Raw genomic sequence first — 57,671 nt, 5'->3', positions numbered from 1 at the left:
GGCCGATGATTACTACCGTTTTGATGATCGCTCGATGATGATGATTGGCGAACGTACAGGACGTCAATTCCGAATTGGTGATGAAGTAAAAATTCGTGTTGCCAATGTAGTCATTGAAGAATCTTCAGTAGACTTTGAAATTGTTGATATGATTTCGAATGCACGACCATTTAAAAAGCAATCCACAAGAGTGATTCATGCTGGTCGTCAAGAAAAGAGCCGTCCAGAGCGAACAGGTGAAAAACGTGATCGCAAGTCGCGCGGCGGCAGCAAGGAGCGTCCTGCAAAAGAGAAAAGAAGTAGCCGCTCCGATGAACGTGATCCACGCGGTCGTAGAAAAGATGGCAAATCCAATGATAAGCCAAAGTTCTATGAGGGTATTGCTCGAGGGAAAAAGAAAAAGAATAAAAAGAAGAAATAATGTTTGAAGCTAGGATTGATGTTCGAAATCCTAGCTCCTTTCTAAGGGGTGTTAATAATGGCAAAAGGCGCAGGTAAAGTAATAGCACAAAACAAAAAAGCGAATCATGATTATTTCATAGAAGAAACAATCGAGGCAGGTATGGTGCTGACTGGTACTGAAATTAAATCGGTTCGCGCAAGTAAGGTCCAGTTAAAGGATTCTTACGTGCGTCTACGAAACGGCGAAGCGTGGATTATTAATATGCATGTCAGCCCTTTTGATCAAGGAAATCGTTTTAATCACGATCCACTCCGTGAACGTAAGCTGCTCTTACATAAAAAGCAAATTGGTCAGCTTGTCGGCGCGGTAAAGCGCGATGGCTATACCATTGTTCCATTAAAAATGTATATTAAAGACGGCTATGCCAAACTTCTAATCGGAACCGGTAAAGGTAAAAAGGATTACGATAAGCGCAATGATATGCGTAAAAAAGAAGCAAAGCGCGACATGGAACGCGTATTCAAAGACCGTCAACGTTAATTTTAAAAGAGTGCCTCATACAGAAATGAGGGCACTCTTTTTTTTTTATTAATACATAGAAATTTTAAGGTAATCCGTATAAGAAAGCACGGAAATTCATTGGAATTTTCTGGGGTGTCTTTTAATGTCGAAAAATATATAATTTTAAGAATATTTAGTTTTTAAAGGAGAAAAGGGATTTTTTTCGATGATTTATGTTTTTAATTGATGTAAAATAGATTTCGGGGAAAAGGAGTGGTTACAAAAAAAATGGAACTTTTACAACAGGCTGAAATAGTAGATAGGATTATTTTTCACATTGAAAAAAACTTTCGTGTAAAAAATTGCTTAAAGGATTTACATGAAGTGATATTTGTGGAGTATCCTGTTTATGAAAAGGTTTTTCAAGAACAAGTAAATTTAACAATTCATGAATACATCGTTAGATTACGTACGGAACAAGCCGTCCGATTATTAGAAGAAACACAATTGGATGTAAAGGAAGTTGCAATAGCGGTAGGAATAAATGGCTATTTTGAATTTGTCCGTATTTTCGAAAAGCAAATGGGGATTAGTCCTAGCAAGTATAGGAATCAAATTTGCAAGGCGAAAGTAGTTAAATAGAAATCACATTTGCCACACGCTGAGCCTATTTCGGGGGAGTGACTTGTGTTTGTAAGAAATATTTTGTGACATTTAATCATGGAATGCTATCGCTTGCTAGTTTAGCTAATTTATCATATAATTCATTACAGATAGCCAGTGTATGTCTACTCATACGGCATACGTTTAGGAGCTTTGTCTCCAGCCGAACTATACTCGGGTTTTTATACTCGGGGACGTTACGGATTCGACAGGGGTGGTTCAAGCTCTGGTCGCGCGTCGGAGGTCTCGTCTTCGTCATCAACGGAAGTTATATTATAACTGGCAAACAACAAAACTTAGCTTTCGCAGCGTAAGCTCGTAAGCGCTCTGCCTCTGCATCGCCCATGTGCAGTACGTAGGGCCCAACTTTAGTGGGATACGGTCGGTGGTGCCGCTTGAGTCACCGGCAAGAGATTTCCAAGCTAGCGTGCAGGACGCCTGTTTACCGGCATAATGCCACGCGAATCGCAAATAGGTAAACTACACGCGTAGAAGCCGGAGTATTGGAGCTTCTGGACGCGGGTTCGACTCCCGCCGTCTCCATAAAATAGAAATCAAATGATTTCATAGAGTGTCAAAATCCTTGATAAACAAGGGTTTTGGCACTTTTTTAATGTCAGTTAGTTTCATCTAATTCCATCGAAAAATAGTCAATTTGTAGTCAGAAAATAGTCAGAAACTTAACCCTCTAAATAGTTCACAAACTTCTGTATAGCACCTTCTTTCGCTTTTTTAGTTACATGTGTATAAATGTCTAAAGTAGTCTTAACATCTGAATGTCCTAAGCGATCTTGTACTTCTTTAATGCTTGCACCCGCTTCGAATAAAAGTGAGCAATGCGTATGTCGAAGGCCATGTGGCGATACATGCTTGAACTGATATTTATTTTGCACACTATACATCCATTTTTGTACTTGCACAGGTTGAATAAATTCGTTTTTAGTGTTGCTAAATATCAACTGATTCTTCTTCATTGTATTAAACCCAAGTTTTATATATTGCTGCTTCTGATGCTTATTCCATTCTTTTAAGATCAATAACGTTGTTTCATCTAGTTTTATTGCGCGTGGCTTGCCGGTTTTGGTTGTTTTTAAATAAAGTTGTGTTTGTTTACCACGGCCAATTGCTTTATTGATTGTGAGTTCACTTTCTACAAAGTTTACATCATTCCAGGTTAATGCTAATGCCTCACTTTTTCGCATCCCTGTATAAGCAATTAATCGTAATAGGGCATATGCCTTAAAGTTAAGATGCTCTTTTGCCTTTTCTAGAAATGTAATTAGCTCATCTTTAATATAAAAATTTTCGCTTCCTTCTTCTACACTTTCAGTAAAGGCTTTCTTTACTTTGGTCTCAACATGTGTGAATGGGTTAGTTTGAATAAAGCCATGTACAATAGCGAAATCTAAAACTTTTTTTGCATAGGATTTAATTGTACGCGCTTTTTGAACTTTTGTAGCCCATTCATTGTAATGTTTTTGGCAAATAGCAATCGTGATTTTTTCGATACGATAATTACCCATAGCAGGTAAGATATGATTTTTGAAGTAGCCAGCTGTTTTAACAAATGTACTTTCTTCTACAGTTTTTTCATATTGGTTAATCCAAAGATCGTAAACTTCCTGGTAGGTTTCTGCGCTCTTTTGTTTGTATGTTCCTTCAGATACTTGTAGTTTAATACGTGCTAAAGCGAGCTCTGCTTCTTTTTTTGTTTTAAATCCACGGCGTGTAGTGTTTTTAGCTTTTCCTGTTAGTTCATCTGTTCCTAAAAATACTCGAAACATATATAATGTTTTACCATCTTTATTTTGATAATTTTTGATGGGTGAAGAATTATTTTTTTTCATAGTGATCCTCCTAATATCGTTGCGGGGGCAAGATAAAAAGAGAGGATTAATCCTCACAGTTATAATATATAATTTAACTGGGGAAAAATCCTCTTGTAGAACTTGATTAAGAGCTGTATTCTTCTAAAAAGCGATCGATTTCTTTTTTTGCTACTCGTTTTATGCCCTCAATTTCACATACTTTTAAGCCAAGTAAACGAAATTTTTTGAATGTGTTGTATGAGACCCCAGCGTAATTAGCTGCTTCTTTTAACGAGAACCATTCCTTTGGAAAGGTGAATTCATATCTTTGATTCAATTAGTCCACTCCTAGCGTTTAATTTATCGTAATTTAGGTACTATTTATTTAAAAACTGATTGAATTTATCATAAGTTTGTCTACCATTGGTATTATATTTCTCTTTAAGTTTTTTAAGTAAATAATTTTTTTGTCTAGTATCTTCAACAGAAATATATTTTTTTTCTAAGTCATTATAATTTTGCATTTCAAAATAATCTTGAGTTATAAATTGAACGAAAGTAATTCTTCTCTGAAGTTGTCCAAATGAATCAACCGTTTTTTTATGTCTGAAAATTTCATCATAAAATTGTTTTGGGCTATATGGAGAAGTGATGATGAATATATCAATCATTAGAGATTTATCAAAAAAACGGCTTGGAGCTTTGGGATTTTCTCCAAAAGGATCAAGCATTTTCAATAAATCATCATAATTAAAAGTAGTTGGTCTCAACTCATCTAAAATCACAAGATGTTCGCCATCATAATGTTGAAAACTATCCCTGGATGAACCTGTAATAAAATACTTTACATTTTGTTCATCTGCGTATTTTTTAGCTAGAGCTGTTTTTCCAGTTCCAGAAGTCCCATATATCCATATAACCGTAATCGGTTCATTTTTACTTTTCTGCTCATCTAACCAAACTTTAGATTTTTGTTCTTGTACCTGCTGATAGACATCATTGATCTGCTTTTTTGCCTTAGCAAATTGTGAACCTGTCAAATTTAAGATAACTTCATCTTTTGATAGTTCGCCTGTTCCTAATTGATCAAGCAAGCTTTTAATAATTTCACTATCTTTCATTTTAATTTTCTGTTCGATTTTTTGGGTTATATCTCTCATCAATGCAGGATAATCAAAATTAGCTTTTACTTCCTCAAGCTGATATTGATATTTGCCTTTTGCTTCTTTTGTTTGATGAACAAGATAAGAGTAAGCATTGTTAACATTTCCTCTCCACTGTTGAAAGGATGATATTTGTGGTTCGTTTAAAAGCTTTGCAAGTCTTTCTAAACTCCTTTGGTTTTCAAACTGTAATACTACATGAACATGTTTTTCAACCGAGTTCCCTTCTTCATTCATATCTTTATCATGTATAATTGCAGCAATTTTTAAAGGTTCCAAACATTCCACCAAAGTTTTTACGATGCTATTTAGTGTCTTCCGTTTAATAGACGATGGCAAATGTGAAAGTTGTTGCTGATACATTACATTAATTGCTTTGGGCTTCCCATTTTGGCTACCTCCTTAAAAATATAATTTTTTCAGATTTAATAATGCTTTTTGATAAATTTTAGCTATCATTTAATTTGATTAAAAAGACTGTGATTAGTCGACATTGTTGGTTTTTCAATAATTTTTGGCTACCTACTAAGCGGTGGTATAACAAGCTCTACCACCGCATGAAATATAGTTTTTTATTTAAATTTGGCTATGAACTTTATAAATTTTTTTATTTTGGTGCTTTTTTTGGCTTTTCGTTCCGAGCCAAAAGCACCACTATTCATTTACTCTTTGTACCAATGAGCCATAAGTTGAATTTATTACGTTCAAAAGTCGAGATTAAATAATCAGGATATAAGCTTGAAATATGCTCTTTTATTTGCCCCTCATACTCTTTAAGAATTTTTTGAGACTGTGCCTCTTTAGGAATTTTTATTAGTAGTTTCAACTGTTTATTAGTTAAATCAATTACGGATTTTCTTACCTCTTTATTGAACTTTAAAATAACTTCATTTTTGGGTAACATATAATTATCTGAATCATTCACCGGAGCTTTTTGGTATTGTTTTAAGAATTTTCTGAACCTAAGTGTACCTATAATTGATTTTCCTAGGTTGATTAAAGAATCATTAATCAATCTTAGGAAAACTTCTTGTAGAAGAAGAACAAATATTAAACTAGGAATCAAGAGGTTAGTTACATATAGTATCCTTAAAATTTGTTCAATAAATTGGAAAAGTTGATTGGGTAATGGTAAACTTTCGCCTAAGTTAATTAAATTTTTTCGTAAGAGTTTAATTATTAGCGTAAATATAATGCTCAAGAGGAAGAAAGTCCCTAGAAACTGTATTAAGTTATAGATTTTCATCAAGTATGATTTTTTCATCACAGAATACCTCTTTCCATATAAAAAGTAGGTGTGAGCAGCGGTAAAACTTGATAAGGATGTTCATCATCAATGACTTGTATTAATCCCGTTCCTTTCCCTATGGGAATTACAATACCCTCAGGATTTAAATCCGGAAACAAGAATTGGGTTGTCTTGCTGCTAATATTACCAATCTGAACTAGAACATTTGCTTGTTCTCGTACACTTACAGGAACCGCATTAAAATCAAAACGCTGCGATACTAATACTAAATGACACCGTGTTGAACGCCCTAGTAAGGCAATAGAACTAAGCAATGACATAAAGGAATCTTTAATTTGTTTGTTCACTCCTTCTGATAATGCTAAAACTTCATCAATAACTACGGTCAAATGTTCAAACTCATATGCAGGGTTTTCGTATAATATTTCTTGTCGCTGATAAATAATGTTTAGCACAGAACTTAGAGATTCATTGACTTGACTAACAAAATCACTTTTCGAACGGTTATTTTCAGGGTGAATTACCGCGATGTTATGATTTCTAGCCCATCTGGATGGAGTATCAAACTTTGGATCGATAATTATTAGTTCAGAAATTTCGTTCAGTATCTCAAGTAAATAAGTTAAAAAATATGACTTACCACTCCCCGAATTTCCTGAAATAATTATCCCAGTCACTTTGTTGAAATTTATTTTTAGATTTTTCATAATTGGAATTTGGTTAGATTTATTTTCTTTCAGCAACCTCATCAAATCTGATAAAACTAATCTTTCACTAATCCCTATAAACCAAGGGAAGAACAATGCACGCTGTACATGAATATCATCCGTATCTAGAGGAATAAAATAAGCTGAATTTTGTTTTAAAAGTGTATACCTTGGATAAAGACTGGCATTTGCAATAATAAAAATCTTTTGGTATAAATCATCATCAATTAGATAACCCGCAGGAGTACGAGGGACGAATAAAAATCCGTCATCTCGAACTTCTACATAAAATGAATTAGTGTATGTTGATTCTCCATTCATCGCAAGAGCCATATTTAAACTCTGATTCAAATATTTTTTAATGTAAGACTTATCCATCATTTAACTACTTTCAAGCCATCTGCTTTAAAATACACATTTGAACGAATTTCAATGCCTTGAAGATTTTCGAATTCTATTATTGAAAGAAACGGTGGTAAGTCAGGTTTTTTCGTGAATTTGACTGTGAAAGGATTGAGTCCATCTTGTACAAACCATAACTTGTAACCTTTAATATTTTCTGTTCGTTGCTTATCGACGTATTCGTACTGCGTTTCAATAAAAGTTGTTGCACATTTCGTCGGGACATTTGTTGCAATAAATTTGCGAGCTACTGATTCTGAATACTGATTCGATTGAATAAATCCTGTTTTCATTATGAAAACCTCCTTTATAAAATAGAGTTAAGAAGCAGCAACTTCTTCCTCTGCTATCTAAACAATTTGCAACTTGTTTAGATATTCAAACTATCAAAGCTTTGCTGAACTTTGATAGATTCATCTTATAAAAGTTTTCTTCTTATTAGGTTGCAGTTATGTGGGTATTTTCATATTATTTTGCCAACATGACTACCAACAAAATATTCAATAAAAAAAGAGCAGAATTTTTTCTGCTCTTAATAATCACCTATTTAGAAAAATGTATTAGTTCCTCATCAGTCAACAGTTTCAAAAGATTATTTTGAATATCAATAAATCTATCAATTGATTCATGAATATCTTTATTCATACGTTCTTGCAAGCGTTGAACTATTTGGCTATTATTAGTCAAATACCCTGGGATGTTTTGATTTTTAAAGTGTTTATCATTATACCAATCCTCCATAGCAGCCATTACCTCTTCCTGAGAATTAAAATCTGATGTCTCAAAAATAGGACTTTCTTCAAACATCCGTGGATTCTTAAGAGTCCTTCCAATACCCCTGTTATTGACTGCACGATTTATAACATCATCAATTTCGACTTCTTTAATTGAAATAGTTTCAGGTACTTCACTAAAGGTAATGCCATACCGTAACAACTTAGCATCTGGAATATCTCCTTTTTGTAATGTTTTCATAACTACTGATATTATTTCAGCTCTTTCAATTCTTTCAGCTTCCGATAATCCTCTTAAACCAGCACTACTAATGTTTATTTTGTAGTGTTCAGCTTTTGTCGTCTGCAATGGAATCGTATTTTGAAATGATATTGCTAAATCTTCATCTAGGAATTCATCAATTAAACTTTTCACCATGAATCCGATTTTGAAAATCATATTACTCTTTAATTTTGCTACAACATCAGGAATAATAATTTTATTAAATTGCCCCAAAATCCACTGTCTAACTTCAGAATTAATCTTAGAATAGTCGAATTTATTGAAAATTTTATCAATTATTTCAGCTCTGAATGAACTTATAATCTTCTTTCTACACATCAACCACATTTTGTCTCTCATATCAAAAAGATCGATTACAGTTTCTTCATTTATTGGATTTATTCTAAAATCTCTCTCGATATTAACGATTTTCCCACCTATCCATAAAGGATAATCAAACTTTTTACTTACATTATCCATATAAATCTCATCAGATTTTAGAAAGTTATATCGCTTTATATTATATTCAGCAAAAGTTTCTGCCATTGATAACATAGCTTTTTGGGACTCGATATCAATATTATCTTTACCTTCATACAAGTCTGAATCAGTAGTTAAATCTTTAAGATTAATTAGTTTAAACAAATTTGTAAAAAGCCATTTTAAAGTTTCTTCAAATTCTTCTGAACTTCCGAAAATAATCTCTTCTGGAGCTTTATCAAAAATAGTAGTATAGTCTAAAAGTACTGTTTCTGTAATGAAATTACCACGAATCTTACCTCTTTCGATACGACTTATATCACTTCTATCAGATATTCTTTCCATAGGAAAACCTAAATCTACTCTTAATTTTTTACATCGCTCTGCAATTTTAGGAACTAGATATGCTTCCAAATCAATCAAATTTATACCAACTTTCTAATATTTTATACGCTACTCCACAACTCAGTAAGCTTGATGTCATCACTAGCTGGATGAAGTGATTTCTCTTGATCAATCTTTAAATCTGAGATCTATTCCTAGTTGATTATTATACTTGAAATAAATATTTTTTAACATTGAATGTTATTAATGGTTTATATTGGGTTATTTTGTCCTGCGCAGTTAGGGAGACTTTTCATCTGACACCATGGTCCTATGTTTACCTTCATAGTACAATGAATATAATAATAAGAATAAATAATATTTTGGGAGATAATTCTATGAGTATGAAACGTCCGTTAGTAATCAATGAAGTTGTAAATAATAAGCAACTTTGTGGGGTGTTTTTATGTGCGCCGCAGGGGGGAATGCGTAAATCGAATCGTACTAATACGTTGACGCTTATTTCGGATAAGACGAAGCTTTATGATGACAAGGTAGTAGATGATATTTATCATTATACAGGTATGGGCCAGAGTGGTGATCAGAAAATGAGCGGTCAAAATTTAACATTAGCTGAATCAGACATTAATGGAGTCGAGGTTCATTTTTTTGAGGTAATGAAGCCGAGAGAATATACATATCGAGGACAGGTAGAGCTTGCTGGCGAGCCTTATCAGGGGCAGCAAAAGGATCAAGATGGAAGGCAGCGTCTTGTATGGATTTTCCCTCTGCGCTTAAAGGATAGTAAAGCAAAGTTTACAAAATTACCATCTCCTAAGAATGATAAGCAAGAACTAGAAGAAGAATTTAATGAAATTCAGCAAATTGAAAACCTACCAATACTTCAAACTGAAAAAGAACGCCTAATCAAAGGGCGCATAGGTCAGGGGAAGTTTAAAAAATTACTTTTCGATCGTGAATGTAAATGTGCATTATGTGGTGTAACCGATCCACGAGTTTTGATAGCTAGTCATATTAAACCATGGAGCACTTCTACAAATGAGGAGCGTCTTGACGTGAATAATGGATTATTACTTTGTCCAAATCATGATGCATTGTTTGATAAACATTTAATTTCGTTTGATTTACAAGGAAAGATTGTGATATCACAAACATTAGATGAAACAGCTCGAATGTTTTTGAATATTCATGATGGGTTGCGAGTAAAGTTGAATGAAAAGCAATTAGGTTATATGAAGGAGCATTATCAAAAATTAAATTAATAGTTTTTCCATTTAAACTATAGATTAAATCTGAAATGAATGTAATAATATACCCATTTAAATTCCTTATATTTGTATTTACTTGAAAATTTAGTTACAATTAACTTGTCTCCAAAATTGGTTGTGAGAGCAATTAGTTTCTATGTTGAGCAAGTTTCTGAACGTTCATAAACTCGCTCAACCACCAGATGTCGAGGATCATTGCTATTAAAGCTTGGCCTTCCACATTGAATAAACTAATCACGGTTAGAATTACCTCCTTACGGTAATGATACCAAATGTTTAAGAGTACTCTTCTAGAGTGCAAGCGGTCAAAGGCTCTTCCCCGTATAAGGGTGAACCCGCCAAAATTATGCTAGGAGGCTGATCTATTTGAATAGAAGTAATGGGCCGCGACGATTACATGGCCTTTCTAGCTCTTCTGAAATTAATTGGTCAAAATACAAGAAAAAGGAATATCTACACTTTGATAAACGTGTAGATATAAAAAATGATGAGCATATGCAAGCGAAAATCCAAGACCCATCTTGGGTAGCTTCATATGCTTTTTTGCCGTCCATTCATTTCGAAATTGTATTTAAAAAATATATAACTTTAAAAAATGAAAAGGGAGAAAAATATAAGAAGCCAGACAAGAAGCCACGTGAAATATATTACGCTGCTCATAAAGATAGTCTCATTTACAAATATTACGGAGACTTACTTAACAATGCATATAACCACTATGCTTCTAATAAAGATATTAATGAGATAGCTGTCGCCTATCGAAATAATAAGCGCGGTAAAAATAACATTGATTTTGCATATGAGGTGTTTGATTTTCTTTTGAAGCAAGATCAATCAATAGTTATAGCATTAGATTTTAAAAGCTTTTTTGATAATATTAATCACAAATCACTTAAGCAAAAAATTAAACGTGTATTAAACGTAGAAGAGTTACCAAAAGATTGGTACAAAATTTTTAAAAATATCACTCGTTATTCATATGTAGAAAAGGCGGATATAGAAGAGTTTTTGCTTGATAAGTATGGAAGAAAGAAATTGAGAAAGATTCGGTCTAAATTGCCTAAAATTATGAACCCAACTGAATTTAGGCAATTTAAAGAAGGGAAAATTAAAGTGAATCAGAATTTTTATGGAATACCCCAAGGTTCTGGTATGAGTGCAGTTTGTTCTAATGTGCATTTAATCGACTTCGATAAAGAAGTACTTGAATGGTCTAAGCAGAAGCATCCAGAAGCATTATATAGAAGATATTGCGATGATCTTATAATTGTAATACCTACAGCTAATGCTACTGTAGAACTACTTGAAGAGTGGAAAAATGAATTTTTGATTCAAATTGACCGCTATAAAGACGATGGTCTAATTATTCAAGAAAAGAAGACGGAGATGCGCTTATATAGAGATAAGACAATTTATAATGAAAAGATGGAAATTAGTCCATTAGATTATTTAGGCTTCGTTATAGATAAAAATATTATTAAGATTAGAGAAAAAAGTTTATTCAAGTATTATTCCCGTGCATATAAGAAAACTAAAACGAGTAAACGAATAGCTTATGCTACTAACCGACCTGGCCCGAAAAGAGAGTTATATGATTTATATACGCATCTTGGTCATAAATATCTTGGTTATGGTAACTTTAATGCATATGCGAAAAAAGCGCATAAAATGATGAAAGAGTTACCTTGTAAATCATATATCAGGAAGCAAACTAAGAGACATTGGGTGAAAATTCATAATAAGTTAAATAATTAGTACGGATAGGTGAGAAGTAATGACTTTTGGAAAGACAATAAAAATGTTTCTAATAGATGGAGATCCGAGTGGGCGTTTAACTTGTGAGCTTTCGAATTGGACAGGTTTAGCTTATCGAATCCCTCGTACTGAGGTGAAGAAATGCGCGGATCGACCTAATTTAAATTCGACAGGTGTATACATGTTATTTGGTCGCAATGAGGATGATAAAGAGGCCGTATACATTGGTGAAGCAGAAGAAGTATATGAGAGATTACAATATCACTTACGAGAAAAAGACTTTTGGAACGAAGTTATCGTTTTTATTAGTAAAGACGAAAACCTAAATAAAGCCCACATTAAATACATCGAAAATAAATTATATGAAAGAGCGAAAGCAACAAATCGTTATTTCGTGATGAATGGAAATATCCCTCCAATGCCTTCTATATCAGAACCAGATCGTGCGGAAATGGATGAATATATTAGTAACCTTATGATGATGGTAAATACGCTTGGACATAAGTTATTTGAGGAAATTAAAGACAATGCTGAAATTCACGAAAATGATATTTTCTTTATTGAAGCTGCTCGTGGTGCGAAAGCAAATGGAATTCAAACTCAGGAGGGTTTTGTTGTCTTAAATGGTTCTAAAATTGCAACGGATTATGTTAATTCCTATTCAGAACGTTCAATTGCTAAAAGAAATGAACTAATACAGTCAGAAAGAGTAACAGTTATTAATGGTGAATTTATTGTGATGGAGGATCTTTTGTTTACGAGTCCTTCTGCAGCAGCTGATATTGTTATGGGACGAAGTGCGAATGGGTTGACGGAGTGGAAGAATAAATTTGGTAGAAGCTTAAAAGAATTGCAGTAAAAAACAGCCGTTTATGGCTGTTTTTTATTTTTTAACTTTAATTTTCTCATCCACAAGGATTTTTTATTTTGTGATCATTCATCAAATCCTATTGATTTGCAATACCCTCAATGAAAAAAATACAATGAACCTATCGAATTTATTGATGGCTCCTTCTTTTGTTTTCTTGAAACCTGTGCATAAATGTTCTTTGTAGTTCGAATATCCGAATGTCCTAAGCGATTCTGTACTTCTTTAGTATTTCATCAGCTTCTAGATATAAGAAAGTAATGTAAATGACAGAAAGCACGTGTCTTAATTTTAGGTAGATCATACGTGTCCTTAAGCCATTTTCTTTTTGCATGCTGTAAGAAGTTATTATCTTCATTGCTAAAACAACCTGTTACAGTTGAGCTGTATTAATCCTTTCTACAAAATTCTTTTCCTTTGTCCCTTCTACCACTCTGAAAGAATCGACATCCTGCATCGTTAATGATACGGGAAATCATCTGTTTTGGTGTCATTGACATAAAGCTTGTTGTCTTTCTCGTGAGAAATTCCTTTGTTTATACATATCTCATTTGTTTTAAAGTTAACTCTTTTCCAAGTAAGAGCGCGTGCCTTATCTTTACGCATATCGTTGTAAGCAAAAAGTTTGAAAAGGGAAAAGGGATTTTGGGAAATCGAATTTTAATTTAGTTGCAAATAATTTTTTATGGTTTTTAATAACCACATTGACATCGTTCTACTGTATGGTTTATAATAACCATAGAAAGATTAAAAAAACCAAACGGAGGGATTATATTGGATAAAAAGAAATATATTGAATTGCAAAAAAAAGATTACACTAATTTTGAATGGACGCTTACAAATTCACTGAGAGCTTTTTGTGTACCAGACGAGTACTTAGTAAAGGGAGTGTCTGTTGCATTTTTAACTTTACTTTGGAAGCAAACAGAAGAAAAGGAAAAGACAACTTTAGCATTAGTGATTTCTGAGAAGGTTAAAGACGAAACAACTGAACACTATTTGAACAATGTAGCTTTTGAATTTGGAAATCTGATTTTTGATTTGACAGATAAATATGAAGAAGAAGTCCTTATTTCATATATATTGTTTGCGGAACCGAACCTTTATTCAGCGGTGAGTAATTATGCAACACCAAGTGGAATAATCAAGTTAGCACTTAATATTCTCGATATTAAACCAGGTGATAAAGTGTTAGATATGGGTTCAGGTTTAAACAACTTTTTGATCACTGCAAATATGAATGAAAATTCTGCTTATTATTTTGGTATTGAAATTCATACACAATCAATAGTTGTTGCCAATATCAGAGGTTTGGTTGCTGAAAATGATATTAAAGTAGTTCAGGGAGATATGCTGGCAAAATCATGCGAAAAATTTGAAGCGAACAAAATCTTTTCTAATTATCCAATTGGGATGAAATTGGCACAGTTGAAACAAAAAATTGATGTTAATCCTACTTTAAGAAATTATTTTGGGAATATGAAGAGAAATATTTCCTCAGATTGGATCTATAACTTTGCAGTATTAGATAATCTTGACGATTCTGGGAGAGCGGTTGTAATTATGTCGAATTCGGGTACATGGAATAGTTCGGATGAAATGATTCGCAAATATTTTATTGAATCTGGAAATATCGAAGGTGTAATTTTACTTCCAGAACGTCTTCTCACAGGAACTGGAATACCTGTAACTTTGTTGGTTCTTGGGAAAAGTAAAAGTCAGACAGTGAAAATGGTAGATGCATCTTCAATTTATACAAAAGGCAGACGCCAGAATACCCTAGAAGAAAATGATATTGCTCATATCATGAAATATTATAATAGTGATTCAGAATTTAGTAGATCTGTTTCAATTGAAGAAATTGCAAAAGAGGAATATTTACTAAATCCACAGAGATTTATTCTAACTTTGAATGAGACGATTGATGGTATTCCTTTTGAGGATCTTTGTATTCGAATTTCTAGAGGTGCACAAATTAAATCCTCTGAATTAGACGAACTTGCAACTTCTGAATCTACAGGATTCCATTATTTAATGCTTCAGAATATTAACGAAGGGTTGATAGAGGAAGATTTACCAAGTTTAAAGTTTATCGATAAGCGCTATGAGAAACATTGTATTCAGAATAATAATTTGATTTTATCGAAAATAGGTTTTCCATTTAAGGTTGGTCTAGCCAAAGTTGGATTAAATGAAAAAATTCTAGCAAATGGAAATCTTTACTTTATTGAATTAGACGAAAGTAAGGTTAATCCTGTATTTGTTAAAGCCTATTTAGAGAGCGAACCGGGACAGGCTCAACTTTCGAAACTTTCGAAAGGTTCAGCTATGAAAAGTATCAGTATTCGAGATCTTAACCAATTGAAAATTCCGAGACTTCCGCAGAAAGAGCAGTTGGAAATTGCATCTCAATATCTTGATCTCTGCGATGATATCGTAATCCTTCAAAAACAACTTGAAAAAATTAAAGACAAAAAAGCAAATTTGTTAAATCAAGTAGGGGAGCGTGAGGGAGATGAAAATATCGAATGATCAATTACTCGATATTATAGCAGAAGCATCTTATCGTTTACATTCTGAACTGCGGACAGCAGGAAGAGAAAATAGATTGCAGGAATATCTTGAATTGATTGGAATGGGAGATCTTTTCCCGAAAGAAAGAGATGCGAATGATTTTGAATCTTATCTAGATGGAAAGATTCTGATTGTCGGTAAGAGTGAGATTAAACCTCAAGTTATTATCGGTACATTTAAAGAGTTAGGAATACCAAAAGAACAAATTGAGCTCTGTATAGGATATGATGAAGCTAAGACTTATCCTTTTAATAAGTTGCAATATAATCCGAAATACAGAGCCGTATTATTTGGTCCCATCCCACACTCAGTTGTAGGCAAAGGAGAAAGTTCAAGTATCATTACTCATCTTGAAACAAACGATGGGTTTCCTCGTGTAATACGGCTCAGTGCTAATAATGAACTAAAAATGACTAAAAGTAATCTTAAATCGGAGGTTGAACAATTACTTCATGAGGGTTATATAGTGGCTGCAGGTTGTAGATGAGACAAAAAGTGAGAACTAAGTTTGATATTAAAAGTTATAAATCGATTAATAATAAATCACGCCTGTTGATTATCGAAGTAATACATTCTTGATAAATTATCAGTGCTAAGGCCAACTCTTCAACTAGCTTTTCTAAGCTGGGGTTGAGCTCATGTCAAAGAAACAGGCGTGTCAACTCTGCAAATGTGTTTCACATCTATTTTGAGTTGATTCTTATATATGAAAAACTTTAAGTAGTTGTAAGTGTTAGTCTAGATGCAAACACACATCACTAAGTAAAATTAACCATATATGCTTTATTAGAATGATTGTTCTTGTAGTACAATAATTACCATTATTATACAATTAAATCAAATACTTAGAAAAGCGGTGGATGATAATGAGTAACTTTTCTTTTTTCAAAGGTGATTGGGAAGTATTAGCGAAGCTTGGTGAAAGTGCCGAGCGTAATCTATATAATGATCCGCATACTTCAATTATTAAATTACGCTTATTAGGTGAATCAATTGCAAAAGCTGTTTTAGCATCTGATAACATTCGTGAATCGTATGATACAAAGCAAGTAGACCGTTTAAATACCATGAAAAAAGAAGGCTTAGCAGAGCCAGAAATGTTAGATATATTCCATACGTTACGAAGAAAAGGGAATTCCGCTTCCCATGAAGCATCTTATGGTACGACAGAAGAAGCGAAACAATTATTAGCATTAGCGTATCAAATAGCAATTTGGTTTATGGAAGTATATATTGATTGGGAGTTTGTCGCACCTACATATAGAGAGCCAGAGAGAGAAGAAAGTTCTAAGGAGCTTCAATTAAAGGTGCAAGCTTTAGAAGAAGAAATTGCTAAGAAGGAAAAAGAACTCCTAAAGCAGCTTGATACAATCACAGATGATGCAATTACAAAAGATGTGCGTGTAAGACGTAAAGAAAAATCAAAGCTCCATATTCAAAAGCATCGTTTATCAGAAGCTCAAACACGTGTATTAATCGATGATAAATTGCGTGCGGCTGGTTGGATTGTTGATACAGAAAAATATAATCATAAGAAGCATAAAACGATGCCTGAAAAGAATAAAAATATAGCCATTGCTGAATGGAAAGTCGGTTCGAAATATGCGGATTATGCTTTATTTATCGGATTACAATTAGTCGGTATTGTTGAAGCAAAGGCGAAACATCGTGACATACCAGCAGCGCTTGAAAGCCAAACAAAGGTGTATGCACGTGAAATCCAACCAGTTGAAGGGACAGAACTATTACCTCCAAATGGTGAATATAAAGTGCCATTTTTATATGCATCAAATGGGAGGCCATATTTAAAGCAATTAGCTGATCAGTCAGGTATTTGGTTCTGGGACTCTCGCAACCCTACAAAGCACGCACATCCATTAGAAGGCTGGCATTCACCAGACGATTTAAAGTTATTATTAGATGTGGATAATAAAGAAGCCAATGAGCGTCTTAAAAATGAAGATATTACGAAGTTCGGATTACGTGACTTTCAACAAAAAGCCGTATTAGCAGCTGAAGCAGCACTGATGGATGGTGTTAGAAAAATGTTATTAGCAATGGCAACAGGTACAGGTAAAACACGTACCGCAATTGCTTTAATGTACCGCCTAATCAAAGCAAAAAAATGTCGTCGTATTTTATTCCTTGTAGACCGTAACTCCTTAGGGCAACAAACAGCCGATGTGTTAAAAGATTCGAAGATGGAAAATGATTTATCATTTACTTCTATTTACGATGTAAAGTCGCTTACAGATATGACACCAGATGTTGAAACAAAAGTTCAAATTGCGACCGTTCAAGGGATGGTAAGACGCTTATTTTATAGTGATAATGACCAATTACCTTCAGTAGGTCAATATGACTTTATTATAGTAGATGAAGCACATAGAGGATATACGAGTGACCGTGAGATGACAGAAGACGAGTTATTATTCCGCGATCAAAATGAATATGTAAGTCAATATCGTCGTGTAATCGATTACTTTGATGCAGCTGTTTTAGGGTTAACTGCTACTCCTGCGCTTCATACTACTGAAATTTTTGGTTCTCCGATCTATAAGTACTCTTATACAGAAGCTGTATTAGATGGCTATTTAGTCGACCATGAACCGCCATATTTATTTGAAACTGAATTGAAAGAGCATGGTATCAAATTTGAAAAAGGCGAAGATGTGGAAGTTTATGATTCAGATGAAGGTGAAATAATTTTAGAACACCTAGAAGATGAACTGAAATTTGAAGTTGAGCATTTTAATAAACGTGTTATTACTGAAGGGTTTAACCGCGCAATATTAAAAAATTTAGTTGAAGATCATCTAGATCCAGAAGGTGATGAAAAAACATTAATTTTCGCAGCAACAGACCAGCACGCTGATTCAATTGTACGCTTATTAAAAGAAGCATTTGCTGAAAATGGTGATGATGTTTCAGATGATGCAATCGTAAAAATTACAGGCTCTATTTATCATCCAAATGAAATGATTAAACGTTTTAAAAATGAGCGTTATCCAAATATTGTTGTTACAGTGGATCTCTTAACTACAGGCATCGATGTACCGACTATTACGAACATTGTATTTTTACGTCGTATTAAATCACGTATTTTATACGATCAAATGTTAGGACGAGCGACTCGATTATGTCCAGATATAGGTAAAACCCATTTCCGTATTTTTGATGCAGTCGGTATTTATAATCAATTGCAACAGTATACAGAAATGAAACCAGTCGTAAAACAACAAAATCAAACAATTGGACAACTACGTGATTCATTTGAACAAGCAGAAACTCAAGATGAAGCACAGCATTTCTTAGAACAGTTAGTTGCGAAAATCCAACGTAAAAAACAAACACTCAGTGATGCTGCAAAGAAACAATTTGAACAGCTTACTCAAGGTATGACAGTAGACGATTGGACAAAAGAGTTAAAAGGATATACGCCAGAAAAAGCAAAAGAACATATTGTGCTCTTTGATTATTTTGAGACGTACAAGACACAAAAAGAACTTCAAGTGATAGCTAAACATGAAGATAAAGTGACAGATGTTAAGCGGGGTTACGGGGAAGGAAATGAACGTCCAGCTGATTATTTAGATGGCTTTGTTCAGTTTATACGTGACAATATGAACGAAATTCCTGCTCTACAAATTGTCTGTACAAGGCCGAAATATTTAACACGTAAGGATTTACGTGAAATTGAGGTGATTCTTGCAACAAAACACTTCAAGGAAGATCATTTACAAACGGCATGGAAGCAGGCAAAAAATGAAGAAATTGCAGCAGATATTATTAGCTTTATTCGCCAAGCAGCATTAGGGGAAGCGCTGGTATCAACAGAAATGCGTGTGAAAAATGCTATGAGTAAAGTCTATTCAATGCATGATTGGGCACCACGCCAGCGTAAGTGGTTGGAGCGGATTGAAAAGCAATTAATTGAAATGCCAGTTCTTGCACCAAAGCCAGAAGATGCGTTTTCGGAAGAACCATTCAAAAGCCAAGGTGGATATACTAGATTGAAAAAAGAGCTTGGTGAAGAGTTAGACCAAGTAGTTCAAATAATTAACGATAACTTATACGTAAGTTAATATTGTGCAATAGATAGGGGTTCTAGAGATAGAACCTCTATTTTAATAGAGACAATTACGGATAACGGTTATAATATGTATGGACTAATTAGAAGTATGGAGGAATATCATGAACAACACAGAAATCGTCTCAAAACTTTGGGGCTTAGCGAATGTATTACGTGATGATGGGATTACATATCAACAGTATGTAACGGAATTAACATATATCCTATTTTTAAAAATGATGAAAGAGCAAGAGATGGAAGTAGTCATTCCAGAAGGCTATCGCTGGGATGATTTACTTGTAAAAGAAGGAATTGAACTTAAAGAGTTCTATCAAGGACTATTATTAAAGCTTGGTAGTAGTGGAGTTGAAAATGAGCGCCTACGCCAAATTTACAACGGTGCTGCAACAAGTATTGATGAGCCTAAAAATCTTGAAAAGCTAATTAAATCAATTGATGCACTTGATTGGTATAACGCAAAAGAAGAAGGCTTAGGTGACTTATACGAGGGCTTACTTGAGAAAAACGCGAGTGAGAAAAAGTCTGGCGCAGGGCAATACTTCACACCACGTGTCTTAATTGATGTAATGGTAAAGCTAATTGACCCGAAAATTGGTGAACGATGCAATGACCCAGCCTCAGGAACATTTGGCTTCATGATTGCAGCAGACCGCTACTTAAAAGAGCAAACAGACGATTACTTTGACCTAGCACCAGAAGAAGCGGAGTTCCAAAAGAAAGAAGCATTTACAGGTATGGAACTTGTAAAAGACACACACCGTTTAGCTTTAATGAACGCATTGCTTCATGATATGGAAGGTCGCATTGAGCAAGGTGATTCACTTTCAGCAAATGGAAAGTGGATGAAAAATTTCAATGTAGTTTTAACAAATCCTCCATTTGGCACAAAAACAGGGGGTGAACGTGCTACACGAGATGATTTAACTTTTGAAACATCGAATAAACAATTAAATTTTTTACAAACTATTTATAATTCATTAGTTATTGATGGAACAGGTAGGGCTGCTGTTGTATTACCAGATAATGTATTGTTTGATAATGAAGTTGGAGTAAAAATCCGCCAAGATTTAATGGATAAATGTAATTTGCATACTATCTTACGCTTACCTGTTGGAATTTTCTATGCAAAAGGCGTTAAAACGAATGTTTTATTCTTTGATCGTTGTACATCAGATGATGGAAATACAAAAGAAGTATGGATTTACGATATGCGTACAAATATGCCGAAATTTGGTGTTCGCACTCCATTAACAGAAAAACATTTTGATGGATTTATTAAGGCATATAATGCAGATGACCGTACAAAAGTGCAAGATGAACGATGGAATCTATATACACGTGAAGAGATTGCAGCTAAAGGAGATAACTTAGACGTTGGTTTAATCGCCGATGAATCATTATCTGCTTATGACAACTTACCAGACCCAATTGAATCGGCAGAAGACGCAATTGAAAAGCTACAACAAGCGATGAATTTATTAGTTGAAGTTGTAGCTGAACTGAAAGCGATTGAGGTGCAAGATCGTGAGTAAGAAGAAAAAGACATTAGATGAGTTTTTAGAAGAAGCATTAGGATCGGAAGATGAGCAGCTTTATGAGCTTCCTGAGAATTGGTGTTGGGTGAAATTAGGAAGTGTAATAACTTTGATTTCAGGACGCGATATTAGTTCGGGAGTGTGTAACTCAGAAGGGAAAGGAACCCCATATATTATGGGGGCGAGTAATTTTGTTGATGGAGAATTAGTAATAGAACGTTGGATAGAAGAACCAACAGTTATAGGTAATGAAGGGGATATATTGTTATCTGTAAAAGGTACTATAGGTAAGATCTTAATACAAAAAAATGAAAAGTGTCATTTAAGTCGACAAGTAATGGGAATAAGAGTAAATAATAAATGTGAAAGGAAATATATATATTATTATTTATTAACATATATAAATAAACTAAAAGAAGCTTCTAAAGGTGTTATTCCTGGTATCTCACGTGAAGATATTTTAAATATAGAAGTTCCAATAGCACCAAAATCAATTCAGCAACAGGTAGTTAATAAAATCGGGATTTTATTTGCTAAAATTGATGAAGCTAAACAATTAATTGAAGAGGCAAAAGAGACATTTGAACTTCGACGTGCGGCGATTTTAGAAAAAATATTTAAAGACCCAAATAATAATCAATATAAAATCATTGGTGGAATAAGTAATGTAAAAGGTGGAAAAAGGCTTCCTAAAGGTGAGACTTTAGTGGATTATGATACAGGCTTCCCTTATATTAAAGCTGGAGATCTTAAGTTTGGGACAGTTATTCCAGATAAAATTCAATATTTATTACCTGAAACGCATGAAAAAATTAAAAACTATAAGGTAAGCACTAATGATGTTTATATCACTATTGTTGGAGCATGTATAGGTGATGTAGGAATCATACCTTCTGATTTTGAAGGTGCTAACTTAACTGAAAATGCAGCTAAAATAACGAATATCCAAGGTTTCTTACCAAAATATATTGCTATCTGGTTAAGTTCAAACGAGGCGCAAAGTGAAATTAAACAAAGTATTGCCTCTGCTACATTAGGCAAGCTGTCGCTAATAAAAATCAAGGAATTAAGAGTGCCTATTAAGACTTTAGAAGAACAAGAACAAGCAATAAAAATTTATCGAAATTTTATGAGCAAGGAAGAAAAAGTATTAGATATAATGCGATCAGTAGATTTAGATTTATTGAGGCAGAGTGTTTTGGCAAAAGCTTTCAAAGGTAAATTAAGTACAAATGCTCCAACTGATGAATCAGCAATTGAATTATTAAAATCAATTCTTCAAGAAAAGATATAATTGTTGTTTCTATTTATGTAAACAGACAGCTAATTTATCCACTCGGTAAATTGTCGGGTGGATTTTCTACTGCTTAAAATTACAGTAAGATTTTGTTACAACTTGAAAGCTTCACTTCTATGCTAGATTTAGAGTATAAAACTTCACAAGTAAGCTTGTTATTATAATTACTTGGTTTGTGAATTTCAAACAGGTGTTCCTGGAGCGGGAAAACACTTGCTTTACTGCATTAAAGGTGTACTGTTCAGGTGACTTGATGAAATTGTTAGGTAGTTTTGTTAATGAACCAGCATTGCGTTGGATAAAATGAGTTTATCTTTTATTATTAATTTTCACTATAGATATGGTGAAAGTTAATTGTTTTTTGAAGTGAATATTGGATAAGCTTTTATAAGTTTTGCAATACAATTGAGTTTTGAAATATGTTAACTGAATATACATGAGAATACTCAAAATCAAATACCAAAAGTTAAAACAGATTCTAAAAAGAAAAAAGCCCAACCTTTTACTCCGCCTAAAGTTGCTGAGTATATGGCGAAGTTAATCGATTTTCAGGAGCGCTGTATAAGAATTTTAGATCCAGGAGCAGGAACAGGTATATTCTCTTATCCCTACAAAAAAATAACTAACGTAGTCAAAAACATAGTCAATAAAATATTTTACCCCCGCAACTATTGATATAACAATAACCCAATACGGTTGGTTCGACTCCCGCCGTCTCCATACAGATTAAACAAATACGTTTCATAAAGTGTCAAAATCCCTGATGTATAAGGGTTTTGGCACTTTTTTCGTTTTTAAAAAAACATCACATTTCAGGGTTTCTTAATCGTTTTTATATGAAACAAAGTTAAAATTGGGTTAGGTAATATTGTATTAACACCCGTGCAGGAAATTTTGCCTAAACAAATGCAACCAATTATAATAAAACGAAAGTAAGGTATTTGAAGGAGTTTTTTTGATGAATACACGATATAAAATTACACGTCTTGATAAAGAAGGAAATCCAACGTTGAGCTTAGAGGAATGCCAAAGGTTCTTCGCGACAAAATCGGATTTCGAGTATAGTGATTCATTTGGTGCGAGCCAAGATGGTGTACATATGAAGATTAAAGGTCACTTTTTCATGTGGCAATTAGATAATGTAAAAATACCGTTCCGTTTTTTCGAAGGTGAAATTTATGTAGCGGTTTCACATCAAGTTATTTTAGAGAAAATGAAGGAAATTGCGCGTTTATTAGAAGCGAATTACGTGGAAGGTTAAAATGAGCTGCTAGGAATGCCCTCAATTTCAAATGCGAAAGGCTTTAATATTTCATAGTTTTTAGCTGTTCACTTATGCGAAGAATTTTTAACCTCTAAAAGAAGGTGGAAATTTGTTGAAACAAGAGCAATGCATAGTCTGCTACAATTACATCGAATTCGAGGATGGTGTAGCTTACTGTGTCATGAGATTATCTATGAAACGGAGGATGAGCTCGAGAGCTATTTACTGAACTAGATGAATAAGCACCCATAATACAAGCCGCGCAATCAATTAGGTTGCGCGGCTTGTATTGTTTGTATTTCACAAAGGCTCGTCTACAATAAAACGAATAACAGGGAAGCTATTTCACCGCACAATTGTATTTGCACCAAGGCATGATACTACAGTCTTTTCTTATTAAGACTTTGATAGTTCGATAAAACCTTCTCCAAACACATCTCGTACATCATGGATTGCAATAAAGGCATCCTTATCTACCGCTTTTACGATATTTTTTAGCTTAATGACTTCCTGTCTGCTAATAACGATATATAAAATTTCCTTTTGTTCTTTCGTATAATAGCCGTGCCCAGATAGTACAGTTACACCACGATTCATTTTATAGCTTACTTGATCCGCGATGGCATTCGGATTTTTTGAAATGATTGTCACCGCTTTTTGAGGGTTAACACCTTCAATCACGAATTCCATAACCTTTGTTCCAATGTAAAGCATCATAATCGTAAGCATGAGTGCTTCTGCGCCGATAATGAAATAGGATGAAAATGCGACGATTAAATCGAAAAAAAGTAGTGCATAGCTAATATTCCAGCCAAGGAATTTATTCGCTATTCTCGCCAAAATGGTCGTGCCGGCAGTTGTACCACCGACGCGGATAATTAATCCAATCCCAACACCAACAAAAACCCCACCAAAAATAGCATTAATCATAATTTCATCTGATTGAATTGACCAAGATTCTGTTAAATATAAGAAAATCGAATTGAAGGTTACGGCGATAATTGTATAAATTGTAGTTTGCCTATTGAGGAATCGATAGCCGATAATTAATAGGACTGCATTGATTGCAAAGCTGACAAGACCAGGAGACCATTCCATTACATAGTAAAGAATAATCGTTACACCTGTTACACCGCCTTCACCTAAATCGTTTGGAATAACGAATAAGTTGATAGCAAGGGCAAAGAGGAATGCCCCAATCATAATCATAATAATATCAATTGTAATTTTTTTCATTTTTCACTCCACCGTTTGTAACTAAAATTTTTCCCATAGTCGATACTAATTCAAAGGTGATACATTTTATAGAATTGGATAACGCCAACAGCTTTTTTGTGTAATTCAATGTGCCCGCAATTTTGTAGCTTGCAAAGAGCTTTTACTCAAATAAATGTTCAAATTAATTTGAGCGGTAAAAACGCAAAGTTGTCTTTTCGAATAATTTTGCACGTTTGAAAAGAAATAGGCTGTTTAAGAATGGGCCCATCAATAACTGTTGTATGGAACTCGCCACCTTCACCACAAGGATCAATGCCTCGAGTTTTTAGCTCCTGCACATACTCATGTGTTAGTACTTTCCCTAAATCATCTTCTCGCATACCTAGTGTTAAGTTAACGGTAGTCATTATCGTTTTAAAACCTAAATTAATGAAGCGTTCAACAACTTCTGAATGATCATCTTGCCATAAAGGCATTCCGAGTTTTAAGTTTGCGATGTTTGTAACTTTTTCATGCCAGCAGCCGTGCTCAGGCATATCAAGATCGCCTGTAACAAGTGCATCTGCTCCTAGAGTCTTCATTTTATTTAGCATCTCTATAAATATTGCTTCATAGTTTGCCCAGCTTGCTGCTGCTAAATGAATGGGCAAGCCAATAGACTGAGCCTGTGCTTTTATGAAGTCGACGGTCATACCATGTGACCGAGAACGTGTGCCATCTTCCTCAAGTACGGCAATTAAACCTACTGCTTGCCCGGTTTTCATTGCTTCGTATAAAGCGAGTGTACTATCTTTACCACCGCTAAAGGAGGCAACAAACTTTTGACCATCAGCACCAGTATTCCAATCTTTTAAATTTTCCATCATATGTATCTCCTTTTATATAGCAAATGAATTAGGCGCAGTAATCATCACAGTTGAGTTGCTTTCATTATAGGTTAATAATTTTGTAGACTTTATCCACGTATCAAAGCTTTATTTCTTGTAACATTTCAATAATAGGTTTTACTGTTGAGTTCTCCAATTTAGTTCACCTCTTGTTATATAATATCACTATCTATAGGCAAAATAAAAATAAGCTTAGAGCAATCAAGAATAGCTTTAATGTATAATGCTCATCTAAAAAACTCATATCAACTCAAGGGCCAATTACAATAAGCTCATTATCGTAGTATTGATTTATCAAAGTGGCTTTTGAGGTTAAGCTCTTAAAAAAATGATTTATGAAATGGATTCATTTATGAAAGAATTGAAACATCCATGAATACTGTGTTAGCACCTAGAACCTCAATTTCACAACAAAAAACCTAGTGCAACCACTGGCACTAAGTTTCGGAAGGACTAGCTATTTATGTTTTTTATGTTGTTTCATTCGTTTGACCAAAAATCCACCTTTGAACGACTTCGGCTCGTAGGAAATAATAAACGCAGTCGGCTCATAATGTTGCACGAGCATAAACAATTCCTTCTCGCGATTACGCTTTGTTAAAATTTCGTATTTATAACGCTGACTGTCGCGTCCTTCGCCTACGTATGTCGTAAGCGCAAACCCTTCCTCACGAATCATTTTGATCAATTCTTCATTGCGATTTTGTGTATTAATCGTTACGTAAATATAGCCAATCGCGAGCTTTTGCTCAATGCGCGTTCCGATAATAATGCCGATACCAAATCCGACCGCATAAACGACCATCGCAAGGAACCCTTGATCTCCACTAAACACAAGTGACAGACCAAACACATAAATCAGCATCTCCACAATGCCAATCAACGATGCGAGCACAGTAATATTCTTTACTAGGAAAATCGTACGAAGTGTAAATAAAGGTACATATATCAGTTGAAGTAATAATATAAGTAAAATTTCTTTCATTGAAATCGAATCCTTTTCTACAGAATAAGCCCATCATATACGGTACATGTTTTAAATGCAATCTATACGAATAGTGGGCGTGGGTTTCCAAAATAATGGGGAGCGAGACCAAAAAAAGTATTGTTTGTGTAACCAGCCAAAGTTATTTAACAAAATAGATAAGCTACGTTTCAGATCAAATTATTGGGGTTAAAACGTAGATTTTTTGATTATTTAAAAATATGCCTGCCTATATAAATATTAAATAAGGGATTATAGATTGAGTGCTTTTTTACTTAAATGTATAATAATTCAAAATAGATATTTCAATTGAATTGAAAGTGGGAGATGATAGCAGTTGTTTCGTATTTTGTACATAGAAGATGAAAAAGAAATTGGGCAATGGGTGACGAAGGAATTAACAGAAAGAGGATTTGACGTTACATGGCTAGAGTCTGGCGAGGGGGTTGAGAATTATATAGGATCTGCTGATGTTGTCATTTTGGATGTTATGCTACCTGGATTAGATGGCTTTTCTATCGGGAAAAGAATCAAGAGGGAAAATAATGAATTACCTATTTTAATGCTTTCCGCACGCACAGCAGTGGAGGACAAAATTGAGGGGCTAAACTTCGCGGATGATTACTTAACAAAACCATTCCATCCGGATGAACTAGTAGCGCGTGTAGAAGTTTTACTAAGGAGATATCAAAAGAATGACGATGTATTAGACCTTCAGCACTTAAAAATACATACAAAAGAGATGCGAATAATGGATAGTATTGCAAATGAAGAAATTCAATTAACAAACAAGCAGTTTTATTTATTTCAATATTTTATCCGCCATTTAAATCAAATATTAACAAAAGAACAGCTATATGAAGGGGTTTGGGAAGAGGCATATATAGAAGGGGATAAAACACTAATGGTCCATATAAGATATTTAAGAGAAAAAATAGAATTAAATCCAGCTAAGCCACTGATTATTGAAACAATTCGCGGCATTGGCTATAGGGTAAAACTATGAAAATTTTCCGATCATTATTAGCGAAGTATATGCTAATTATTTTACTGGCAATGTCTATTGTTCAAATAGCGTACTTTATTCCTGCTTTATTTGTAATGGGGATTGCTCAAAAAGAGGAAAGTAATAATAATATTCAATATGGCGAAGACTACAATGAAAATATGATTGAGGAACAATGGCATACTGAAGCAAATAAAATAAAAGCTATTAAAATTGAAGTAATCGAACAACTATTTGAAGAATGGCAGCAAAAATACCCCGAAGCGGCCATGTTTTGGGTAAGTGAGAAGGGGACATTACTAACAGAAGTCAATGTGAAAGAGCAGCTTCCAGCACAATGGACACCTGCATTTACGACTAAGTTTATAAAAGAGCGATATGACGGGGATCCTTTTACCGTTATTGCATTTCTAGGAGATGATGAAACGAATGGTTTTATTGTTTTTGAAATTCCTAGATCGGTATTGAATCCACCGCTTATAAATGTTTATCAGGAATATGGGACCTTTGTAATTTTAGGTGTTATTTGTATCATCATATTTTTTATCAGTGTATCCTTTTTATTTTTTAGAGGGATTCGAAAACGTTTATTAAAGCTACAGGATGCGATGGAAATTCGTGATGTAGATGGGTTACCTATTGGGATGGATGTGAAAAAGAAGGATGAGATTGGGCAACTTGAACAAAGCTTTAATCGCATGGTGTGTGAGCTTAGGGAAAGTAAAAATCGTGAACAAAAGGAAGAACAATTGCGGAGAGAATTAATTGCTAATCTATCACATGATTTACGGACCCCTTTAACTAAAGTACGGGCACAAACCTACTCCATTAGTAAAGAGGAATTATCAGATGAAGGCAAATACGCTGTGAAAGCTTTGGAAACATCGATTGTAAATATTGACGGATTAATGGAAAATTTAATGTCGTATACGCTATTAATGGCTAGTAAATATAAATATGAACCAAAGGAAACTAATGTTATTCGATTTGCACGAGAGCACATGACTACGTGGTATCCTGTTTTTGAAAAAGAAGGTTTTGAAATAGACGTAGAGTTATATTCATTTGAGGACAATAACTGGCTAGTTGATTCGCTTTGGTTAGGTCGTATATTTGATAATTTCTTTCAAAATGTATTACGTCATGCAAGTAGTGGGCGATATATTGGTGTTAAAACAGAATCTACAAAGCACTATGATGCATTCGTCATTTCGGATTGTGGAAAAGGAATGAATAATGAATCCAATGCAAAAGGCGCAGGTATTGGTTTATCTATAGTGGATATTATGGTGAAGGGTATGGAGCTAGATTGGGATATCATTTCAAGTGAATCCGGCACAATTATTAAAATTATACGACGTAAGAAGCTGTCCGAATGATTTTTCGGGCGGCTTCTTTTTATCAATTACGCAGGGGCTTTAAATTGCTTCTGCTGAAGCAATTTAAACAAAATTTAAACTTCGTACATACTTACTTTTAAACTTGGTACTTTATGCTAAATAAAGAGGTGAGGGAAATGGAATATATCGTACAAACAGAAAATTTATCAAAACAGTTTGGTAATGAGCAGGCTGTATCAAAATTAGATTTAAAAATTCGTAAAGGGGAAATTTACGGATTTTTAGGCCCAAATGGCGCAGGGAAAACAACGACTATTCGTATGCTTTTAGGATTGATGAAACCGACATCTGGCAAGATTAAAATTTTTCAAAAGGATGTAACAAAGGAAAGAGTCGAAATATTATCAAAAATTGGTTCGTTAGTTGAAAACCCATCCTATTATCCGCATTTAACTGCGTATGAAAACTTAGAAGCTCTTCGAAAAATTTTAGGAGTGCCTAAAGCGCGCATTGATGAAGTGTTAGAAATTGTTCGTTTAACAGAGGCAGCCAATAAAAAAGTCAAAGGATTTTCGCTTGGTATGAAGCAGCGTCTAGGTATTGCCGCTTCTCTTTTACACAATCCAGAATTATTAATTTTAGATGAACCAACAAATGGACTTGATCCATCTGGAATTATTGAAATTCGAAATTTAATTAAACGACTTCCTTCTGAATATGGGATGACGGTTGTTATTTCGAGTCATTTGTTGTCTGAAATTGATCAAATGGCGACAACAGTTGGCATTGTTTCGAAAGGGAAAATGATTTTTCAAGATTCAATTGAAGCAATGCGTATGCATGCACAGCCAAAAGTTATATTCAAGGTGAATAAGAGTGAGCAAGCATGGCGTTCGTTAGTGGCGAATGGTATAAAAGCTGAATGTAAAGAAGGGCAAATTGTATTGGATGAATGCTCCGATGAAAAAGTAGCGCAAATCGTTCAAATTCTTGTGCAAGAGGGCTTTTCGGTTTATCGCGTAGAAGAAGAAAAACAATCATTGGAGGATATATTCCTTCAAATGACGGCGGGAGTGCAAGCGATATGATAGGCAATCTTTTGTCATCTGACTTCTTAAAAATTAAACGAAAGGGATTATGGTTTTTAACAGCTTTAGGACCTCTTGGTGTAGTGGCGCTACAAACGGTCAATTACGGCATAAGAAAAGACTATTTGTTACAGCAAAGTGAGGATGATTGGGGCTATTATTTAGGGAATGTACATTCTTTTACCCCGCTTGCACTTATATTAGGGATTGCCATATTAACGTCTTTCATGGCGAGTATTGAAAATGAAACAAATGCATGGAAGCAATTAATTGCTTTACCTGTATCAAAAATGACAGTTTATTTATCAAAATTTACAGTGCTAACCATATTATTATTTGTTTCTTCTTCGCTATTGTTGTTTTTTACTTTTGCTTACGGATTGTTTTTAGATTTGGGTGAGAACATTCCTTATATGGAGCTAGTCAAGTCTAGTTATTATCCATTTTTAGCGTCATTACCAGTATTGGCATTGCAGCTTTGGATTGCGACTGTTAGTCAAAATCAAGCCATACCAATTACTACTGGGGTCTTTGGTGTGATATTTGCATTTTCAGCATATAAATTGCCAGATTGGATGATTTGGAAGTGGCCAACATTAATGAATGAATGGAATGAACCAATCATCAATGTTGCACTAGGTATAGGTGTAGGTATTCTATTATATATCGTTGGAATGATCGATTTCACGAGAAGGGATGTGAAATAATGCGCGCAATACTTCACTCTGAATGGTACAAATTAAGGAAGTCTAAAATGATACCACTTATTCTTACGGGTCCGATGATCGGTCTAATAATAGGATTATCGGTCGGTTTCGAGGATGATTTCGATGTGAATAAATGGTATATTGCATTACTTTCAATGAATTTAACATATGCATTATTGTTTCTTCCACTTATATCAGGTATCTTTGCAAGCCTCATTTGTAGATATGAGCATCAAGCGGGTGGCTGGAAACAACTTTTAGCATTGCCTGTTACAAGGGGAAGAGTATTTGTAGCGAAGTATATATTAATCATGCTGCTAATCATGGCGATGCAATTATTATATTTATGTTCGATATATGCGGTAGGTATGATAAAGGGTTATACAGATCCTTTCCCAATGGAAATTGTTTGGAAAAGTATTTTTGGAGGATGGGTAGCGACTTTTCCCTTAGTTGCATTGCAATTGTGGATGTCAGTAATGTTTAAAAGCTTTGCTGCTCCGTTTGCAGTGAACGTAATTTTTACATTGCCAGCTATAATAGTTGCGAATTCTGAACAATTTGGTCCTTATTATCCGTGGGTGCAACCTTTTTTTATGATGAATATAGGTGGAAGCACAGAGGAAGTATTTTTTGTTCCATGGGAGCAATTAGTTACAGTTGTAGGTGGTAGCTTTATGTTGTTTTTCATTGGAGGCTATTTGTACTTCCAGAGAAAAGCTGTTTAACTTGTTTCAGCAGAAGTCCCTATTTATATAAATGGGAGATGAATGCCAAATATGCAATTTTTATTTAGTTGGGGGTTAAACCCAGGCTGAATAGTGGAACTCTGGCTAAGAACGCCGCGTCCTGCGGCAACGCCTGAGTGACCAACTTCCTGTTTGCCCAAAGCCCCCGGCGGATGTCACAGATTTTTAAGGGGAGCTTTTCGAGCAGGCTCGAAAAAAATCTGGACGCAATTACGCCGAGACGTAATTGATTTTTGTGAGGAGGATGTTAAATGACTTTGTTGAAAAAGAGTTGGTTTATTACTACATCTATTGCCCTTTCTGTTTTCCTAGCAGGGTGTGGAAGTGGGGAAGCAGTAGAAGATGTAGCTCAATATACATCGAAAATAGAAAACATTGATATTCCAAATGACGTTAAAGTCATCGGTTTTGGAGAAGCAACACACGGTAATATTGAATTTCAGGAATTGAAAAAAGATCTATTTAAAGCATTAGTTGTGAATGAGAATGTTCGTGTCTTTGTTTTAGAGGGCGATTTTGGTGGTGCACAGCAAATTAATCGGTTTATTTTAACGGGCAATGGTACAGCAGAAGAGGCTGTAAATGCCCTTGATTATAATATTTACCGAACAGAGCAGATGATAGCGCTTGTGCAATGGCTGCATGATTATAACAGGACAGTAGATGAAAATGAGAAGGTTTATTTTTACGGCAACGATATGCAACGCTATGACTACAGTAAAAAAGGGTTGCTAGATTATTATAAAGAAGTAAACAGTGATGTGGTAAAAGAATATGCAACGCAGCTGGAGCATGTATCCAATGAGACAATGCGCGAATTAACAAACAGCCAACTGAAAGAGCTGGATGCAACAATGGATAAGATTATTTCAGATTTACAATCAAATAGCACAGCATATATCACACGCTCATCGGAAGAAACCTTTGCTATGGCTTCACAATACGCACAAATTATGAAGCAACGTACTCAGCTATTTTTAAATGATAGCGATTATGCCCAGCTACGGGATCAATATTTAGCAGATAATTTGAAATGGATCGTTGATTTTGAAGCGGCGCGCGGGCACGATAAAGTACTGATTTCTGCACATAATGGGCATATTGAAAAAACATCTGCGTCATTAGCGGGTTATAAAGCAATGGGCGATTATTTAGATGAAATCTACGGCGAGGAATATTTTGCGATTGGAACGGATTTTATCGATAATACATTCCAAGCATTAAACGCTAGCTCAGGTGAACGTAAAGACTATACACTAGAGCACCATAACGATTTAGTAGATGCTTTTAGTGATGTAGATGAAAATGTTTTTTACGTAGATTTTGAAAAAGCTAGTGCATCTAAAGAGTTAGCAGCAATGCTATCAACGGAACAGAAAATGGGGAATATAGGGGATGATTTTCGCTCTTGGTATAAGTTCGCAAAGATGTTTTATACGATTAAAATGATACCAAATGAATCTTATGATGGCTTAATAATTGTGAAAGAGGCGACACCAACGACTGTTATTGAGTAATTTTTTTGCAAACGGTGCAGGAGTAAATTCCTTCTTATGTATGTATTAAATATCGAGGAAGTAGTTCAGAGGAATAATATCAACACCGTCCAGGTTTTTATGGACGGTGTTATGTGTATTTGACCGCTTACAATTGTTAAAAAGACTGAAGTTCAGACGTTTCACTTTTACTCTGTTCAATTGTTTCGATAAATTTTTCGATTGTTGAGGTGAGGTATGAATTGGATCTCCTAACGAAAACAGTGTTGATTTTACTATATTTTTCAGGGAGAGCATGGCAGTGAATGAGCCCTCTTTTTTCCAAATGTAAAACAGTCGATTTTGGAACAAATGTGATACCAAGACCGACGACAACACTACTTAATATCGTTTCTAATGTGCCAAATTCCATTACTTTTTGAGGGATAATATGTTGATCTTTATACCAAGCTTCAAGTCTTGCCCGGTAGCCACATCCTTTACTAAAACATAAGAATGGCTCATGTATTAGTTGTTCGATGGATGTTGTGTTTACATCTGATATTAATACAAGCTCTTCTTGAAAAACATTATGGTACACAAGCTCTGGGTGAGGGTCTATTTCAGTCACAAAAGCTCCATCAATCTGATGTTTTAATACATCTTCTTGCAGCTTTTCAGTCACTCCAGAGAATAGCGACAAATCCACATTCTTATATTTTTTAGTGTACGTTGATAGAATTGTCGGTAGTTTAATGACAGTTTCAACTGTGCCTATTTCTAATTTACCAGAAGGTTCCTCTCTACTTTGCACAAATTTTACCATTTCGTTTGTTAATGATAATATCTTTTCGCAATATACTAATAGCTTTTTTCCCTCGGGTGTTAAACTCATTCCTCGATTATGTCGGTTGAACAAAGGTGTATTTAGTTCCGTTTCAAGTTTTTGGATCCTCGATGTAATATTTGACTGTACATAACTTAACTCTTTTGCTGCTTCTGTAACGGTACCTTTTTCAGCGACCTTTTGGAAAATCTCTAAATCTTTTAATTCCATTATTTTACCTCATCATTCATTTTCTTTATGGTATCACTAAAAATGATAGCAAACATCATTTTTATTCATTTTACATGATGGGTGATTATGGAGTTTAATGAGTAAGGCAATATTGTGAAGGAGATTGGTATGTTATGAAAAATAATGTGTTATTAGGTGTTATTTTATGTTTTATTGCAAGTGTGTCATGGGGAGCGATGTTTCCCATTGCTCATCATGCTTTTCAATATATTGATCCATTCTACTTTACTATTTTCCGTTATGGAGCAGTGACGGTTATCTTAGTTGTAGTTCTCTATTGGAAGGAAGGGAAAGAGGCTTTTCAATTAGAAGGAAAAGCAGCATCGCTTTGGTTTTTCGGTACAATGGCATTTACTGTTTATAATTTACTCATTTTCTGGGGAGAAGATTTATTAGGTGAGCCAGGCGTAATGGTTGCATCTATTATGGAATCTTTAATGCCGATGATCTCCATTGTTATTGTATGGATTTTACATAGACGCCGCCCTTATGCATTTACCCTGTTATGTGTTTTAGTAGCCTTTATCGGCGCAATGCTTGTTATTACAAAAGGTAATTTAGTATCGTTTCTTTCTGCAACGGATGATATTATACCATCCATCCTTATCTTAATCGCGGTTATTGGATGGGTAATATACACAATGGGAGGAAATCAGTTTAGAGGGTGGTCTGCGCTCCGCTATTCCACATTAAGTTGTTTAATGGGAACTTTGACTGCAGCTGTAATTGTGTTTACATTAACGCTTATGGGATATGTTGCTCCACCAACAGTTGAAACAATTAAAATTGTAAGCCCACATTTATTATTTATGATTATTTTCCCGGGTGTTATTGCATTAGTAGGGTGGAACATAGGGGTCAGCATTCTAACTCCATTGAACGGACTTTTGTTTATTAACTTTGTTCCGGTAACAACACTTGTTATTTCAATTGTTCAAGGTAATCAAGTAAATTCCTATGAGAGTATTGGAATCATTTTTATCCTTTTCTCTCTCGTATCGAATAATATATATATTCGAATGAATCAGAAGAAAAAGTTGTCAGAGCAATTGTCTCCGAGGAGCAAAGTGCTGAAAACTAGAAAGTTACTAAGTGAATAAAGGGATGTATTCGAGCGTCTTTTCTACAGAGTGGTTTGTAGAGAAGACGCTTTTAATATAATCCTGCACCAGGTGCAAACACAATTTACTACAATTAATAATAATACATTGAGTGAGGATAATAGACTATTTTACACAAGTGTCCTTGTAGAATGACAAACCCAAATGCATTTGCTTTACATTAAAGAACGAGAACCAATTACAAATGAATTACACAAAAAAGTTTCCACCTTCTCATGAGGCGGAAACTTTTCCTTAATTCTTGGATTATTATTTTAACCAAGCCACAAACTATTCGTACAGCTTAACAGAAGCACGATTAGGAATAAAGCGGCACAAACGCCATCTATTTTGCTTACTGTTATCACTTGAAAATAGCTAGTTCTTCGTTCTCCTGTAAAGCCTCTTGCTTCCATCGCAAATGCAGCTCGCTCGGCTTTACGAACAGCGCCTGCTAGCATAGGGATTAAAATTCTCCGTAAGCCAAGAAGTCGTTGTAAAGCATTTTTCTCTGGAGTAGCTCCTCTTAATCTATGTGCTTGTTGAATATGAATAAATTCATCCTTTAACACAGGTAGGAATTGGTAGCCGACCATTACCCCATATGCAATTTTAGGAGACAGTTTTAATTGCTGCATTAAGCTCATGATAAAAGTATTTGGATTCGTCGTAAAAGCGAACAAGAGAGAAAGGCTTGAAAACGCCAAGATCCGAAAACTTAATGATAAAGCATAATGCAACTGTGTTTCTGTAACGTTTAGTACCCAAAAAGACCAAATAACAGGTCCAGATTGATCTTCCGCAAAAACAATCGTTGACCAAAAATACCCGAAAGCCGTCACAAAAAAAGGAATCATAAACAACAACCATTTTTTCCAATTAATTCGACTAAACAATATTTGTAGCACAAGTATGCCAATACAAAACACGAACGGAGTCCACGGATCAAAAAAGAAAGCCATCGTAAGCATACAAACTGTGAACAATAAAAATTTCAGTGAAGGATTCATTTTATGTAAAGCATGCTTCACGTGACATCAATCCTTTCGGTGGTAGTAAGTGATGATCCAATTGCAGGTTTTCATTTCTCCAAACATCGGCAGCGGGAAACTTTCCAGTCAGATGCCCATTATTTAGTAATAATATCGAATCGGCTATGCAATAAGCGAACTCCATATCATGTGTAACGATCAAAAATGTTGTTCCAGCTCGGGATCGCTCATCTATTAATTGAAACAACTCAGATAATGCTGCTGCATCTTGACCGGAAGTAGGCTCATCCATCACAATCACATCACGTCCATCCGAAAGCATTGCTGCAATCGCTACTCTTCGCTTTTGCCCATGACTAACTGCAAAAGGATGGGCATCTGCAATGGGGGTTAATTTTAGTCGAGTTAACATTTTATCGACATCCTTTCCCCCACCAAATGCAACTTCATCATGGACTTTTTTTGTTAGGAATAAAAATTCTGGTGACTGTGGCACATATCCTAAATTTTCAGGCTGAACCGTTCCACTAGAAGGGATTAATCGACACAATGATTTTAATAAAGTAGACTTTCCACTACCATTAGGACCAGCCAAAACTGTTATTTCACCACGATTTAAAGTGAAAGAAACTTCTTGGAGAAACGGTTTCGCACTTATGCTACTGGCAAGGAAAGTAACATCTTCTTGCATGGAGCTATTCCGTTTTTGTAAAGGGGTAGCATCCTCAGTTTTATTTAATGGGATGTTTCGTTCAAAAAAATCCCCCCATAGATCTAATTGATGCTCAATGGCAACAATCGTAATTTTTCGTTTTAACTGTAGCTGATCCAACCATTCCACATATTTTAGGGCAGTGTAAGGGTCTAAGTGAGCAATCGGTTCGTCTAACAACAAAATTTCAGGCTCCATAATGAGTGCACATGCAGTAGCAATTCGCTGTTTTTGGCCACCTGAAAGCTTTTGAATAATTGCGTGACGAAACCCACTTAAGCCCGTCAATTCCAACACCTCGTGAATACGACCATCCATGTCTTCACGTGGTATATGCAAGTTTTCTAATGTAAATGCAAGTTCTTCCTCTACCGTTTGCATGCAAAACTGAGCATCGGGATCTTGAAAAACAGTTGCTATCCGGCGATTTATTTCTCCAGGGATATAAGAGAAACTGTCTTTCCCGAACAGCTCTAATGACCCAGTTAAGATGCCATCACAATTATCAGGGTAAAGTCTATTACATAAATACAGTAAGGTTGTTTTACCACAGCCGCTTGGACCTGTAATGACAACACGCTCTCCGCGACGAATGGACAACGAAAGATTCTCGAGTATTGGCTGTTCTTCGTCGGGATAAGAGAAAGTTACATTGTTAAAGCAGATAACATTAGGCATGTGATTCACCTTTTTTCGAGCGTGAAATGGCATATCCGCGGAGTGAACCCGTAGCGAGTAATCCGTCTGATAAAGCTTTTCCACCGACACCGGCAATTAGAGCACCACTTAATATGCGAAGTCCTAACATTAATGCTACGTAACCTGTGCTGTACACGGCAAAGCCCCCTAAAAAGTATCCATATACAAAGCTGAAAACGGCTGAGCCAACACCAGCTAACATTAATACCCACAAGTCAAAGCGTTTGTAGCGTGTTGCGGCAAAAACTGCTTCTGCTCCCAATCCTTGAATAAGACCTGTAAGAATTAAACGCGGACCAATGGCATTGCCCAATAAAACCTCTATTGTTGCTGCGATTGTTTCAGAAATGACTGCTGCGCCAGGTTTACGAATAATATACATGCAAATAATCGATACGATAAACCAAATGCCGAAGATCCATTCATACGCAATAGGACCAATAAACCCTGCCCAAATATTTCCTGCATGTAGAAATAGTAAATAGACAATACCAAACACAACAGAAAATAAAGACATAAGTACAATCTCTTTTAGCTTCCAAGATTTCAACATATTAAAGACCTCCGTGAGAAGGACTATTAATACTCATTGAAACCGTCATAACAAGATGTTTATGTTTTTCCGATCGTGCATGTGTGAAAGATTCTTCGTAAAATTCAAATACATCGTGTATGTCTCCGTGAATACCACTTGCATAATGCATCGACTCATTGTAAACACCATGCGTTTTTGCACGGTCTATTTCACTATAAATAACATTCATATAATCAGGATTATTCATCGGATAAAGAGCAAATTGAGAGGAAACATATTGTTTCGTCGTATCTGTATTTGCTACTTCATCTCCTTTATCCAAAAATACATCTCCTGCAGTGTCACCTGGACAACCAACTGAAAAAGTACCAGATAATGCAATATGCTCTCCCGTTTTAGCAGCATGTAAAGTGATGGCTTTTGCCACATTAAATACATGCACCTGTTTTCCACGAATAACAGTAGATACGTCATCCGTATGCATCCACACATTTGATGTATCTGTTTCTAGAAGAGCACCTTTAATTACCGAAATAAAATCATTGGTCATTGGATGAAGAGAAAAACGAAATCCAACGATAGGGCTTAAACCGCATTGCATATTAAAAACCTCCCGAAAAATTTTCATAAAAAAAGACCACATCCGTGAAGATGCAGCCACTTATCCAAAATGAAAAAATCGGAAAGTCACCGCACTTCCTCACGCAGGTATTATCCTGATCGAGTTATAAGGGATCGGAGCAAAAGCTCGCATCTCAGCCAAAGTGGGCACCCCTAGTGCAGAAAACGGTATGTAGTTTTTTTAATGTGCCATCAGTATAACCTACCAATATTATCATTGTAAATGAAGTTTTATTATTTCATACTTTCGTCCATGGTTGATATATTTAAGTATTGGGAGTTAACAAAGAATATCGTGCGTGTTGTGTTTTGCATAGAGTGCACAAATAATATTCCATTCATATGGGGATTTTACGAGATATGTGGGCACTATTGTAAGGCAATTTATGAAACAAGTAAATCCAATCATAGCAACGATTGTAGAATGTATTTTCTGTAAATTCTTGAAAATGGGTTATTGACAATATTTTAGGTGTAGGTTAGATTAAATACTAATTTCAATTTAAAAAGCAATGATAAGGATATGAATCGTTTTAGTGAAGATCAAAAGAGAGGGAAATCACCGGCTGAAAGTTTCCTGATTGGATGAATCGATTTACTCCCTTGGAGCTGTGCTAGGAAACTAGTGACGTGTACAGGCGTTATCTGTATCAATGAGCTACTGATGCAACAGTACAGTAGGAATTTGGGTGGAACCACGGGTATTCAAACACATACTCGTCCCTTTGTGGACGAATATGTGTTTTTTTTATTTACCAAAAAAAGAAAAGGAGTGGTAGTATGTCAAATCAAGAAGTAACGATTCAATTTCCGAATGGCGAACGAAAACGTTTTGCTAAAGGTGTTACGCTAACCGAAATCGCCAAGTCGATTAGTCCTAGCTTAGCGAAAAAATCAATTGTAGGTAGTGTAAATACGACGGCAACCGATTTGACACGACCAATTCTAGTGGATGCTGAAATTTCTCTGTATGATGCTGCGTCAAAAGAAGGCTTAGAGGTACTTCGTCATTCAACAGCGCACTTGTTAGCACAAGCGGTGAAGCGTTTATATCCAAATGCAAAATTTGGTGTTGGTCCAGTAATTGAAAACGGGTTTTATTATGATATTGAAATGACTCATACGTTAGTGCCAGAAGATTTAGGTGTAATTGAACGCGAAATGAAAAAGATTGTAAGCGAGAACTTCCAAGTTGTTCGCAAGGAAGTAACGAGAGAAGAAGCGAGTCAAATTTTTGTGCATGACTATTTAAAGCTTGAGCTACTAGAAGCAATTCCTGCAGAAGAACGCGTAACGGTTTATGAGCAAGGAGAATTTATCGATTTATGTAGAGGACCACATGTGCCATCCACAAATAAATTGCAGCACTTCAAACTGATGAATATTTCAGGTGCGTACTGGCGTGGTGATAGCAATAATCAAATGTTGCAACGTATTTACGGGGTGGCTTTCGCAACGAAAGAGGATATGGATGAATACTTTGTGTTCCTTGAAGAAGCAGAAAAACGTAACCATCGTAAGTTAGGAAAAGAGCTTGAACTATTTATGTTTTCGGAAGAAGCACCAGGCATGCCATTTTATTTAGCAAACGGCCAAATTATTCGTAACGAATTAGAAAATTTCTTGCGTGGTTTGCAAACAAGCTATGATTATAAAGAAGTACGTACACCGCTCATGATGAATCAACGTTTATGGAGCAGTCGGGGCATTGGCAGCACTACAAAGATAATATGTATTTCACTCAAGTAGATGAGCAAAAGTTTGCGTTAAAACCGATGAACTGTCCAGGGCATATGTTGATTTATAAAAATGATTTGCATTCATATCGTGATTTACCTATCCGAATGGCCGAGTTTGGTCAAGTGCACCGTCATGAATTTAGTGGGGCACTAAATGGGCTTTTACGCGTCCGTACTTTTTGTCAAGATGATGCCCATATTTTCGCGACACCTGAGCAAATAGAAAATGAAATTACACTCGCTTTGCAAATTATTGACCGTGTATACAAAGTATTTGGCTTCGAATATGAAATTGAATTATCGACACGACCTATTGACTATATGGGAGAGCTTTCATTGTGGGATAAGGCGGAACAAGCGCTTGAAAATGTGTTAAATCGTTTGGGCTTACCTTATAAAATTAATGAGGGGGACGGCGCTTTTTATGGACCAAAGATTGATATTCATATACAAGATGCGATTAAACGAAGTCATCAATGTGCAACAGTGCAGCTGGACTTTCAACTACCAGAGAAGTTTGATTTAACGTACGTTAACGAAGAAAATGAAAAAGTACGACCAGTTGTTATCCACCGGGCTGTATTTGGTTCAATTGATCGCTTTTTAGGAATATTAATTGAGCATTTTGGTGGAGCATTCCCATTATGGCTTGCACCAAAGCAAGTGCAAATTATTGGTGTTTCAGACGTACATAATGTGTATGCTGAAAGAGTTGCAAAGGAGCTTCGTCAGGCAAATATTCGAGTAGCTATCGATGGGCGAAATGAAAAGCTAGGCCGTAAAATTCGCGATGCACAAATGCAAAAAGTACCGTATATTCTTGTACTCGGTGATCAAGAGCTTGAGAACGGGACGGTGACTGTAAGGGCGTATAAACAAGAGGGATTGAAAACCATGTCCTTTGAAGAGTTTATCCAACAGGTTCAGCATGAGGTAGCGGGAAAGCAAATTACACAAGTTGTCAGAATGAATCGGTAGAAGTGTGAGTGCAAAACGAAAGGACTTGCGTGTAGGATTATCCTATGCACAAGTCCTTGATTGATATAATGAAGTGGGTTATTAACATAAATGAATTATCATTATAAGCGTTGAATATTATGAGCAAATTTTAAAGGATTCTGTTTTTTAATATAATAATCCTCCGCTAACCAATATCTATTTTGATATTTCTTTAAACGTTCTTCTAAAACACCTATGTATGTGTCACGTTGAAGTACACGTTCATATCTCACTTCCTTAGGGCAATCTAGGAATATTATATAATCAAAATATACTTTCCACTCTTCCCTCAAAAGAAAAATACCTTCAATGATTACAATGCTATTAGGAAGGATAGTAATTGTTTTGCTTGTCGAGGTATCTTCTTCATTGTTGTAAAAGGACAAGTGCAATTGCTTTACATTCTGATGTAATTTTTCAAATAAACTTTCTTTTAGGTGATTAGCATCCCATTGTAACTGATAATATTCAAACCATTCATCATGCCCTGTATTATATCTCGATTCTCTTTCAACAATATGGTCATCAATATGAATAATTACGACATTATCTAGTATATTTTTAAGGTGATCAACAAGTGTAGTTTTTCCGGCACCACCTAATCCGTCGATTGCTACAATAAAAGGCCTATCTAAGTAATGCTTTTTATATACCTCTTGGATTTCTCTTTTTAATGTATCATTCATAGCCATTTAAATTCCTTTCGCTTAATTGAATGAAAATTAATACTATATATATAGAAGATTTTAATTTGTAGAAGGTTTCTTAATTTCACTTTATATATTTTTAATTTAAAAAATAGCCCCAACAAAATCGTCAAGGCTACTTTAAAACATGTACTTAATCGGTTTTCCCTTTTCCTAAAAGCTTATTTGAAATCACAAGCCCGATTGCACCGATTAAAATAAATAAAATCGAACGGATAAGAATATCAAGTTCGGATAAATCAAAGAAAATCATTTTAATTATCCCCAAAAATAGTAGGGAAATGCCGGTTAATTTCAGCTGTGGGTAGCTTCGTTTTGCTGCTAAAAAGAGCGATAAACAAGCAATAATGAAAATTGAAACGGTATTAAAAATAACAGCCGTGCTCCAATTAATTAGCTCATGGAAATTCATGAAGTGTGTGACATTAAAGAGCCAAACAATCGAAACAATCATTCCAGCAAGCGTAAATGGCTCTGTATATCGAGTGGAAAGGGGTTCGTATTTTTTCGAAATCCTACCACTCCTCCATAAATCTGCAACAACACCCCAAAAAATCGCGATGTATAAAATGCGGATGATGAGTGCGACTGTAATTGCCCGTTCATCAACCCATACTGTTGTCATTAAAATAAGTGCTGCAAATCCGTAAATCCCCGTAGCAAGGACTGGAAGCAATCGACCAATCTGTGTACGATTTCCGATAAGAATCAGTACAAGGCCAATCGCAATTGCACTAAACAAGAAGTAGGAAGTAAATTGAAGTGGCATATACGCCCAATCCAATTTCCAAATGTAAAGAAGGGCGACCACATATAAAATGCATGGGTAGACATCCTCTAAACCGATCAGCCATTCTTTGTTTTCACTCGGTGTACGATTATAGTGGCGAAGTATCCAGTATAATGCGAAGAGCATGATCGTGACGAGCACAATTGTCAAATGCTCTATAGAGAAAAATGGCTGAACGATATAAAACATAAGAACGAAAAACGATAGCACCGAAAATGTAATGCCTTGCAAATATTTCATGAACACAATCGCATGCTTCAATGCAAGGACCAACCCAGCAAATGACACGATAATCATTAAAAGTAACATGACCTCGCTTGAAATGTTGAGCTGTGCAATAAAGTTTAATATTGTGATGATAGATAATGTACCGAACATGTCGATTAATAGTCGGTCCTTGCGTTTAAATACGATGTATAAAGAGATTGTTAGAATCCCAAGTAATAGTGCGAGTACCATAAGCAGGATGGACTCTTTTTGTAAAAGCATCGCGTTTATTAGTGATAAAATAATGATAGTAAAGCTAAATAGCATACCTGCATTTATATTACTTTTACTAGAATATAAGCGTAAATAGCTTCCTAAAAAGACGCTATATAACGTAACAACTGCGAGTGCAAAAAAAACGCTCTGCTCGTGATGGAATATAAAAACGATCCCAAATGCCAAAATCGAAAAAGCCATCCCGATATAGAGTGCTTTGCGTTGTGTATGCTTCCAAATAACAACTTGCACAACAGCGAAAAGCAACACGATGAAAACACCGATAATAAGTGCGCTAAATTTCATATATTCGAGTAAATACGGTAGTAACAATGAGGTAAATATAACGAGAGCGGTTAATGCTTCATTACCTTTTACATAACTAATCAAAACCCCATACGCAATGTAGACAAGTGCGATAATGAGTGCAACGTATAGATTAAGGACGTCATATAAAATGGCACCAGCCGCTGTCACTAAAATTCCGACAATGAATACACCACCATAGAGCGATAAGGCGACAACGCGTGATCCTTTTTGCCTTTTCTCCATCATAAATGCACATATACCGAGACCAATGGATAACGCAAAACCACCGATTATTTTTATACTTTCTGATAAAAAGCCGTAATCGCTCACAAGCTTCAAGCCCCACAGAACACCGAGCACTAAAATGACCATAAAAATTCTTGGTAATGCCCTCGTAAACGTTTCTTCAAGTGAGCGTATTTCCTTTTCAGGAGCGTTTTTTTCCTGGACTATAGATGTTGCTATTTGAACGGTTTGTTTTGGTGGATCGATTTTTTTTGCTACCTCTTTTTTAATAGGTACAATTTGCTCGAACCTTACATGCTCTTTTAAATGCTGCACTTCTGTACGCAATGTGTGGAGTTCTCGTTCCAGTGTAGCAATTCGTTCGAGCAACTTTGAGTCTTTTTCCATACAATTCACCTCTCTCAAAGAATGTAATGACACTCTATTAGTGTAATTTTACACTTTAATTTAATGTATGTAAAACGTCTTCGGAAAATTCCTTCTTTTGTACGTATTAAATAAATGTAGATATAGTGGAAATATCATATGTGTGCTAACCAACATACAGAAAATGGCATTGTTTTCTCTTAATACTTGTTAATATTACAAATAGGTTTTTCTACTGGGATGAAATCTAATTAGGATTACGCCGCCTCCCACGGTAGCGGCGCAATAAATGTAGAAAAGTTCAGAGGAAAAAATTTATATAGGCTAGCCTTTCACAAAGCACAAAGCTGTGTGACTCATGTGCTTAGCCAGCCAAACAAGCAAACACTTTATAATAATCCATAATAGAAAACTCACATAAAAAGGATAGAATAATTTGTTTAACTTATATAGTTGGCTATTTTTCGTTGTGCTATTTTTTATACTTCTGTTGCTTGTGATTGTTAACAAATATATCAAAAAATTATTGTAATAAAATTGTTTGTGCACCCAGTTCAGGTTAATCCATCTATTTATGCAAAGATATCTTATAAACTTTAGGAGGACGGCCTTTTACGTGCAAAAGTTTCTTGTCTAAAACAGTTGCGTAACCTGTTTCGTGTAATCTATTTAACATACGATTTGCAGTTCTGATAGAGATTGATAAATGGGCTGCTAAATCTTCGGCAATGACTTCATCTGTCTTTAATTTCTCCAACACTGCGCTAATTTTTTGGAGTTGAAATAGTGCAAGATGTGTCTGTTCTGCCACTTCATTTAATGCGGTATCACTCGTTGTTGTTGCAAGCAGACTTTGACCATCTAGTGGACCAATAACTTGATTTTCCTTTGTCAGCACGTAACTTTGTGTGAATGCGCCTTGGCAAAATGTCGTTGCCTTTTCTGCTTGTAAGCGTGATTCATCTAATGTTTTTCCAATTCCCCAACCAATTCTCACCTTGAATGGAAGCTCTTTTTGAAGGAAATTTGTAAGTGAACAAGACTTCAAGTTGCTAGTAATTGTTAACAAATCGATGTAATTCGTAATAATTTCATAATGAATCGCACTTTTAAAGGTGATTAACGGAATACCGAGTTCACGATTAAAATCTAAGATCGCTTTATATAATGCGATTTGGCGATATTCGATTTCATGTGCATCGTTTTGAGCTGCAGAGAAAATAAGATGACCCGTTACGACTTGGCTATTTGTTAACTGTACAAGTTCAATTTCCTTTATTAGCTTCGTTAAAGTAATGGACATACTATATTTAGTTGGTACGACTAGGATAGGCTCAATATTAGCGTCTTTCAAATAGTGATGAAGATTTGTTAAGCGCGTAAATGAATAGCGTACTTTCTTTTCACGCCACAACGATAAATGGCGCTGACTAACAATATCATAAGCATCTTGATGACCAAATATTTCGATTGTATCACTCAAAATGTAAGGGAAATCTTCCTGTGGTAGCCAATTTTTTAAATCTAAATAATTATTTTCATTATAGATAAAGTCGATAACAGACTCCTTCCACGAAAAACTCGGATCTTTATACTGAATTTCAGCCATTTTATAATAAAAATCCCTTTGTAATATATCAAAAAAGGTTCTTGGAATAAAATTCGCCTCGTTCGGAAGCTTACTTTGAATATGTAAATAAGGAATCTGACCGCTAAATGCAATTCCATCATACTTATTTGCATGCTCCACAAATAATTTTTCTAATTCAGTCAAAGAATTATAAAAATAAAAATCAAATGACACATTTTCCATTTTTAGCTGTTTTATTTTTTCCATCCAAACGTATGAATACTCAGTAGAAAAGATTAATATTTTGTACAATTTTAAATTCCTCCTATTTTCCCTATTGTATAAATTTTCAGTTTAGTATAAATTAATTTAAAGACATTGTAAAAAAGTGTCCATAAAGAAGGGGGATATTCATGAACACAAACGAAAATTTAGAAATGAAGAATGATGGGATGTTTAATAAATTCCTGAATGTAATTGAAAAGGTTGGTAATAAATTACCACATCCATTTATGTTGTTCTTCTATTTAACATGTATTCTAGTCGTAATTTCGGCTATTTTAGGGACGATACAAGCAGCAGTAATTCATCCAAGTACTGGTGAAGAAGTTGTTGTTCAAAATTTATTATCAAAAGATGGAATTCGCTATATATTAGCGAATACTTTGACAAACTTCACAGGTTTTGCGCCGCTAGGGCTAGTTTTAACGATGATGTTAGGTATTGGCTTAGCTGAGCGAGTAGGGTTGTTTTCAGCATTAATGACTAAGGCTATCACAAAAACACCTAAACGTATTGTCACGTTTATGGTTGTTTTTATCGGTATATTAGGAAATGTTGCATCGGATGCTGCGTTCGTTGTTATTCCTCCGTTAGCAGCCCTAGTTTTCTTATCATTAGGGCGTCACCCATTAGCAGGGTTAGCTGCAGGATTAGCTGGAGCTGGAATCGGATTTACTGCCAATATTTTAATTGCAGGTACAGATGCGTTACTTTCGGGTATTTCAACTGAAATTGCACAAACGATTATTCCAGATATGGTTGTTTCACCTTTAGATAACTGGTTTTTCATGAGTGCTTCTACATTTTTACTAGCATTTTTAGGTGCTGTTGTAACAGAAAAGTTTGTTGAGCCGCGCTTAGGAAAGTATACGGGAGAGAAAGTAGCGGAGTCCACGGCGTTAACAGCTTTAGAAAACCGTGCACTACGCAATACAGGTATTGTTGCATTGCTGTATATTGGTGCAATTGTAGTACTCATGATGATCCCGAATTCACCGCTATTAAATGATGATGGAACTATGTTACGTTCACCATTTTTATCGGGTATCATTCCAATATTATTTATGTTCTTCCTAGTTACAGGTATTACATACGGCGTATCGATAAAAATGATTACAAAAACAGCTGATGTACCTGAAATTATGGCACTAGCAATTAAAGACCTGTCGAGCTATATTGTCTTAATTTTTATGATTGCTCAATTTATCGGTTATTTTAACTGGACAAATATTGCAACTTGGATGGCAGTACACATAGCAGATTTTTTAACGATGATCAATTTAACAAATGTCTTTGCGATCATTCTATTTGTATTACTTGTAGCGATACTAAGCTTATTTATTATTAGTGGATCTGCATTATGGTCGTTAGTAGCACCGATTTTTGTACCGACATTTATGGTACTTGGTTATCATCCAGCGTTTATTCAATTAGCATACCGTGTAGGTGAGTCTTCAACAAATATGGTCACACCGTTAAACACCTATTTCGCGATTATCCTAGGGTTTATGCAAGTATATAACAAACGTGCAGGTATCGGTACATTGATGTCATTAATGATTCCATATACGATGGTCTTTTTACTTGCATGGATTATATTAATTCTAGTATTTGTAATATTCAATATTCCGATTGGTCCAGGCGTAAATTACTTATTAAAATAAAGGAGTGTTTAATATGAAGTCGATCCAACTAGATAAAGATTATTTACAAACATTAATTGCTTGGCGTCGTGACTTCCACCAATATCCAGAAGTAGGTTGGTTGGAATTTCGTACATCATCAATTATTGCGAATTATTTGCATGAGTGGGGATACGATGTAAAAGTGGGGAAGGAAGTCGTTGTAGGAGAACGATTAGGCGTCCCGGAACAAACAATTTTAGATGAGTATTATGAACGGGCGCAACAAAATGGAGCACCACAGCAGTGGTTAGAGAAAATGGTAGGCGGTTATACAGGTGTGATTGCGACCCTTGATACTGGTAAAGAAGGGCCTACTATTGCGTTTCGAGTAGATATAGATGCATTGCCTATAACGGAGTCAGAAGATAAAAAACATAGCCCACAGCACCTAGGCTTTCGTTCAAAAAACAAAGGTTTTATGCATGCTTGTGGTCATGATAGCCACGCTACAATTGGTTTAGGTTTTGCCCAGCAACTGATGCAACATAAAGATCAATTAGTGGGGAAAATCAAGATCATTTTCCAGCCTGCAGAGGAAGGTGTGCGCGGTGCGAATGCTATTGTGGATTCACCATTATTAGATGATGTGCAGTATTTACTTGCTATGCATATAGGTACTGGTATTCCTAAGGGCACTTTCGTTGCAGGGACAGATGGATTTTTAGCATCTACAAAGTATAATGTAACATTTACGGGTTTAGCGTCTCATGCAGGGGCATATCCAGAACGAGGAAAAAATGCACTTTTAGCGAGTGCACAGGCTACACTTGCATTGCATAGTATGCCGCCACATAGCGATGGTGTTTCACGAGTGAATGTCGGTATACTCCGAGCAGGAGAAGGGCGTAATATCATTCCTTCGATAGCGGAAATGCAATTGGAAATACGAGGAGAAACTACTGAAATTAATGCATTTTACGAAAAACAAGTAGAGCATATTATCCATGGTGCCGCAGCAATATATAATATAGAAGCAACTATTGAAAAAGTAGGACGCGCAATTAGCGTTCCTTCAGATACAAAACTAGCACATATTCTTGCGAAGGCTGCTCGGAAAACAACGATAGAAGAAGTAATTGAATACCGAAACTTTAAAGCAGGCTCAGAAGATGCAACATTTTTAATGCAAAAAGTACAGCACAATGGTGGTCAGGCATGCTATTCGATTATCGGTACTAATTTAGCAGCGGGACATCATCATGAGCGCTTCGATATTGAAGAAGATGATATGTTATCAGCCATTGAAATTTGGTTAAATACCGTCTTTCAAATATATGAGGAGCTATAATATAAATGAACACTACAATTGAAAATATAAATGAAGTACTTACCAATTACGAACAAGATATTATTACTTTAGCGGATCAAATTTGGGGAATTGCAGAGACACGCTTTGAAGAGCACGACTCTGCGCAATTACTGACAGGCTACCTTGAAAAAATTGGATTTAAAGTAGAAATAGGGGTAGGTGGACTCCCTACAGCCTTTGTAGCGAGCTACGGTACAGAAGGTCCAGTTATCGGTATTTTAGGAGAGTATGATGCGTTACCCGGATTAAACCAAAAACCTGGAACACCTATTCGCGAAGCAATTGTGGAAGGTGCTAATGGACATGGTTGTGGCCATAACTTATTAGGTACAGCGGGTATTGCTGCTGTAGCTGTGTTAAAGGATTTAATTGCAGCAGGAGAGTTTGAGGGTACAATCCGTTATTATGGCTGCCCGGCAGAAGAAGGCGGCTCAGGTAAAACATTTATGGTACGTGAAGGCATATTTGATGATGTAGATATTGCCTTAACATGGCATCCCAATTCTTTTACAGGCGTCTTTAGTTTTTCATCATTAGCAAATTATCAAGTATATTTTGAATTTGAAGGTATTGCTGCCCATGCAGCGAATTCACCACATTTAGGACGCAGTGCTCTCGATGCTGTGGAGTTAATGAACGTAGGTGTGAACTATTTACGTGAACATATTCCGACAACAGCAAGGGTTCATTATGCTGTAACGAATACGGGTGGTATGTCCCCCAATGTCGTACAATCTCAAGCAGAAGTATTGTATTTAATCCGTTCAAAAACGATCGCTGAAGTAGATGATATTTATAAGCGTATTTTGAAAATTGCAGAGGGCGCTGCATTAATGACAGAAACAAAAGTCACTGTTAAATTTGATAAAGCCTGTTCAAACTATATTCCAAACGATACGATTAATAAAATCATTTTTGATAAGCTCAATGATGTTGGTTTGCCTGAATATAGTGAGGAAGAACTAACATATGCAAAGCAGATGACGAGTACGATAACGCAACAAGAATTAATGAGTGCAAAAGAAGAAATGAAGCGATTAGCAGGTACACAAGCAGACCAATTACAATTAGAACAGCTGGCTTCGCCATTTTACGAGGAAGTACTACCTTACGAAAAAAGCCAAGATGCGATGGCAGGTTCTACAGATGTAGCAGATGTTAGCTGGGTTGTACCAACTGCGCAATTTTTCACAACATGTTTTGTGTTAGGTACACCGCTTCACACATGGCAGCTTGTGTCACAAGGAAAAACAAGTTTAGGCCATAAAGGTATGCTTTATGCAGGAAAAGTACTCGCAGCTACTGCAGTGGAGCTCTTTACTAATAAGGACTATATTGCTCAAGCTAAACAGGAACTTGATGCACAAACAAAAAATGCATATCGCAACCCGATACCAAAAGACGTACAACCGAATATGTATGGATGATTAGTGGGGAAATGCAAGCGGACGAGATTATCGTGCTGCTTGCGTTTTTTTTGTGCCACGGAACTAAATTTAAATACCATATATTAGGTGTGCTAAAAGATAGATTTCATTCAGTACAAATGACTCGATTCTTTTGTGAATTGAGCAGGTGATAGTAGGTAATATGAATTGGTTTATTTACTTGGAATGTTATAAATTTTAGACCAACACCGAAAATTGGGGATGATAAAACGATATAGAAATCAACCTAAGATTAAGATGAAGAACCATTGCATACGATCAAACACGAACAACTTTCCTCATTTATTTGTTTGTCATTTCATAACTCAAACCTCCTAATTATTACCGTACAAAAAAGGAAACAACGACCGAGAAAATTAAAATAACTATTAAAATTATAAAATTAATGGTTAATTTTGAAACTTTTAAACGAATAGGTCAAGTTGCAATTGAAATACTTTAAATATTGAATTTTATAATGGGATAACTATAAAAAGTAAGAGATAAGTAGAATATTTCCTACAAAATGTACGTATTTTTTTTATTGACATGCTTAGAGTTGGAATTATATAGTAATAAAAACGTAATTTTCACAATATTCGTTAAAATGTTTAACCTAACTTGTACCTACAACGTGTTAATGTGTGGTTGTGATGTTACTGGTATGATGAGCGGTTTCTAATATGTAACCGTTTACTTTAAACGATAGTGATGTGCATTAAAAGGGGGAAAATCAATGAAGAAAGTACGTATTGGTGTAATTGGGGCTGGACTAAGAGGGGGATTAGCCCATTATTGGCACAAGCCTGATGGAGAATCAGAGGTTGTTGCTTTAGCAGATATTTCTCAAGAGCGATTGAATAAATTCCAGGAAAAATTCGATACTCCTTTATTTTTAACGAAGGATTATAAGGAATTATTAAAGAGAGACGATATTGATGCGATTGCTGTTCTATCGCCAGACTTCCTACACGAAGAACATATTATTGCGTGTTTAGAAGCAGGTAAGCACGTTTATGCTGAAAAGCCTTTAGCTATTACAGTAGAGGGCTGTGATAGAATTCTAGATGCTTGGAAGAGCTCTGGTAAGCATTTAATGGTCGGTTTCAATATGCGCTATATGAGCATGTATCAAACGATGAAAGGCTTAATCGATTCAGGTGCTATCGGGGATTTAAAAGCTGTATGGGTACGTCACTTCGTAGGCTTTGGCGGATACTTCTACTATCATGATTGGCATGGTAACTCAAAAAATACGACATCTCTTTTACTACAAAAGGGGTCACATGATTTAGATGTTATTCATTGGCTTTCTGGTAAGTATACGACAAAAGTTTCTGCATTTGGTAGCTTAGATTATTACGGTGGTGACAAACCAAATACGTTAACATGCCCAACTTGCGACCAAAAGAAAACATGTCCAGAATACGTTCCTCATACTTTTACAGAATGTGCATTCCGTGAAGAAATTGATGTAGAAGATAATAACATGCTTATTATGGAGCTAGAGGGCGGTATTAAAGCTTCTTATTTACAATGTCACTTCACTCCAGATTATTCGAGAAACTATACATTTATAGGTACAAAAGGTCGTATTGAAAATGATGATGTCAACAATAAAATTTACTTAAAAACACGCAAATCAAATTCTTGGGAAGAGTTAAGCGATGTTGTATATGAAATGAAACCAGAGGATGGAAGTCATGGCGGGGCAGACCCTAAAATTGCCCAAGACTTTGTGGAGCTAATTCTTTACAATAAAGAGCCATTAACTACTCCATTTGCAGGTCGTATGAGTGTTGCAGTTGGTTGTGCGGCAACAGAATCACTCCGTAGTGGAGGGAAAGTTGTTGAAATTTCTCAAGAGTCTACTATTCTTTCACATAAATAAATAGGAGGTGTAAGTATGACGCTTGCGAATAAACCAACTTTGGAAAAAAGCTCTTCAAAGGAAAGAAAAATCTCCAATAAAAAGCAAAGAGAAAAGAAGAATCACTGGGCAGAGTGGAAAAAAGCCCTTAGGAAAAATTGGGAGCTCTATTTATTGTTAGTTCCTGTCATTCTTTACTTTGTAGTGTTTCATTACTATCCACTTTACGGTTTGCAAATCGCTTTCAAAGATTTTATCGCAACAAAAGGAATTGCTGATAGCCCATGGGTAGGTTTAAAGCACTTTGAACGTTTCTATGATAGTTATTATTTCTGGAGATTAATTAAAAATACAATTGGTATCGGTGTATTTACGTTACTTGTAGCATTCCCTGTACCAATTATTATTGCTTTATTATTAAATGAAGTAAAAAGTTTACGTTATAAAAAGTTTGTACAGACGGTGATCTATGCACCGCACTTTTTATCAACAGTAGTAGTAGTTGGTATGTTGCTATTGTTCTTAAAATCAGATGGAATGATTAACCAAGTGATTATGTTATTTGGTGGTACACCGATTGACTTTATTACAGAGCCGTCATGGTTTAAATCGATTTATGTATTATCAGACGTATGGCAAACAATGGGCTGGAGTTCGATTATTTACATTGCCGCATTAGCAGCAGTTGACCCAGCACAGCACGAAGCGGCAATGATTGATGGTGCTTCCAAATTCAAACGTATCATTCATATTAATATACCTGCGATTATGCCAACAATTGTCATTTTATTCATTTTAAATATGGGTTCAGTTATGGCGGTAGGTTTTGAAAAGGTATTTTTAATGCAAAATGATTTGAACTTGTCGACATCAGACGTTATTTCGACATTTGTTTATCGCAGTGGGATTTTAGAAGCTCAGTACAGCTTTTCAGCGGCTGTAGGCTTATTTAACTCAATCATAAACTTTATCCTTCTCATTATGGTAAATAAGATAGCTAAAAAAGTGAGTGACACAAGTTTATGGTAAAGGGGTGGTGAATGTGAGAGAAACAAGAGGCGATCGAGCATTTACAGTGTTTAATTATATTTTCTTAGCAATTGTTACACTTGTCGTACTTTATCCGTTGTTGTTCGTATTAAGTGCATCATTTAGTAATCCGGAGTATGTAATTTCAGGCGAAATGTGGTTATGGCCAAAAGAATTTACTGTTGGTGCATATGAAAAAGTGTTCCAAAACGAAGACATTATTAACGGTTTTATTAATACCTTAAAATACACATTTTTCGGTACGATATTGAACATTGTTATGACCATTTGTGCAGCCTATCCTTTATCACGTAGAGAGTTAAAAGGAAAAGGCGTTATTATGGCATTTATGGTATTCACGATGTTTTTCAGTGGAGGGTTAATCCCAACCTATTTACTAATTCGTGATTTAGGAATGATTAATACGTTCTGGGTAATGATTATTCCAAATGCGGTTGCCGTATGGAACATTATTATTATGCGTACATTCTTCCAATCTATACCGCATGAACTAGAAGAATCTGCAACGATTGATGGAGCCGGGAATTTCCGAATTTTGTGGAGCGTCGTATTACCTCTATCAATGCCAGTTATGGCTGTAATGGTTCTATTTTATGCTGTAGGACATTGGAACTCGTATTTCCAAGCATTAATTTACTTGCAAGACCAAAGCAAATTTCCGCTCCAACTTATTCTGAGACAAATCTTAATTCAAGGGCAAGTAGACGATATGGTCAAATCGACTTCAGAAAGCTTACTTGAGCAAAAACTAAGCGTTGAAGGTTTGAAATATGCTGTTTTAATTGTAGCCAACCTCCCAATGCTTATGCTTTATCCGTTTTTACAAAAATATTTTGTAAAAGGTGTCATGATTGGTTCACTAAAAGGTTAACTTGCTTCAGCAAAAGTCTCCTACTTTTATAAATGGGGGAGGATGCTAAGTTATGCATTTATTTTCAGTGGGGGTTCACCCCCTGGCTGAATCAAGTTAGAGCCCCGGCGGATGTCACAGATTTTTAAGGGAAGCTTTTCGAGCGAGCTCGAAAAAATCTGGACGCAATTACGCCGAGACGTAATTGATAGAGGAGGAGAGATTATAATGACAGTAAAAAAGAGACGTGTATATGGTGCAGTAGCAAGTATGATGTTAGCGGCAAGCATTTTAGGAGCATGCTCGGATAAAGAAAGTAGTAGTGAAAAGGAGCCTAGTAGCAATGCCGAAAAGGTCAATGAAACAGGCATGCCAATCGTGAAGGAAAATATTGAAGTGGATGGCTTTGGGGCGAAATTTTTAGCTTCGCAAGATTGGGATAAGTTAATGCTTTGGCAAGAATATGAGAAAATGTCTAACGTTCATATTAATTGGACAACAGTACAAACAGAGGCGTTAGCAGAGAAAAGGAACTTGATGTTAGCTGCAGGTGATTATCCAGAATTTTTCTTTGCATCTGCATTTCCAAAAACAGATTTAATTAAATATGGTGAACAAGGTGTGTTCTTAGCACTAGATGAATATATTGATCAATATGCACCAAATTTTAAAGCAATATTAGAGAAATATCCGAGTGTTAAACAAGGTGTGACAATGGCGGACGGCAAAATTTATGGCTTCCCAGCAATTTTTGACCCTGAATTTGAGTCTCTTCATTTAGGAATGCCGTGGATCAACCAAGCATGGCTTGATAAGTTAGGCTTAAAAACACCTGAAACGACGGACGAATTATATGAAGTGTTGAAAGCATTTAAAGAACAAGACCCGAATGGTAACGGCAAACAGGACGAGCAAGGTTGGGGTACAGGGTATGGTATAAAATACCTAATGGATTCCCTAAAAGGTTCTTTCGGATTAAATAAGCAAGGAACAATGAATCCGAATTTAGACTTTAAAGAAGGAACAGAAGAATTCCGTTTTGTGCCAACAACTGATGAATACAAGCAATTACTTCAATATGTAAATAAGCTTTATAGTGAAGGTTTAATTAATAAGGATGTGTTCACCGTAGAGATACAAGCTTTTGCTGCTGAAGCAGCAAAAGGGAATTTCGGTATGATAAGCGATATAGATCCGAAAGAGGTCTTTAAATTAGACAACTATGTAGGGGCGCAAGTGTTAGAAGGTCCTAATGGTGATCGTCAATATACTGCGATGTCAAATGGTCTTGGAAACTTAGGGATGTTCGTTCTTACAGATAAAGCGAAAAATCCTGAAGCAATGGTACGTTGGGTTGACCACTTATATGGGGACGAAGGAACAAAAATGTTCTTTATGGGCTTTGAAGGCGTAACGTATGAAGAAGATGCTGAAGGAAACTTCAAATACTTAGAAACGATTACGAACAACCCAGAAGGTAAAACCATGGACCAAGCGATCAGTGAATACTTAACATGGCCAGGTGGTTATTATCCAGGTATCGTTACACAGAAATTCTTCCAAGGTGCAGAGTCGAAAGAAAACTCTGTCAAAAATGCAGAGCAAGTAAAACCATTCGCACTAAATGACGAAGATATTATTCCAGGTCTGAACTATACTGTAGAGGAATCTGAAAAAGTGTCAGCGATTTTAACAGATATCAATACGTATATCGATGAAAGTACAGCAAGCTTTATTACAGGAAAAACAAGTTTCGATAAGTGGGATGACTACAAGAAAACAATTGAAAAAATGGGCTTAGAAGACTATATGGAAATCGCTCAAGGCGCATATGACCGTACAAAATAATAAAGAAATAATTCCCATCAGTAAGTAAATTGATGGCTTATCATTAAAAGTGGGAAACTTCTGCTGAAGTAATTTAAATTAATACGGAATGTGAATGAAACATGCACGACGATTAAAGTCGTGCATGTAATTTCTATTGTAAGGAGGCAAAGTACATGACATTTGAAGGATGGAAAGGGAAGTTATACTCGACTGTAGAATTCATTACATTACTGGCTGTACTGCAGCTAATGTGGATTGGTTTAACATTACTTGGACTTGTTTTATTTGGAATAACACCAGCATCAGTTGCTATGTTTACGACTTTACGTAAAAGATTGCAAGGTGAAGAAAGTCTAAAACAACTTGTAAAAACATACTGGCATACATATAAAGCTGAGTTTATTCAATCAAATAAAATTGGGATTATGATAATTGCTGTTGGTTATTTTTTAACGATTAATTTTCAAATCATTTCAACTTTCCAAGGTGTGATGGGTTTAATTTCTCTTACATTATTTGTAACGATCAGCATTATATTTGGCATAATGGTACTAAACATATTTCAAATTTACGCTCACTATGAGTTACCTTATTTCCGTTACTTTGCCGTGTCGATATTGTTTAGCATCGCGTATCCACTCCAAATGATTGGTTCAATAATGGGCCTAACGATACTCTATTTTATTTTCAATTGGATGCCTGGCTTAATGCCGTTTTTCGGTGTAAGTGTAACAGCTTTATTTTTAACTTGGATGTCGTCGCATATTTTCAAAAAGAAGGCAGAGGCAGAAAAACAAATCAATTACGCATCGGCGTAATTGCGTCCAGATTTTTTTCGAGCTTGCTCGATAAACTCCTTCAAAAATCTGTGACATCCGCAGGGGACTTTGGGCCAACAGGACGTTGGTCACTCAGGCGTTGCCGCAGGACGCGGCGTTCTTAGCCAGAGTTCCACTATTCAGCCGGGGTTTAAACCCCCACTGAATTAAGGCCATACTTGGCATTCATTCCCCACGTTTAGAAGTGGAGGACTTCTGCTGAAGCAAGTTAAAAGTGGTAGCACATTAAACCGATGAAGAGGTGAATTGATGAATAACATAACATACATCATTCATGCAAATATTGTGATGGAAGATCGTATTTTAGTAAATGGATTTTTACAAATAACAGATAAAAAGATTACAAACATTGGTTCAATGGACAATTACCCATCGATAGCAGGGTCTGAAGAAATTATTGATTGTCAGCAACGAGGATATATTATTCCAGGAATGATTGATATCCATGTACATGGTGCAGTTGGATATGATTTTATGGATGGCGACGTAAAAAGTTATGAAAAAATTGCTAAATATTTGGCAAGTGAAGGTGTAACTGCATTTTTAGCGACGACTATGTCTTGTCCAATGGTAGAAATTGAGGCAGCTATCGACGCATTAGCTTTATATAAAAAAGAACAGTCCGAAGCGGTGCCTGAAATGATCGGAATCCATCTTGAAGGTCCATTTATTAACCGTTCTAAAAAAGGTGCACAGCCAGAGGAAGCGATACTAAAGCCGGATGCTACCCAATTTAATTATTTATACGACAAGTCCA

At 35.5% G+C, this 57,671-nt stretch carries 46 protein-coding genes, 1 other RNA gene, 2 pseudogenes and 1 riboswitch (2 of these 50 cut by a window edge); of the genes and pseudogenes, 30 read left to right on the top strand and 19 right to left on the bottom strand.

All coding sequences use genetic code 11. From position 1 onward, the window contains the following. From rnr to ssrA, 4 genes are all read left to right on the top strand, one after another. Nucleotides 1-421: the 3' portion of a ribonuclease R gene (gene rnr, locus CSE16_RS17720; RefSeq protein ID WP_099425112.1), read on the top strand. The gene continues 1,988 nt to the left of window position 1, outside the view; 421 of the gene's 2,409 nt are visible here — the last part of the coding sequence; its start codon lies beyond the left edge, outside the window; the stop codon is at nucleotides 419-421. A 57-nt stretch (nucleotides 422-478) separates the two neighbouring features. Further along, the gene (smpB, locus tag CSE16_RS17715) at nucleotides 479-943 is read left to right on the top strand and encodes an SsrA-binding protein SmpB (RefSeq protein WP_099425111.1); all 465 of its coding nucleotides are present in this window, start codon (nucleotides 479-481) and stop codon (nucleotides 941-943) included. Nucleotides 944-1,177: 234 nt separating this feature from the next. Next, nucleotides 1,178-1,546, top strand: coding sequence for a helix-turn-helix domain-containing protein (locus tag CSE16_RS17710; RefSeq protein ID WP_157764856.1), 369 nt, complete (start codon nucleotides 1,178-1,180; stop codon nucleotides 1,544-1,546). A 211-nt stretch (nucleotides 1,547-1,757) separates the two neighbouring features. After that, nucleotides 1,758-2,113: a transfer-messenger RNA gene (ssrA, locus tag CSE16_RS17705) on the top strand. A gap of 134 nt (nucleotides 2,114-2,247) precedes the next feature. Here ssrA and CSE16_RS17700 read toward each other — a convergent pair. The 7 genes from CSE16_RS17700 to CSE16_RS17670 all read right to left on the bottom strand — a co-directional run bounded on the left by CSE16_RS17700 (nucleotide 2,248) and on the right by CSE16_RS17670 (nucleotide 8,795). Continuing rightward, a complete protein-coding gene (locus CSE16_RS17700) occupies nucleotides 2,248-3,414 on the bottom strand; it encodes a site-specific integrase (RefSeq protein WP_099425109.1) in 1,167 nt (388 codons plus the stop codon). Nucleotides 3,415-3,520: 106 nt separating this feature from the next. After that, nucleotides 3,521-3,712: a helix-turn-helix domain-containing protein gene (locus tag CSE16_RS17695; protein WP_253896116.1), complete on the bottom strand. Its 192-nt coding sequence runs from the start codon at nucleotides 3,710-3,712 to the stop codon at nucleotides 3,521-3,523. Between the two features lie 40 nt (nucleotides 3,713-3,752). Next, nucleotides 3,753-4,817, bottom strand: a complete 1,065-nt coding sequence (locus CSE16_RS17690; RefSeq protein WP_172954401.1) for a Rep family protein — start codon at nucleotides 4,815-4,817, stop codon at nucleotides 3,753-3,755. 379 nt (nucleotides 4,818-5,196) lie between these two features. Continuing rightward, nucleotides 5,197-5,805, bottom strand: coding sequence for a hypothetical protein (locus CSE16_RS17685; RefSeq protein ID WP_157764854.1), 609 nt, complete (start codon nucleotides 5,803-5,805; stop codon nucleotides 5,197-5,199). After that, on the bottom strand, nucleotides 5,802-6,872 hold the full coding sequence (locus CSE16_RS17680) for a cell division protein FtsK (RefSeq protein ID WP_099425106.1): 1,071 nt from the start codon (nucleotides 6,870-6,872) through the stop codon (nucleotides 5,802-5,804). Before CSE16_RS17680 ends, CSE16_RS17685 begins: the two co-directional genes overlap by 4 nt. Next, nucleotides 6,872-7,189: a hypothetical protein gene (locus CSE16_RS17675; RefSeq protein WP_099425105.1), complete on the bottom strand. Its 318-nt coding sequence runs from the start codon at nucleotides 7,187-7,189 to the stop codon at nucleotides 6,872-6,874. Before CSE16_RS17675 ends, CSE16_RS17680 begins: the two co-directional genes overlap by 1 nt. 250 nt (nucleotides 7,190-7,439) lie before the next feature. Continuing rightward, nucleotides 7,440-8,795 (bottom strand): hypothetical protein, encoded by a 1,356-nt coding sequence (locus tag CSE16_RS17670; RefSeq protein WP_099425104.1) that lies wholly within the window; start codon nucleotides 8,793-8,795, stop codon nucleotides 7,440-7,442. A 299-nt stretch (nucleotides 8,796-9,094) separates the two neighbouring features. Here CSE16_RS17670 and CSE16_RS21975 point away from each other — a divergent pair, with 299 nt between their 5' ends. The 9 genes from CSE16_RS21975 (at nucleotide 9,095) to CSE16_RS17625 (ending at nucleotide 23,368) form a co-directional block, all read left to right on the top strand. Beyond that, nucleotides 9,095-9,979 (top strand): HNH endonuclease, encoded by an 885-nt coding sequence (locus CSE16_RS21975; RefSeq protein ID WP_253896115.1) that lies wholly within the window; start codon nucleotides 9,095-9,097, stop codon nucleotides 9,977-9,979. A gap of 372 nt (nucleotides 9,980-10,351) precedes the next feature. Continuing rightward, nucleotides 10,352-11,740, top strand: coding sequence for a reverse transcriptase domain-containing protein (locus CSE16_RS17660; protein ID WP_099425103.1), 1,389 nt, complete (start codon nucleotides 10,352-10,354; stop codon nucleotides 11,738-11,740). A 19-nt stretch (nucleotides 11,741-11,759) separates the two neighbouring features. Further along, on the top strand, nucleotides 11,760-12,599 hold the full coding sequence (locus CSE16_RS17655; protein ID WP_099425102.1) for a GIY-YIG nuclease family protein: 840 nt from the start codon (nucleotides 11,760-11,762) through the stop codon (nucleotides 12,597-12,599). Nucleotides 12,600-13,382: 783 nt separating this feature from the next. Further along, on the top strand, nucleotides 13,383-15,140 hold the full coding sequence (locus CSE16_RS17650) for an N-6 DNA methylase (protein ID WP_157764852.1): 1,758 nt from the start codon (nucleotides 13,383-13,385) through the stop codon (nucleotides 15,138-15,140). After that, nucleotides 15,124-15,669 (top strand): hypothetical protein, encoded by a 546-nt coding sequence (locus CSE16_RS17645; protein WP_099425100.1) that lies wholly within the window; start codon nucleotides 15,124-15,126, stop codon nucleotides 15,667-15,669. The genes CSE16_RS17650 and CSE16_RS17645 overlap by 17 nt, the downstream gene beginning before the upstream one ends. Before the next feature lie 373 nt (nucleotides 15,670-16,042). Next, nucleotides 16,043-19,267, top strand: coding sequence for a type I restriction-modification system endonuclease (hsdR, locus tag CSE16_RS17640; protein WP_099425099.1), 3,225 nt, complete (start codon nucleotides 16,043-16,045; stop codon nucleotides 19,265-19,267). 109 nt (nucleotides 19,268-19,376) lie between these two features. After that, nucleotides 19,377-20,807, top strand: coding sequence for a class I SAM-dependent DNA methyltransferase (locus tag CSE16_RS17635; protein WP_099425098.1), 1,431 nt, complete (start codon nucleotides 19,377-19,379; stop codon nucleotides 20,805-20,807). Beyond that, entirely contained in the window at nucleotides 20,800-22,104 is a 1,305-nt protein-coding gene (locus CSE16_RS17630; RefSeq protein ID WP_172954400.1) for a restriction endonuclease subunit S, read from the top strand. Before CSE16_RS17635 ends, CSE16_RS17630 begins: the two co-directional genes overlap by 8 nt. A 961-nt stretch (nucleotides 22,105-23,065) precedes the next feature. Next, nucleotides 23,066-23,368 (top strand): excinuclease, encoded by a 303-nt coding sequence (locus CSE16_RS17625; RefSeq protein WP_099425096.1) that lies wholly within the window; start codon nucleotides 23,066-23,068, stop codon nucleotides 23,366-23,368. Nucleotides 23,369-23,767: 399 nt separating this feature from the next. On the opposite strand, the gene CSE16_RS17620 is transcribed toward CSE16_RS17625, so the two are convergent. The 4 genes and pseudogenes from CSE16_RS17620 to CSE16_RS17610 all read right to left on the bottom strand — a co-directional run bounded on the left by CSE16_RS17620 (nucleotide 23,768) and on the right by CSE16_RS17610 (nucleotide 26,461). Then, nucleotides 23,768-24,607: a YitT family protein gene (locus tag CSE16_RS17620; RefSeq protein WP_099425095.1), complete on the bottom strand. Its 840-nt coding sequence runs from the start codon at nucleotides 24,605-24,607 to the stop codon at nucleotides 23,768-23,770. 158 nt (nucleotides 24,608-24,765) lie between these two features. Further along, a complete protein-coding gene (locus CSE16_RS17615) occupies nucleotides 24,766-25,452 on the bottom strand; it encodes a Dph6-related ATP pyrophosphatase (protein WP_099425094.1) in 687 nt (228 codons plus the stop codon). 15 nt (nucleotides 25,453-25,467) lie between these two features. Further along, nucleotides 25,468-25,551, bottom strand: a pseudogene (locus CSE16_RS22125) (hypothetical protein); the annotation flags it as partial. Between the two features lie 382 nt (nucleotides 25,552-25,933). Further along, nucleotides 25,934-26,461: a DUF2179 domain-containing protein gene (locus CSE16_RS17610; protein ID WP_099425093.1), complete on the bottom strand. Its 528-nt coding sequence runs from the start codon at nucleotides 26,459-26,461 to the stop codon at nucleotides 25,934-25,936. Between the two features lie 337 nt (nucleotides 26,462-26,798). On the opposite strand from CSE16_RS17610, the gene CSE16_RS17605 reads away from it, so the two are divergent. The 6 genes from CSE16_RS17605 (at nucleotide 26,799) to CSE16_RS17580 (ending at nucleotide 32,868) form a co-directional block, all read left to right on the top strand. Beyond that, entirely contained in the window at nucleotides 26,799-27,467 is a 669-nt protein-coding gene (locus CSE16_RS17605; RefSeq protein WP_099425092.1) for a response regulator transcription factor, read from the top strand. Next, nucleotides 27,464-28,846, top strand: coding sequence for a sensor histidine kinase (locus tag CSE16_RS17600; RefSeq protein WP_099425091.1), 1,383 nt, complete (start codon nucleotides 27,464-27,466; stop codon nucleotides 28,844-28,846). Before CSE16_RS17605 ends, CSE16_RS17600 begins: the two co-directional genes overlap by 4 nt. 137 nt (nucleotides 28,847-28,983) lie before the next feature. Further along, complete coding sequence (locus CSE16_RS17595) at nucleotides 28,984-29,895, top strand: ABC transporter ATP-binding protein (RefSeq protein WP_099425090.1); 912 nt, start codon at nucleotides 28,984-28,986, stop codon at nucleotides 29,893-29,895. Beyond that, nucleotides 29,892-30,602, top strand: coding sequence for an ABC transporter permease (locus CSE16_RS17590; RefSeq protein ID WP_099425089.1), 711 nt, complete (start codon nucleotides 29,892-29,894; stop codon nucleotides 30,600-30,602). The genes CSE16_RS17595 and CSE16_RS17590 overlap by 4 nt, the downstream gene beginning before the upstream one ends. Beyond that, on the top strand, nucleotides 30,602-31,330 hold the full coding sequence (locus CSE16_RS17585; protein ID WP_099425088.1) for an ABC transporter permease: 729 nt from the start codon (nucleotides 30,602-30,604) through the stop codon (nucleotides 31,328-31,330). The genes CSE16_RS17590 and CSE16_RS17585 overlap by 1 nt, the downstream gene beginning before the upstream one ends. A 272-nt stretch (nucleotides 31,331-31,602) precedes the next feature. Next, the gene (locus CSE16_RS17580; protein WP_172954399.1) at nucleotides 31,603-32,868 is read left to right on the top strand and encodes an erythromycin esterase family protein; all 1,266 of its coding nucleotides are present in this window, start codon (nucleotides 31,603-31,605) and stop codon (nucleotides 32,866-32,868) included. A gap of 136 nt (nucleotides 32,869-33,004) precedes the next feature. On the opposite strand, the gene CSE16_RS17575 is transcribed toward CSE16_RS17580, so the two are convergent. After that, entirely contained in the window at nucleotides 33,005-33,883 is an 879-nt protein-coding gene (locus CSE16_RS17575; RefSeq protein ID WP_099425087.1) for a LysR family transcriptional regulator, read from the bottom strand. Between the two features lie 134 nt (nucleotides 33,884-34,017). Here CSE16_RS17575 and CSE16_RS17570 point away from each other — a divergent pair, with 134 nt between their 5' ends. Next, nucleotides 34,018-35,004: a DMT family transporter gene (locus CSE16_RS17570; RefSeq protein WP_099425086.1), complete on the top strand. Its 987-nt coding sequence runs from the start codon at nucleotides 34,018-34,020 to the stop codon at nucleotides 35,002-35,004. Between the two features lie 275 nt (nucleotides 35,005-35,279). Here CSE16_RS17570 and CSE16_RS17565 read toward each other — a convergent pair whose 3' ends face one another. The 4 genes from CSE16_RS17565 to CSE16_RS17550 are packed head-to-tail and all read right to left on the bottom strand — an operon-like array spanning nucleotide 35,280 to nucleotide 38,543. Then, on the bottom strand, nucleotides 35,280-35,966 hold the full coding sequence (locus CSE16_RS17565) for an energy-coupling factor transporter transmembrane component T family protein (RefSeq protein WP_371514666.1): 687 nt from the start codon (nucleotides 35,964-35,966) through the stop codon (nucleotides 35,280-35,282). 49 nt (nucleotides 35,967-36,015) lie between these two features. Next, nucleotides 36,016-37,386 carry an ABC transporter ATP-binding protein gene (locus tag CSE16_RS17560; protein WP_099425085.1) on the bottom strand — a complete coding sequence of 457 codons (1,371 nt, stop codon included), beginning with the start codon at nucleotides 37,384-37,386 and terminating at the stop codon, nucleotides 36,016-36,018. Continuing rightward, nucleotides 37,379-37,960 carry an ECF transporter S component gene (locus tag CSE16_RS17555; protein WP_057983489.1) on the bottom strand — a complete coding sequence of 194 codons (582 nt, stop codon included), beginning with the start codon at nucleotides 37,958-37,960 and terminating at the stop codon, nucleotides 37,379-37,381. Before CSE16_RS17555 ends, CSE16_RS17560 begins: the two co-directional genes overlap by 8 nt. A 1-nt stretch (nucleotide 37,961) precedes the next feature. Next, on the bottom strand, nucleotides 37,962-38,543 hold the full coding sequence (locus CSE16_RS17550; protein WP_253896114.1) for a YkoF family thiamine/hydroxymethylpyrimidine-binding protein: 582 nt from the start codon (nucleotides 38,541-38,543) through the stop codon (nucleotides 37,962-37,964). Nucleotides 38,544-38,622: 79 nt separating this feature from the next. After that, a riboswitch (TPP riboswitch) is annotated at nucleotides 38,623-38,728 on the bottom strand. A 615-nt stretch (nucleotides 38,729-39,343) separates the two neighbouring features. Here CSE16_RS17550 and thrS point away from each other — a divergent pair. After that, nucleotides 39,344-41,280, top strand: a pseudogene (gene thrS / locus CSE16_RS17545) (threonine--tRNA ligase). 101 nt (nucleotides 41,281-41,381) lie between these two features. Here thrS and CSE16_RS17540 read toward each other — a convergent pair. The 3 genes from CSE16_RS17540 to CSE16_RS17530 form a co-directional block, all read right to left on the bottom strand. After that, complete coding sequence (locus CSE16_RS17540; RefSeq protein WP_099425083.1) at nucleotides 41,382-41,993, bottom strand: kinase; 612 nt, start codon at nucleotides 41,991-41,993, stop codon at nucleotides 41,382-41,384. A 148-nt stretch (nucleotides 41,994-42,141) separates the two neighbouring features. Next, the gene (locus CSE16_RS17535) at nucleotides 42,142-44,223 is read right to left on the bottom strand and encodes a DUF2339 domain-containing protein (protein WP_099425082.1); all 2,082 of its coding nucleotides are present in this window, start codon (nucleotides 44,221-44,223) and stop codon (nucleotides 42,142-42,144) included. 547 nt (nucleotides 44,224-44,770) lie between these two features. Further along, a complete protein-coding gene (locus CSE16_RS17530) occupies nucleotides 44,771-46,084 on the bottom strand; it encodes a helix-turn-helix domain-containing protein (protein WP_099425081.1) in 1,314 nt (437 codons plus the stop codon). 101 nt (nucleotides 46,085-46,185) lie between these two features. Between CSE16_RS17530 and CSE16_RS17525 the strand changes: the two genes are divergently transcribed. From CSE16_RS17525 to nagA, 9 genes are all read left to right on the top strand, one after another. Further along, nucleotides 46,186-47,718 (top strand): AbgT family transporter, encoded by a 1,533-nt coding sequence (locus CSE16_RS17525; RefSeq protein ID WP_253896113.1) that lies wholly within the window; start codon nucleotides 46,186-46,188, stop codon nucleotides 47,716-47,718. Nucleotides 47,719-47,731: 13 nt separating this feature from the next. Next, the gene (locus CSE16_RS17520; RefSeq protein WP_099425080.1) at nucleotides 47,732-49,027 is read left to right on the top strand and encodes an amidohydrolase; all 1,296 of its coding nucleotides are present in this window, start codon (nucleotides 47,732-47,734) and stop codon (nucleotides 49,025-49,027) included. A 5-nt stretch (nucleotides 49,028-49,032) separates the two neighbouring features. Continuing rightward, a complete protein-coding gene (locus CSE16_RS17515; RefSeq protein ID WP_099425079.1) occupies nucleotides 49,033-50,475 on the top strand; it encodes a M20 family metallopeptidase in 1,443 nt (480 codons plus the stop codon). Nucleotides 50,476-51,211: 736 nt separating this feature from the next. After that, nucleotides 51,212-52,366, top strand: coding sequence for a Gfo/Idh/MocA family protein (locus CSE16_RS17510; RefSeq protein ID WP_099425078.1), 1,155 nt, complete (start codon nucleotides 51,212-51,214; stop codon nucleotides 52,364-52,366). Between the two features lie 15 nt (nucleotides 52,367-52,381). Then, complete coding sequence (locus tag CSE16_RS17505) at nucleotides 52,382-53,374, top strand: ABC transporter permease (protein ID WP_099425077.1); 993 nt, start codon at nucleotides 52,382-52,384, stop codon at nucleotides 53,372-53,374. A 13-nt stretch (nucleotides 53,375-53,387) separates the two neighbouring features. Beyond that, entirely contained in the window at nucleotides 53,388-54,266 is an 879-nt protein-coding gene (locus CSE16_RS17500) for a carbohydrate ABC transporter permease (protein WP_253896112.1), read from the top strand. Nucleotides 54,267-54,473: 207 nt separating this feature from the next. Continuing rightward, nucleotides 54,474-56,093, top strand: coding sequence for an extracellular solute-binding protein (locus CSE16_RS17495; protein WP_099425075.1), 1,620 nt, complete (start codon nucleotides 54,474-54,476; stop codon nucleotides 56,091-56,093). A 155-nt stretch (nucleotides 56,094-56,248) separates the two neighbouring features. Further along, entirely contained in the window at nucleotides 56,249-56,893 is a 645-nt protein-coding gene (locus tag CSE16_RS17490; RefSeq protein ID WP_099425074.1) for a YesL family protein, read from the top strand. A gap of 270 nt (nucleotides 56,894-57,163) precedes the next feature. After that, a protein-coding gene (gene nagA, locus CSE16_RS17485; RefSeq protein ID WP_099425073.1) for an N-acetylglucosamine-6-phosphate deacetylase crosses the window boundary here: on the top strand, nucleotides 57,164-57,671 show its beginning. Its footprint extends 680 nt past the window's final position; the window shows 508 of its 1,188 coding nt (coding positions 1-508); the start codon lies at nucleotides 57,164-57,166; its stop codon lies beyond the right edge, outside the window.

This window comes from Solibacillus sp. R5-41 (assembly GCF_002736105.1).
In the GTDB taxonomy this organism is placed as follows: Bacteria; Bacillota; Bacilli; order Bacillales_A; family Planococcaceae; genus Solibacillus.
The sequence above is the reverse complement of the archived record's forward strand: the minus strand, read 5'-3'. Positions and strand labels throughout refer to the sequence as shown.

Excerpts from the sequence above, each read along its gene's own strand:
- CSE16_RS17680 (WP_099425106.1), bottom strand. The coding sequence starts at position 6,872 with ATGGATAAGTCTTACATTAAAAAATATTTGAATCAGAGTTTAAATATG.
- CSE16_RS17645 (WP_099425100.1), top strand. The coding sequence starts at position 15,124 with ATGAAAATATCGAATGATCAATTACTCGATATTATAGCAGAAGCATCT.
- CSE16_RS17595 (WP_099425090.1), top strand. The coding sequence starts at position 28,984 with ATGGAATATATCGTACAAACAGAAAATTTATCAAAACAGTTTGGTAAT.
- CSE16_RS17560 (WP_099425085.1), bottom strand. The coding sequence starts at position 37,386 with ATGCCTAATGTTATCTGCTTTAACAATGTAACTTTCTCTTATCCCGAC.
- CSE16_RS17510 (WP_099425078.1), top strand. The coding sequence starts at position 51,212 with ATGAAGAAAGTACGTATTGGTGTAATTGGGGCTGGACTAAGAGGGGGA.
- smpB (WP_099425111.1), top strand. The coding sequence starts at position 479 with ATGGCAAAAGGCGCAGGTAAAGTAATAGCACAAAACAAAAAAGCGAAT.
- CSE16_RS17565 (WP_371514666.1), bottom strand. The coding sequence starts at position 35,966 with ATGGCTTTCTTTTTTGATCCGTGGACTCCGTTCGTGTTTTGTATTGGC.
- hsdR (WP_099425099.1), top strand. The coding sequence starts at position 16,043 with ATGATAATGAGTAACTTTTCTTTTTTCAAAGGTGATTGGGAAGTATTA.
- CSE16_RS17575 (WP_099425087.1), bottom strand. The coding sequence starts at position 33,883 with ATGGAATTAAAAGATTTAGAGATTTTCCAAAAGGTCGCTGAAAAAGGT.
- CSE16_RS17655 (WP_099425102.1), top strand. The coding sequence starts at position 11,760 with ATGACTTTTGGAAAGACAATAAAAATGTTTCTAATAGATGGAGATCCG.
- CSE16_RS17615 (WP_099425094.1), bottom strand. The coding sequence starts at position 25,452 with ATGGAAAATTTAAAAGATTGGAATACTGGTGCTGATGGTCAAAAGTTT.
- CSE16_RS17580 (WP_172954399.1), top strand. The coding sequence starts at position 31,603 with ATGACTTTGTTGAAAAAGAGTTGGTTTATTACTACATCTATTGCCCTT.
- CSE16_RS17515 (WP_099425079.1), top strand. The coding sequence starts at position 49,033 with ATGAACACTACAATTGAAAATATAAATGAAGTACTTACCAATTACGAA.
- CSE16_RS17535 (WP_099425082.1), bottom strand. The coding sequence starts at position 44,223 with ATGGAAAAAGACTCAAAGTTGCTCGAACGAATTGCTACACTGGAACGA.
- CSE16_RS17550 (WP_253896114.1), bottom strand. The coding sequence starts at position 38,543 with ATGCAATGCGGTTTAAGCCCTATCGTTGGATTTCGTTTTTCTCTTCAT.
- CSE16_RS17675 (WP_099425105.1), bottom strand. The coding sequence starts at position 7,189 with ATGAAAACAGGATTTATTCAATCGAATCAGTATTCAGAATCAGTAGCT.
- CSE16_RS17600 (WP_099425091.1), top strand. The coding sequence starts at position 27,464 with ATGAAAATTTTCCGATCATTATTAGCGAAGTATATGCTAATTATTTTA.
- CSE16_RS21975 (WP_253896115.1), top strand. The coding sequence starts at position 9,095 with ATGAGTATGAAACGTCCGTTAGTAATCAATGAAGTTGTAAATAATAAG.
- CSE16_RS17555 (WP_057983489.1), bottom strand. The coding sequence starts at position 37,960 with ATGTTGAAATCTTGGAAGCTAAAAGAGATTGTACTTATGTCTTTATTT.
- CSE16_RS17505 (WP_099425077.1), top strand. The coding sequence starts at position 52,382 with ATGACGCTTGCGAATAAACCAACTTTGGAAAAAAGCTCTTCAAAGGAA.
- CSE16_RS17700 (WP_099425109.1), bottom strand. The coding sequence starts at position 3,414 with ATGAAAAAAAATAATTCTTCACCCATCAAAAATTATCAAAATAAAGAT.
- CSE16_RS17490 (WP_099425074.1), top strand. The coding sequence starts at position 56,249 with ATGACATTTGAAGGATGGAAAGGGAAGTTATACTCGACTGTAGAATTC.
- CSE16_RS17625 (WP_099425096.1), top strand. The coding sequence starts at position 23,066 with ATGAATACACGATATAAAATTACACGTCTTGATAAAGAAGGAAATCCA.
- CSE16_RS17540 (WP_099425083.1), bottom strand. The coding sequence starts at position 41,993 with ATGGCTATGAATGATACATTAAAAAGAGAAATCCAAGAGGTATATAAA.
- CSE16_RS17520 (WP_099425080.1), top strand. The coding sequence starts at position 47,732 with ATGAAGTCGATCCAACTAGATAAAGATTATTTACAAACATTAATTGCT.
- CSE16_RS17495 (WP_099425075.1), top strand. The coding sequence starts at position 54,474 with ATGACAGTAAAAAAGAGACGTGTATATGGTGCAGTAGCAAGTATGATG.
- CSE16_RS17570 (WP_099425086.1), top strand. The coding sequence starts at position 34,018 with ATGAAAAATAATGTGTTATTAGGTGTTATTTTATGTTTTATTGCAAGT.
- CSE16_RS17525 (WP_253896113.1), top strand. The coding sequence starts at position 46,186 with ATGAACACAAACGAAAATTTAGAAATGAAGAATGATGGGATGTTTAAT.
- CSE16_RS17585 (WP_099425088.1), top strand. The coding sequence starts at position 30,602 with ATGCGCGCAATACTTCACTCTGAATGGTACAAATTAAGGAAGTCTAAA.
- CSE16_RS17620 (WP_099425095.1), bottom strand. The coding sequence starts at position 24,607 with ATGAAAAAAATTACAATTGATATTATTATGATTATGATTGGGGCATTC.
- CSE16_RS17590 (WP_099425089.1), top strand. The coding sequence starts at position 29,892 with ATGATAGGCAATCTTTTGTCATCTGACTTCTTAAAAATTAAACGAAAG.
- CSE16_RS17635 (WP_099425098.1), top strand. The coding sequence starts at position 19,377 with ATGAACAACACAGAAATCGTCTCAAAACTTTGGGGCTTAGCGAATGTA.
- CSE16_RS17610 (WP_099425093.1), bottom strand. The coding sequence starts at position 26,461 with ATGAAAGAAATTTTACTTATATTATTACTTCAACTGATATATGTACCT.